59 protein-coding genes and 1 pseudogene (1 of these 60 only partly in view) are annotated in these 55,428 nt (G+C 72.2%); 28 read left to right on the forward strand and 32 right to left on the reverse strand.

All coding sequences use genetic code 11. The features are described from left to right. Positions 1-170 precede the first annotated feature (170 nt). From ACTWPW_RS37200 to ACTWPW_RS37225, 6 genes are all read right to left on the reverse strand, one after another. Positions 171-1,190 carry an ABC transporter substrate-binding protein gene (locus ACTWPW_RS37200; protein WP_443171423.1) on the reverse strand — a complete coding sequence of 340 codons (1,020 nt, stop codon included), beginning with the start codon at positions 1,188-1,190 and terminating at the stop codon, positions 171-173. Positions 1,191-1,258: 68 nt separating this feature from the next. Beyond that, complete coding sequence (locus ACTWPW_RS37205; RefSeq protein ID WP_375108723.1) at positions 1,259-2,074, reverse strand: ABC transporter permease; 816 nt, start codon at positions 2,072-2,074, stop codon at positions 1,259-1,261. After that, positions 2,071-2,898 carry an ABC transporter ATP-binding protein gene (locus ACTWPW_RS37210; protein WP_375108724.1) on the reverse strand — a complete coding sequence of 276 codons (828 nt, stop codon included), beginning with the start codon at positions 2,896-2,898 and terminating at the stop codon, positions 2,071-2,073. The genes ACTWPW_RS37205 and ACTWPW_RS37210 overlap by 4 nt, the downstream gene beginning before the upstream one ends. After that, on the reverse strand, positions 2,895-3,815 hold the full coding sequence (locus ACTWPW_RS37215; protein ID WP_443171424.1) for a DUF6282 family protein: 921 nt from the start codon (positions 3,813-3,815) through the stop codon (positions 2,895-2,897). The genes ACTWPW_RS37210 and ACTWPW_RS37215 overlap by 4 nt, the downstream gene beginning before the upstream one ends. A gap of 80 nt (positions 3,816-3,895) precedes the next feature. Continuing rightward, a complete protein-coding gene (locus tag ACTWPW_RS37220) occupies positions 3,896-4,528 on the reverse strand; it encodes a GntR family transcriptional regulator (protein ID WP_443171425.1) in 633 nt (210 codons plus the stop codon). A 93-nt stretch (positions 4,529-4,621) separates the two neighbouring features. Next, a complete protein-coding gene (locus tag ACTWPW_RS37225) occupies positions 4,622-5,635 on the reverse strand; it encodes a zinc-dependent alcohol dehydrogenase family protein (protein WP_443171426.1) in 1,014 nt (337 codons plus the stop codon). 168 nt (positions 5,636-5,803) lie between these two features. Between ACTWPW_RS37225 and ACTWPW_RS37230 the strand changes: the two genes are divergently transcribed. From ACTWPW_RS37230 to ACTWPW_RS37250, 5 genes are all read left to right on the forward strand, one after another. Next, on the forward strand, positions 5,804-6,649 hold the full coding sequence (locus ACTWPW_RS37230) for a helix-turn-helix domain-containing protein (RefSeq protein WP_443171427.1): 846 nt from the start codon (positions 5,804-5,806) through the stop codon (positions 6,647-6,649). A gap of 263 nt (positions 6,650-6,912) precedes the next feature. After that, positions 6,913-7,647, forward strand: coding sequence for a dienelactone hydrolase family protein (locus ACTWPW_RS37235; protein WP_375108729.1), 735 nt, complete (start codon positions 6,913-6,915; stop codon positions 7,645-7,647). Between the two features lie 54 nt (positions 7,648-7,701). After that, positions 7,702-7,839, forward strand: a complete 138-nt coding sequence (locus tag ACTWPW_RS37240; protein WP_375108730.1) for a hypothetical protein — start codon at positions 7,702-7,704, stop codon at positions 7,837-7,839. 13 nt (positions 7,840-7,852) lie between these two features. Next, a complete protein-coding gene (locus tag ACTWPW_RS37245) occupies positions 7,853-11,149 on the forward strand; it encodes a CHAT domain-containing protein (protein WP_443171428.1) in 3,297 nt (1,098 codons plus the stop codon). Positions 11,150-11,263: 114 nt separating this feature from the next. Beyond that, a complete protein-coding gene (locus tag ACTWPW_RS37250; RefSeq protein ID WP_443171429.1) occupies positions 11,264-12,655 on the forward strand; it encodes a sensor histidine kinase in 1,392 nt (463 codons plus the stop codon). Between the two features lie 166 nt (positions 12,656-12,821). Here the strand turns inward: ACTWPW_RS37250 and ACTWPW_RS37255 are convergent, their stop codons facing one another. The 3 genes from ACTWPW_RS37255 to ACTWPW_RS37265 form a co-directional block, all read right to left on the reverse strand. Beyond that, positions 12,822-13,214, reverse strand: a complete 393-nt coding sequence (locus ACTWPW_RS37255) for a heparin lyase I family protein (protein WP_443171430.1) — start codon at positions 13,212-13,214, stop codon at positions 12,822-12,824. A gap of 31 nt (positions 13,215-13,245) precedes the next feature. Further along, a complete protein-coding gene (locus ACTWPW_RS37260) occupies positions 13,246-13,575 on the reverse strand; it encodes a heparin lyase I family protein (RefSeq protein ID WP_443171431.1) in 330 nt (109 codons plus the stop codon). 138 nt (positions 13,576-13,713) lie between these two features. Continuing rightward, on the reverse strand, positions 13,714-14,379 hold the full coding sequence (locus ACTWPW_RS37265) for a response regulator (protein WP_443171432.1): 666 nt from the start codon (positions 14,377-14,379) through the stop codon (positions 13,714-13,716). A 107-nt stretch (positions 14,380-14,486) separates the two neighbouring features. Here ACTWPW_RS37265 and ACTWPW_RS37270 point away from each other — a divergent pair, with 107 nt between their 5' ends. Beyond that, a complete protein-coding gene (locus tag ACTWPW_RS37270; protein ID WP_443171433.1) occupies positions 14,487-15,665 on the forward strand; it encodes a DUF3558 family protein in 1,179 nt (392 codons plus the stop codon). Positions 15,666-15,799: 134 nt separating this feature from the next. Here ACTWPW_RS37270 and ACTWPW_RS37275 read toward each other — a convergent pair whose 3' ends face one another. The 4 genes from ACTWPW_RS37275 to ACTWPW_RS37290 form a co-directional block, all read right to left on the reverse strand. Then, entirely contained in the window at positions 15,800-16,648 is an 849-nt protein-coding gene (locus ACTWPW_RS37275) for an ABC transporter permease (protein ID WP_443171434.1), read from the reverse strand. Then, positions 16,608-17,573, reverse strand: coding sequence for an ABC transporter ATP-binding protein (locus ACTWPW_RS37280; RefSeq protein ID WP_375108737.1), 966 nt, complete (start codon positions 17,571-17,573; stop codon positions 16,608-16,610). The genes ACTWPW_RS37275 and ACTWPW_RS37280 overlap by 41 nt, the downstream gene beginning before the upstream one ends. Next, positions 17,570-18,025 (reverse strand): MarR family winged helix-turn-helix transcriptional regulator, encoded by a 456-nt coding sequence (locus ACTWPW_RS37285; RefSeq protein WP_443171435.1) that lies wholly within the window; start codon positions 18,023-18,025, stop codon positions 17,570-17,572. The genes ACTWPW_RS37280 and ACTWPW_RS37285 overlap by 4 nt, the downstream gene beginning before the upstream one ends. 130 nt (positions 18,026-18,155) lie before the next feature. Beyond that, the gene (locus tag ACTWPW_RS37290) at positions 18,156-18,875 is read right to left on the reverse strand and encodes a universal stress protein (RefSeq protein ID WP_443171436.1); all 720 of its coding nucleotides are present in this window, start codon (positions 18,873-18,875) and stop codon (positions 18,156-18,158) included. Between the two features lie 594 nt (positions 18,876-19,469). Here ACTWPW_RS37290 and ACTWPW_RS37295 point away from each other — a divergent pair. Genes ACTWPW_RS37295 through ACTWPW_RS37305 form a run of 3 tightly spaced genes read left to right on the forward strand, consistent with a single transcriptional unit; the run spans position 19,470 to position 21,373 of the window. Next, positions 19,470-20,015 carry a hypothetical protein gene (locus ACTWPW_RS37295; protein WP_443171437.1) on the forward strand — a complete coding sequence of 182 codons (546 nt, stop codon included), beginning with the start codon at positions 19,470-19,472 and terminating at the stop codon, positions 20,013-20,015. Beyond that, positions 20,008-20,829 (forward strand): AAA family ATPase, encoded by an 822-nt coding sequence (locus ACTWPW_RS37300; RefSeq protein WP_375108741.1) that lies wholly within the window; start codon positions 20,008-20,010, stop codon positions 20,827-20,829. Before ACTWPW_RS37295 ends, ACTWPW_RS37300 begins: the two co-directional genes overlap by 8 nt. A 16-nt stretch (positions 20,830-20,845) precedes the next feature. Continuing rightward, positions 20,846-21,373: a hypothetical protein gene (locus ACTWPW_RS37305; protein ID WP_443171438.1), complete on the forward strand. Its 528-nt coding sequence runs from the start codon at positions 20,846-20,848 to the stop codon at positions 21,371-21,373. A gap of 74 nt (positions 21,374-21,447) precedes the next feature. Here ACTWPW_RS37305 and ACTWPW_RS37310 read toward each other — a convergent pair. From ACTWPW_RS37310 to ACTWPW_RS37325, 4 genes and pseudogenes are all read right to left on the reverse strand, one after another. Then, positions 21,448-21,563: pseudogene (locus tag ACTWPW_RS37310) on the reverse strand (acyl-CoA dehydrogenase family protein); the annotation flags it as partial. Positions 21,564-22,561: 998 nt separating this feature from the next. After that, complete coding sequence (locus ACTWPW_RS37315; protein ID WP_375108744.1) at positions 22,562-22,696, reverse strand: hypothetical protein; 135 nt, start codon at positions 22,694-22,696, stop codon at positions 22,562-22,564. A 57-nt stretch (positions 22,697-22,753) separates the two neighbouring features. Further along, complete coding sequence (locus ACTWPW_RS37320; RefSeq protein ID WP_443171439.1) at positions 22,754-22,957, reverse strand: hypothetical protein; 204 nt, start codon at positions 22,955-22,957, stop codon at positions 22,754-22,756. Between the two features lie 49 nt (positions 22,958-23,006). Further along, positions 23,007-23,129 (reverse strand): hypothetical protein, encoded by a 123-nt coding sequence (locus tag ACTWPW_RS37325; RefSeq protein ID WP_443171440.1) that lies wholly within the window; start codon positions 23,127-23,129, stop codon positions 23,007-23,009. Between the two features lie 670 nt (positions 23,130-23,799). Here ACTWPW_RS37325 and ACTWPW_RS37330 point away from each other — a divergent pair. Together ACTWPW_RS37330 and ACTWPW_RS37335 are read left to right on the forward strand one after the other, a co-directional pair. Beyond that, positions 23,800-24,324 carry a hypothetical protein gene (locus tag ACTWPW_RS37330; RefSeq protein ID WP_443171441.1) on the forward strand — a complete coding sequence of 175 codons (525 nt, stop codon included), beginning with the start codon at positions 23,800-23,802 and terminating at the stop codon, positions 24,322-24,324. Positions 24,325-24,508: 184 nt separating this feature from the next. Then, the gene (locus tag ACTWPW_RS37335; RefSeq protein WP_443171442.1) at positions 24,509-24,847 is read left to right on the forward strand and encodes a VOC family protein; all 339 of its coding nucleotides are present in this window, start codon (positions 24,509-24,511) and stop codon (positions 24,845-24,847) included. 270 nt (positions 24,848-25,117) lie between these two features. Here ACTWPW_RS37335 and ACTWPW_RS37340 read toward each other — a convergent pair whose 3' ends face one another. Beyond that, the gene (locus ACTWPW_RS37340; protein ID WP_443171443.1) at positions 25,118-25,246 is read right to left on the reverse strand and encodes a hypothetical protein; all 129 of its coding nucleotides are present in this window, start codon (positions 25,244-25,246) and stop codon (positions 25,118-25,120) included. A gap of 41 nt (positions 25,247-25,287) precedes the next feature. Further along, on the reverse strand, positions 25,288-25,560 hold the full coding sequence (locus tag ACTWPW_RS37345) for a hypothetical protein (RefSeq protein ID WP_443171444.1): 273 nt from the start codon (positions 25,558-25,560) through the stop codon (positions 25,288-25,290). Positions 25,561-25,581: 21 nt separating this feature from the next. Here ACTWPW_RS37345 and ACTWPW_RS37350 point away from each other — a divergent pair, with 21 nt between their 5' ends. After that, positions 25,582-26,583: a transposase gene (locus ACTWPW_RS37350; protein WP_443171445.1), complete on the forward strand. Its 1,002-nt coding sequence runs from the start codon at positions 25,582-25,584 to the stop codon at positions 26,581-26,583. On the opposite strand, the gene ACTWPW_RS37355 is transcribed toward ACTWPW_RS37350, so the two are convergent. Then, positions 26,505-27,713, reverse strand: coding sequence for an acyl-CoA dehydrogenase family protein (locus ACTWPW_RS37355; RefSeq protein ID WP_443171446.1), 1,209 nt, complete (start codon positions 27,711-27,713; stop codon positions 26,505-26,507). The genes ACTWPW_RS37350 and ACTWPW_RS37355 overlap by 79 nt on opposite strands. Before the next feature lie 191 nt (positions 27,714-27,904). Continuing rightward, on the reverse strand, positions 27,905-29,116 hold the full coding sequence (locus ACTWPW_RS37360) for an MFS transporter (protein ID WP_443171447.1): 1,212 nt from the start codon (positions 29,114-29,116) through the stop codon (positions 27,905-27,907). Between the two features lie 86 nt (positions 29,117-29,202). On the opposite strand from ACTWPW_RS37360, the gene ACTWPW_RS37365 reads away from it, so the two are divergent. Continuing rightward, on the forward strand, positions 29,203-29,775 hold the full coding sequence (locus ACTWPW_RS37365) for a TetR/AcrR family transcriptional regulator (protein WP_375108752.1): 573 nt from the start codon (positions 29,203-29,205) through the stop codon (positions 29,773-29,775). 118 nt (positions 29,776-29,893) lie between these two features. Here ACTWPW_RS37365 and ACTWPW_RS37370 read toward each other — a convergent pair whose 3' ends face one another. Together ACTWPW_RS37370 and ACTWPW_RS37375 are read right to left on the reverse strand one after the other, a co-directional pair. Next, positions 29,894-30,820, reverse strand: coding sequence for a glucosyl-3-phosphoglycerate synthase (locus ACTWPW_RS37370; protein ID WP_443171448.1), 927 nt, complete (start codon positions 30,818-30,820; stop codon positions 29,894-29,896). A gap of 88 nt (positions 30,821-30,908) precedes the next feature. After that, on the reverse strand, positions 30,909-31,676 hold the full coding sequence (locus tag ACTWPW_RS37375) for an SDR family NAD(P)-dependent oxidoreductase (protein ID WP_443171449.1): 768 nt from the start codon (positions 31,674-31,676) through the stop codon (positions 30,909-30,911). Positions 31,677-31,743: 67 nt separating this feature from the next. Here ACTWPW_RS37375 and ACTWPW_RS37380 point away from each other — a divergent pair, with 67 nt between their 5' ends. Beyond that, positions 31,744-32,097: an ArsR/SmtB family transcription factor gene (locus ACTWPW_RS37380; RefSeq protein WP_375108755.1), complete on the forward strand. Its 354-nt coding sequence runs from the start codon at positions 31,744-31,746 to the stop codon at positions 32,095-32,097. 16 nt (positions 32,098-32,113) lie between these two features. On the opposite strand, the gene ACTWPW_RS37385 is transcribed toward ACTWPW_RS37380, so the two are convergent. The 5 genes from ACTWPW_RS37385 to ACTWPW_RS37405 all read right to left on the reverse strand — a co-directional run bounded on the left by ACTWPW_RS37385 (position 32,114) and on the right by ACTWPW_RS37405 (position 36,621). Then, a complete protein-coding gene (locus ACTWPW_RS37385; RefSeq protein ID WP_375108756.1) occupies positions 32,114-32,854 on the reverse strand; it encodes a sensor histidine kinase in 741 nt (246 codons plus the stop codon). After that, positions 32,851-33,678, reverse strand: coding sequence for a sensor histidine kinase (locus ACTWPW_RS37390; protein WP_375108757.1), 828 nt, complete (start codon positions 33,676-33,678; stop codon positions 32,851-32,853). Before ACTWPW_RS37390 ends, ACTWPW_RS37385 begins: the two co-directional genes overlap by 4 nt. Before the next feature lie 320 nt (positions 33,679-33,998). Next, a complete protein-coding gene (locus tag ACTWPW_RS37395) occupies positions 33,999-34,169 on the reverse strand; it encodes a hypothetical protein (protein WP_375108758.1) in 171 nt (56 codons plus the stop codon). Further along, complete coding sequence (locus tag ACTWPW_RS37400) at positions 34,166-35,104, reverse strand: RNA polymerase sigma-70 factor (RefSeq protein ID WP_375108759.1); 939 nt, start codon at positions 35,102-35,104, stop codon at positions 34,166-34,168. Before ACTWPW_RS37400 ends, ACTWPW_RS37395 begins: the two co-directional genes overlap by 4 nt. Before the next feature lie 92 nt (positions 35,105-35,196). Further along, positions 35,197-36,621 (reverse strand): aldehyde dehydrogenase family protein, encoded by a 1,425-nt coding sequence (locus ACTWPW_RS37405; protein ID WP_443171450.1) that lies wholly within the window; start codon positions 36,619-36,621, stop codon positions 35,197-35,199. A gap of 205 nt (positions 36,622-36,826) precedes the next feature. On the opposite strand from ACTWPW_RS37405, the gene ACTWPW_RS37410 reads away from it, so the two are divergent. The 14 genes from ACTWPW_RS37410 to ACTWPW_RS37475 all read left to right on the forward strand — a co-directional run bounded on the left by ACTWPW_RS37410 (position 36,827) and on the right by ACTWPW_RS37475 (position 50,054). Then, a complete protein-coding gene (locus ACTWPW_RS37410; protein WP_364123311.1) occupies positions 36,827-37,660 on the forward strand; it encodes a helix-turn-helix transcriptional regulator in 834 nt (277 codons plus the stop codon). A 99-nt stretch (positions 37,661-37,759) separates the two neighbouring features. After that, a complete protein-coding gene (locus ACTWPW_RS37415; protein WP_375108761.1) occupies positions 37,760-39,526 on the forward strand; it encodes an L-aspartate oxidase in 1,767 nt (588 codons plus the stop codon). Positions 39,527-39,557: 31 nt separating this feature from the next. Further along, positions 39,558-40,376, forward strand: a complete 819-nt coding sequence (locus ACTWPW_RS37420; RefSeq protein WP_443171451.1) for a universal stress protein — start codon at positions 39,558-39,560, stop codon at positions 40,374-40,376. A 140-nt stretch (positions 40,377-40,516) separates the two neighbouring features. Further along, positions 40,517-41,275 carry an SDR family oxidoreductase gene (locus tag ACTWPW_RS37425; protein ID WP_375108763.1) on the forward strand — a complete coding sequence of 253 codons (759 nt, stop codon included), beginning with the start codon at positions 40,517-40,519 and terminating at the stop codon, positions 41,273-41,275. A gap of 34 nt (positions 41,276-41,309) precedes the next feature. Continuing rightward, the gene (locus ACTWPW_RS37430; RefSeq protein ID WP_375108764.1) at positions 41,310-41,729 is read left to right on the forward strand and encodes a cupin domain-containing protein; all 420 of its coding nucleotides are present in this window, start codon (positions 41,310-41,312) and stop codon (positions 41,727-41,729) included. 70 nt (positions 41,730-41,799) lie between these two features. Further along, positions 41,800-42,591 carry a class I SAM-dependent methyltransferase gene (locus tag ACTWPW_RS37435; RefSeq protein ID WP_443171452.1) on the forward strand — a complete coding sequence of 264 codons (792 nt, stop codon included), beginning with the start codon at positions 41,800-41,802 and terminating at the stop codon, positions 42,589-42,591. Beyond that, positions 42,588-42,818 carry a hypothetical protein gene (locus tag ACTWPW_RS37440; protein ID WP_375108766.1) on the forward strand — a complete coding sequence of 77 codons (231 nt, stop codon included), beginning with the start codon at positions 42,588-42,590 and terminating at the stop codon, positions 42,816-42,818. Before ACTWPW_RS37435 ends, ACTWPW_RS37440 begins: the two co-directional genes overlap by 4 nt. Continuing rightward, entirely contained in the window at positions 42,802-44,532 is a 1,731-nt protein-coding gene (locus ACTWPW_RS37445; RefSeq protein WP_443171453.1) for a ferritin-like domain-containing protein, read from the forward strand. The genes ACTWPW_RS37440 and ACTWPW_RS37445 overlap by 17 nt, the downstream gene beginning before the upstream one ends. A gap of 94 nt (positions 44,533-44,626) precedes the next feature. Next, entirely contained in the window at positions 44,627-45,589 is a 963-nt protein-coding gene (locus ACTWPW_RS37450; protein ID WP_443171454.1) for an alpha/beta hydrolase, read from the forward strand. Continuing rightward, positions 45,586-46,311: an alpha/beta fold hydrolase gene (locus ACTWPW_RS37455; RefSeq protein WP_443171455.1), complete on the forward strand. Its 726-nt coding sequence runs from the start codon at positions 45,586-45,588 to the stop codon at positions 46,309-46,311. The genes ACTWPW_RS37450 and ACTWPW_RS37455 overlap by 4 nt, the downstream gene beginning before the upstream one ends. A gap of 72 nt (positions 46,312-46,383) precedes the next feature. Further along, positions 46,384-47,325, forward strand: coding sequence for a sigma-70 family RNA polymerase sigma factor (locus ACTWPW_RS37460; RefSeq protein ID WP_375108770.1), 942 nt, complete (start codon positions 46,384-46,386; stop codon positions 47,323-47,325). Between the two features lie 212 nt (positions 47,326-47,537). Beyond that, a complete protein-coding gene (locus tag ACTWPW_RS37465) occupies positions 47,538-48,281 on the forward strand; it encodes a hypothetical protein (RefSeq protein ID WP_443171456.1) in 744 nt (247 codons plus the stop codon). A 50-nt stretch (positions 48,282-48,331) separates the two neighbouring features. Next, complete coding sequence (locus ACTWPW_RS37470) at positions 48,332-48,814, forward strand: Ohr family peroxiredoxin (protein ID WP_375108772.1); 483 nt, start codon at positions 48,332-48,334, stop codon at positions 48,812-48,814. A 286-nt stretch (positions 48,815-49,100) separates the two neighbouring features. After that, positions 49,101-50,054, forward strand: a complete 954-nt coding sequence (locus ACTWPW_RS37475; RefSeq protein WP_375108773.1) for a DUF3500 domain-containing protein — start codon at positions 49,101-49,103, stop codon at positions 50,052-50,054. Positions 50,055-50,120: 66 nt separating this feature from the next. Here the strand turns inward: ACTWPW_RS37475 and ACTWPW_RS37480 are convergent, their stop codons facing one another. The 4 genes in view from ACTWPW_RS37480 to glnT are tightly spaced (at most 17 nt apart) and all read right to left on the reverse strand, a layout consistent with a single transcriptional unit that may run on beyond the window. Further along, positions 50,121-51,248, reverse strand: a complete 1,128-nt coding sequence (locus ACTWPW_RS37480; protein ID WP_443171457.1) for a nucleotide disphospho-sugar-binding domain-containing protein — start codon at positions 51,246-51,248, stop codon at positions 50,121-50,123. Positions 51,249-51,254: 6 nt separating this feature from the next. Then, entirely contained in the window at positions 51,255-52,922 is a 1,668-nt protein-coding gene (locus ACTWPW_RS37485) for an FAD-dependent monooxygenase (protein ID WP_443171458.1), read from the reverse strand. A 17-nt stretch (positions 52,923-52,939) separates the two neighbouring features. Next, a complete protein-coding gene (locus ACTWPW_RS37490; RefSeq protein ID WP_443171459.1) occupies positions 52,940-54,478 on the reverse strand; it encodes an FAD-dependent monooxygenase in 1,539 nt (512 codons plus the stop codon). Between the two features lies 1 nt (position 54,479). Beyond that, a protein-coding gene (gene glnT / locus ACTWPW_RS37495) for a type III glutamate--ammonia ligase (protein ID WP_443171460.1) crosses the window boundary here: on the reverse strand, positions 54,480-55,428 show its 3' portion. 404 nt of this gene lie beyond the right edge of the window; the window shows 949 of its 1,353 coding nt (coding positions 405-1,353); its start codon lies beyond the right edge, outside the window; the stop codon is at positions 54,480-54,482.

The raw sequence follows: 55,428 nt of genomic DNA on the forward strand, positions 1-55,428 counted from the left end.
TCTACCACTACATCGGCAACAACAACCAGGAATGGAACGCCATCATGGCCACCGCCGTGATCGCCTCCATCCCCGCCACCATCCTGCTCGTCATCGCCCAGCGCTACGTCGCCGCCGGCGTCACCGCCGGAGCCGTGAAGGACTGAGTCGTGCCCTCGCCCGCTCCCCCGTCACGGCGCGCCGATCCGCAGCGCGGGCGGCACGATCTGCTCGTACGCGGGCAGGTGCTTGACCAGCCCGGTCGCGCGGTGGAAGGCGATGGCCGTGTCGAACGAGGCCCGCGAGAACCCGATCTCCGCCGGGATCTCGGCCCGCATGAGGCCCGGCAGCTCGGCCAGCGCCTTAGGGTCGATCCCCTTGAGGTAGACCGTCAGCATCCGGGTGATCTCGGCGGGGTCGGCCTCGTGGATGAAGCGCTGCGCGCGCCCGAGCGCGTTCTGGAAGGCGGCGACCTCCTTGGGCTTCTTGTCGATGATCCGCTGGGTGGTGAACACGACGCCGTGCGCGGTCCGCTCCAGCCCGGGCACGTCGCCGGCGGCGGGCGAGATGAAGCGGGTGCCGATGCCGGCCGCGGCGGCCTGCTGGGCGATCGGCTGGAAGAAGGCCAGCGCGTCCACCCGGCCGGCCTTGAGCGCGCCCAGCGCCGAGGCGGCGGTGCTGCCGAGGTTGACCAGTTCGCAGTCCGTGGCGGAGTTCAGCCCGACCTTCCCGAACAGGTACGTCACCAGCGCCTCGGTCCCGCTGCCCGGCCCCGTGATGCCGATCTTCTTGCCGCGCAGGGCGCGGATGCGCTGGTCGAGCGGATCACCCGCGGCGGCACCGGTGAAGGAGGAGCCGACGACCACGTCCACGTAGTACCGGTCCACCAGGTTGGCCACCAGCCGGCCCTTGTCGTCGATCCTGGCCAGGTTCAGCGCGTCGGTCAGCACGCCGGCGCCCAGGTCGATGCTGCCCGACTTGAGGGCCGCCGCCACCTTCGCGCCGGTGCCGAGCCGGGGCCGCTCGCCGAGCCTGACCCCCTCCTGGGTGAAATAGCCCTTCTGCTCGGCCACGAAGAGCGGGAAGAACGCGACGGAGTTGCTGATCTGGCCGACGTTCAGCACGCCCGGCGGCGTGGTGGAGCTGCGCTGCGCGCAGCCGGTCACGACCAGGACGAGGGCGGCCAGGACCGGCAGGACCGCGCGCCGCACCGGCCACCTCGCCGGCCACCTCACCGGCCGCCGCACCGGCCATCTCACCGGCCATCTCACCGGCCGCCTCACTGCTCCGCCCCGATCGGCTTCCACCGGCCGACCCGGCGGTCGAGCAGCCCGACGACCAGGTTCAGCAGGGCCGCGATCACGCTCAGGACGACGAGCGTGGCGAACACCCCGGCGGTGTCGAACTGCGCGGCGGCGTCGTTGATCAGGTAGCCGAGCCCCCGGTTGGAGGCCACCAGCTCGCCGATCACGGCGCCGATGAGGGCGTACGGGATGGCCACCTTGAGCCCGGTGAGCAGGCCGGTCATGGACGACGGGACGACCACCTTGATCATGATCTCCCGCCGGCCGCCGCCCATCAGGCGCACGGCGTCGATCAGGCCGCGGTCAACCTCGCGCACGCCGGCGGCCGTGTTGAGGAAGACGAGGAAGAACACCGTCGCGGCGGCCAGCAGCACCTTCATGTGCATGCCGATGCCGAACCAGACGATGAACAGCGGCGCCAGCGCCACCTTCGGGATCGCGTACAACGCCATGATGAACGGGTCCAGCACCCGGTAGACGGCCTGCGCCGAGGCCAGCAGGAAGCCGGTCAGCGCGCCGGCGACCGCGCCGACCAGGAAGCCGTACACCACCTCCTGCACCGTGATCCAGGTGTTGGACCACAGCGTCCCGTCCTGCTGCCACTGCACCAGGCGGGTCCAGATGTCGCTCGGCCGGCTGGTGAAGGTGATGTCGAACCAGCGCTCGGCGGTCAGCTCCCACGTGACCAGCAGCGCCACCACCAGCGCCGCCCTGGCGGACCAGACCGTGACGGTGCCGCCGTGCCTGCTCCACCAGCTCCGGTCGAGGTTCACCCGCTCGATGGCGGTCATCGCGCTCCCTCCCGCAGGGCCCCGGTCAGCTCGCGGTGCAGGGCCACGAAGACCGGATCCACCCTTAACTCGTCGGCGTCCCTGGGTCTGGGCAGGTCGACGGTCCGGTCGAGCACGATGCGGCCGAGCCGGCCGAGCACCACGACGCGGTCGCCGAGCAGCAGCGCCTCCTCGATGTCGTGGGTCACGAACACCACCGTCTGCCCGCTCTCCCCCCACAGCCGCAGCAGCTCCGCCTGCAAATCGCCGCGGAGCTGGGCGTCGAGCGCGCCGAACGGCTCGTCCATGAGCAGCGTCTCGGGATCGCCGGCCAGCATCCTGGCCAGGCTGACCCGGCGGCGCATCCCGCCGGACAGCTCGCGCGGGTAGTGCCGCTCGAACCCCTGCAGGCCGACCTTCCCGATCAGCTCCGCCGCGCGTTCCCTGCGGCGCTGGGCGGGCACGCCGCCGATCTCCAGGGGCAGCTCGACGTTCTTGTGGACGCTGCGCCACGGCATGAGCGTGTCGGACTGGGTGAGGTAGCCCATCTCCGTACGGGGGCCGCGGACCGGCTCGCCCCGGTAGGTGACCGTGCCGGCGGTCGGCGTGGTGAGGCCGGCGAGCAGGTTGAGCATGGTCGACTTGCCGCAGCCGCTGCGGCCGAGCACGGTGACGAAGCTGCCCTCGGTGATCCGCAGGTCGAAGCCCTGCAGCGCGACGATGCCGACGTCGTCCTTGGCGAACTGCTTGGCCAGGCCGCTGACCTCGATGACCGTATGGTTCCCTGAGCCGTTCTGTGGGCCGTTCCGTGGGCCTTTCCCTGGGCCGTTCCCTGGGGCGCTCATCGGGCGCCCGCCAGCAGGCGGGAGTTGTCGACGGCCATGGTCCTGACGTCCTTCTCGGTGAAGCCCTCGGCCAGCAGCCGGTCGGCGAGCAGGGCGAGGCCGTCCTCGACGGGCGGGTTGAACGGCTGGCCCAGATCGCTGGAGAGCACGGAGTGCTCGGGGCCCACGGCGGCGATGTGCTCGAACCAGGTCTCCCAGGAGACCTTGCCGGAGTGCGGCGTGGTGAAGCAGCGTTCGAGCAGGGCACCCCGGGCCGCGAGCGCCCGCTGCCGGTCGACGGCGACGCGCTGGGAGGTGAACTCCGGATGGGTGATCACGATGCGCCGCACCCCCTCCGCCACGGCCGCGTCCACCACCGTGTCGATCTCGTCCGCGCTGAGGTGGCCGGTGGCCAGGGTGAGGTCGTGCGCGGCGATCAGCCGCAGCACCTGCCTGGTCGGCTCCGGGACGGCGCCGCCGGGCGCGACCACCTCCACCGGGTCGGCCGCGATCCCCGCCTCCCGCAGCTCGGCCTGGAGCCGGGCCCACATGGGCGGCGTGGCCCCCTCGGGGTCGGTGGCCGTGCAGGCCCGCTGGTTGGCGCTGTCCACGGTGGGCAGCCACACGACCTGGGCACCGCTGCGGGCGGCGATCTCGACGGCGATGGGGTTCATGCCGCCCACGGACGCGTTCAGGGTGATCGCGCCGACCGCCCCGAAGCCGGGCACCGCGGCCCGTACCACCGCAGCCCGCTCCGCTGTGGGGACATAGTGCGACTTGAGGACGAATCCGGCGAGCCCGACCTCGGCGAAGCGCGCCGCGAGGGTGAGGTCGTCGATCCGCCTGCGCATCACGTCGGGCGCCACGTGGATGTGGATGTCGTAGGCGCCCGCGACCAGCTCGCGGGCTCGGGCGGAAGGCTTGGGATGGTCCGGCATGCCTGACCCCTAAAATTGTCGCCATCTTGGTGAAACAAATTGTTAACAATATGGCCGACAACCGTCAAGGGGTCTGGTTCTCATTCCTGGCGGGCCCGCAGCGCCTCGATCACGCCGAGCAGGTGGCGGCGGGCCGCCCGCTCGGCCGCCTCCGGGTCACCGGCGCAGACGGCGTCGATGATGGCCAGGTGCTCGCCCAGCGACACCGCCGGCCGGCCGCGCTGCATGGCCAGCCGGAACTGGTGGCGTACGAGCTGGGCGCGCAGCCGCTCCAGCACGCCGCCCGCGGTGGACTGACCGCTCAGCTCCCTGATGCGGCGGTGCAGCGCCTGGTTGGCGGCGGAGTAGCCGAGCACGTCGCCCGAGGCGACCGCCTCGGACATCCGCTCGCCCAGGTCGCGCAGCTCGCGGGCCTCCGCCGGGCCCACCCGCTCGGCGGCCTTGGCCGCACACAGGCCCTCGACCACCATGCGCACCTCGGAGATCTCGATGGCCTCCGCCAGGGAGACCGCCCGCACCCGCGCGCCCCGGTTCTGGACCCGCTCCACCAGGCCCTCGTTGGCCAGCTGCAGGAGCGCCGAGCGCACCGAGCTCCGGCTCGCCGAGAACCGCTCCGACAGGTCGGCCTCGACGAGGCGCTGGTCAGGCACGAACTCACCCCGCATGATCCCGTCACGGATCGCGTCGAGCACCGTTCCCGGGTCTGTGGACACGTTCCCTCTCTCAGATTGTCAACAATCATGTAGCCCATATCGTAACGACGATTGGCGTCCATGAGGTTGCCGTCAAGAGGGAGGGTGCCACCGCTAACCGTGGCTGATGATCACCTTGCCGAAGCCGCCGCCCGACTCGCAGTACGCGAAGGCGTCGTGGAGGTGCTCGAACGGGAACACCCGGTCGATCACGGGACGCATCCGATGCGCCGCGACGGCGCGGTTCAGCTCCAGGAAGTGCGCCCGGCTCCCGGTGGCGACCCGGTGCAGCGTCGCGCCCGCCATGAACAGCGTCCCGGGGTCGATCGGCCGGGCCCCGGCGGCGCCGGACAGCCAGTAGCCGACGAAGGCCACCTCCCCGGTGGACGCGACCGACCTCAGCGACTGCTCCAGCGGACCCGCCGCGTCCACGACCCGATCGGCGCCCGCCCCGCCGGTCAGCGCGAGCACCCGCTCCGACCAGGCCGGATGTTCCCGGTAGTTGATCACGTCGTCGGCCCCGAGCGCCCGCAGCCGCTCCGCCTTGGCCGCGCCGGAGGTCGTGACGATCACCCGGGCGCCGGCCAGCTTGGCGAACCGCAGGGCGAACAGCGACACGCCTCCCGACCCGAGCGTCAGCACGGTCGCGCCGGGGCGCAGCGGGCCGCCGGTGGTCAGGGCGTTCCACGCGGTCACCGCGGCCAGGGGCAGCGCCGCGGCCTCCTCGTACGACAGGTGGTCCGGGATCGGGACGACGCCGTCCTCGCCGAGGAGCGCGTACTCGGTCAGCACCCCGTCGATCGCGGTGCCGAGCTGGGCGGCGTTGTCGCGCCTGAACGGCCCGTCGAGCCAGCGGGGAAAGACGGTGGCCGCCACCCGGTCGCCCGGCTTCACCCCGCTCACGTCCTCGCCGACGGCCACGACCTCCCCCGCACCCTCGCAGCCGGGCACGACGCCCGGCCGGATGGGCAGCGGATACTCACCGGCCAGCACCCTCAGGTCCCGGGTGCCGATCGAGTTCGCCCGGATCCTGACCAGCACCTGCCCACGGGCCGGCTCGGGCTCGTCGCGGTCGTGCATCGTCAGCCCGGCGAGGCCATGCCCCGGTTCAAGGCGATAAGTCTTCATCAAACGGCCTTTCGTCGTTGCCGACCGGACAGGGCCGGTCACCCGCTCTGCGACCGGCCACCCCGGCGCGGGCCGGTCGGTCGCTCTGGATCCTCCGCGGCGGCCCGACGTCCGGCAATTCCCCCGAGGGAATCGCCGGGTGTCGGGAGCTTCAGGTAGAAAGCTCCCGTGAGCCACGCAACCGTACGAAACGGCGTCGGGCCGGAGCTGAGCCGGTGGCGGCGAGCCCGCCGGCTCAGCCAGCTGGAGCTGGCCGGGCTGGCCGGCACGACGCAACGCCATCTGAGCTTCATCGAGAGCGGCCGTTCCCAGCCGGGACGCGAGATCGTGATCCGGCTGGCCGAGTCGCTCGGCCTGTCGCTACGCGAGCGCAACGACCTGCTCACCGCCGCCGGTTACGCGCCCGTGTTCACGGAGTCGGGCCTGGACGAGACGGCGTTGCGCCCCGTACGCGCGGCGCTCGACCAGATCCTGCACGGCCATCTGCCCTATCCGGCGCTCGTCGTCGCGCCGTACGGCCGGGTGGTGGCGGCCAACGACGCCATCGGGGTCTTCACCGAGGGCGCCGCGCCCGAACTGCTCGAACCGCCGGTCAACATGTTGCGGCTCATGCTCCATCCGGACGGCATGGCGCCCCGGGTCCGGAACCTGGCCGAATGGGGCCGCCACGTCATCGAGAACCTGCGCGCCAGGGCCCGCCGCAGCCCCGACCCGCGCCTCGACGACTTCGTCGCCGAACTGACCGGGTACGTCCCCCAGGCCCCGCCCGGCCCCGAGCACCTCGGCTTCGCCGTACCGATGCGGCTGACCTGCGCGGACGGCGAGCTGCGGCTCATCACCACGCTGACCTCGTTCGCCACCGCGACGGACATCACGCTGGCCGAGCTCCACCTGGAGGCCTTCCTCCCCGCCGACCAACCCACCGCCGACCTCCTCCGAACCCGCGCCACCGACCCGCTGCCCAGAACCCCCGCAACCGGCCCGCTCGGGCACCCCTCGGCCCCCGGCGCCTGAGCCACCGCCGTGGCCCGTCGCCCCGTCGAGCGGACGCCGGCCCAGCCCGGGCCGGGTGCTCCCTTCAGCGGCGCGGTCGGCCACGGCGCGGTAGGCGGCATCCCGATCGCGGTCACCACTCAGGCCCGACCGGCGCACAAACCGCGATCATGATCCTGTCCCCATGCGGGTCTACGAGATCGCGCGGTGGCCGAGATCGCCGTCGGCGCCCCCGAACCTGATACTTTTTGTCGCGTTTTATCGGGACCGGCCAAGGACTGCTGATGAGACGACAGGTACGCGTTCCCCTCCCCGACGGCGCTTCGCTGGCCGCGACCGCGGCGCTGCCCGAGGGGACCCCGCCCGCGACCGGATGGCCGGGGGTGGTGGTCGTGCACGAGATCTACGGCGTCGAGCCCGACATGCTGGAGGTCGTGGACCTGTTCGCCGGGCACGGGTACGCGGCCGTCCTGCCCGACCTGTACAGCCACGGCACCCGGGTCGGGTGTCTGGCCCAGGCCATGCGGCAGCTCGCGACCGGCCGGCCGGGCCGCCCGGCCGCCGACATCGACGCGACCCGGCAGTGGCTGGCCGGTCTCGAGGAGGTCGACGGCGACCGGCTCGGCGTGATCGGCTTCTGCATGGGCGGCGGATTCGCCCTCGCCTACGCGGCGGGCGCCCCGCCCGGCGTACGCGCCGCGTCGGTGAACTACGGCGCGGTGCCCCGCGAGCGGCAGGAGCTGGGGTCGGTGTGCCCGGTCGTGGGCTCCTACGGCGGCCGCGACGCCGGTTTCCGGTCCCAGGGCACGCGGCTGCGGGAGCACATGCGGGCACTCGGCATCGAGCACGACGTCGAGATCTACCCGGAGGCCGGGCATTCCTTCATGACCGACGGCCACCACCCGGTCGCCAGGCTCGCGCTGTTCCCGCTGCGTCACGGCCTCGTCCGGCCGGCGGCCGACGACGCGTGGCAGCGCACGTTCGCCTTCTTCGACAGGCACGTCGCCGGCCACGGGTAGCGCGGGCCGCCTCCGCGCTCGAAACGGGCTCGCGGCCGTTATGATCTCCTCGTCGTGAGGGCCCGGATCGGGACGAACCATGACGGCGGAGCCCGGACGCGCCGGCCCGTGCGGCGGGTGAGGGCGGCCTCCGAGGTGGACGCCGAGGTGGACGCCGAGACGGTCAGCGAAGGGTCCCGTAAGGCCACCTGATTGCGAGGCGACGATGCGCGACCAGTTGCTCACCGCCCTGCGCGCCCGGCTCGCCACGGTGTCGGACACCGGCGACGCCGCCGGCGCGCTCGGCCCCGAGGCGGCGGACGAGGCCGAGCGGCTGCTGGAGTTCCTCGCCATCGGCGACGGCGTGGACCAGGAGATCCTGTACGTGGCCGGCCTGCTGCACTGGCTGCGCGCCGCGGCCGGGCCCGAGGAGGGCAGGCAGGAGGCGTGGGAGCGGACGGTCGTCCTCCTGATGCCCCTCTATCTGGCCCAGCCGGAGTCCCTGCCCGGCCAGGTGCGCTCCTCGTTCGCCGAGGCGCTGGGCCCGGACGAGCCGGTGGGCGAGGAGCGGGCGCACGCCTCCGCCGAGGCGCTGTCGAACCTGGCCATGTTCGTGCTCGAACGCTTCACCCGCCTGCGGCGGCCCGGCGACGGCGAGGCGTCGATCGGGCTGCTGCGCCGGTCCGCGTCCTTCCTGCCCGCCGGCCACCCCTCCCGCCCGACGGTCCTGAGCAACCTCGGGTACGCGCTCATGCTCCGCGCCGCGCAGGCCCCGCCGGACGACGGCACCGAGCCGCCGGACATCGACGAGGCCATCGCGGTGCTCAGGGAGGCGTACCGGGACACGCCCAGGGAGCACCCGAACCACGCCCGCTGCGCCAACGGCCTGGCCCTGGCCGTGCGGGCCCGGGCCATGGCGAGCCGCGACCTGGCGCTGCTGGCCGAGGCCGTGGAGCTGTTCCGCGCCGCCGTGGAGACCGCGACTGACGCGGACGCGAACCTGCCGCAGATGCTCACCGACCTGGCGTCCTCGCTGCTGCTCCCGGTGAACTCGGGCGGCCAGGCCGATCCCGCCGCGCTCGACGAGGCCGTCTCCGCCCTGCGCAGGGCCGTACACCTGACTCCCGAGCGCGGCGCCGAGCGGCGCGCCCGGCTGAAGCTGCTCGCCGCGGCCGAGCTGCTGCGGTCGCCGAAACCCGCCGCTCCCGTCCGGCTCAGCCCGGAGACCCGGCGCCGCGTGGACGAGCTGACCGGCCTGATCGGGCGGTCGATCCCGGCCACCGGCGGGGCCGCCTCGGACGAGCCGGACAACTGGCTCTCCGTCGCCGCCCGGCTGCTGGGCATCGCCCCGTCCGACGGCGAGGGGCATCACGCGCAGCTCATGGACCTCATGGCCGGTTTCCTGCGCGACCCGTCCGACGCCGGGCTGGAGCGCAAGGCGTTCGAGCTGCTGCGGCGGCGATCCGACGGGCTGAGCCCCGACGACCGGCTCGACGCGATGCTCACCCAGCTCTACGCCCCGCCCGAGACTCCCCCGGCGCCGGTGGACGCGGCGGGTCTGGACGAGGTGCTCGGGCTGTTCGAGCAGGCGCTGCGGGAGCTGCCGGACGGCCATCCCGAGCGCACCGCGCTGGAGCTGAACCAGGTCATGACGCGGCTCGCCAGGAACCGGCACGACGGGGCCGGGCGGATCGAGGAGACGGTCACCCTGCTGACGCGCTCGATGGAGCTGCTGCCTGCGCTGATGAGCACCCTGAACCTGTCCGCCACCACGGTGGGCGACATGTCCATGATGAGCAACGCGCTGCTGTCGCCGTTCGAGACCCTCTCGGTGACCGAGGAGGCGCTGAAGGGCCACCGCGCGAGGCTCGCCGCCCTGCCGGAGGACGACCCGGAGCACGCGGCGGCGCTGAAGGCCCTCGCCCACACGCTGTTCCAGCGCTACCAGCTCACCCATGAGGAATCGGACTACCAGGAGGCGACCGCGCGGGCCCGCCGGGTCGTCGCCGGAGGTACGGCGCACGCCACGCGCCTCGTGCTGGCGTGGGGGGTGGCGGCGCGGCTGCGGGCGATGTCGCCGCTCCCGCCGGACGAGCCGGGCCTGCGGTCGAGCGGCCTGGCCCGGCTGGCCTCCGACGAGGCCGTGTCCGCGATCGCCCGCGGCGACGCGCCGGCCGCGCTGGAGGCCATCGAGGAGGGGCGGGCGCTGCTGCTGTCCAGCGCGTTGAACGCGCGACGTGAGCTGGAGAACCTGCGGGCCGCCGACGCCGGGCTGGCCGGGCGGTTCGTGGAGCTGCGCGAGCGGATACGGGCGGCCGCCGCCGATCCCGGCCATGAGCCGACGGCTGCGGAGTTCGGGCGGCTGAGCGAGCTGGCCGGGGAGTGGAGCGAGCTGGCCGGCCGGATCCAGGCGCTGCCCGAGTTCGGGCGGTTCCTGATGCCGCTGCCGCTGGGCATGCCCGACCTGCGGCCGGCCGCCGCCGAGGGGCCGGTGGTGACCGTCAACGTCAACCCCCGCCGCTGTGACGCGCTGGCGCTGCGCGCTGACGGCGTCCGCCTGGTGCCGCTGCCGGACCTGCGGGCCGCCGACCTCGTCGAGCGGACCGAGACGTTCCACGCCGCGCTCGGCACCTTACGGACCGGTACGGGGGCCATGGCCGGCCAGGCCCAGCGGGTGCTGCTGGACACCCTCGGCTGGTTGTGGGACGTGCTGGCCGAGCCGGTGCTGGACGCGCTGGACCTCACCGGGCCGCCGGAGGCCGGGGCGTGGCCGCGGCTGTGGTGGTCGCCGGCCGGGCCGCTCAACTCCCTCCCGCTGCACGCCGCCGGACGGCACGCGGTCGCCGGCGCGTCGGTCCTCGACCGGGTGGTCTCCTCGTACACGCCCACCCTGCGGGCGCTGCTGCACAGCCGCGCCCGTTCCGTGCCCGCCCGCCGTGCCGGTCTGGCCGTGGCCATGCCGGCCACGCCCGGCCAGGCCGCGCTGCCGTCGACCGCGAGCGAGGCGGTGGAGGCCACCGCCCGGCTGCACGGGCTGTCGCTGATCGGCCCGGCGGCGTCGCGCGCCGCCGTGCTGGCCGCGCTGCCCGGCGCGAGCGTCGCGCACTTCGCCTGCCACGCCGGCAGCGACCCGGCCGACCCGTCGGCGAGCCATCTCCTGCTGCACGACGGGCCCCTGAGCGTCACCGAGATCAGCCGGCTCGACCTCGGCGACGCCGAGCTGGCGTACCTGTCCGCCTGCGCGACCGCCCGCGGCGGCGCCAGGCTCGCCGACGAGGCGATCCACCTGGCCTCCGCCTTCCAGCTGGCCGGGTACGCCCAGGCCGTGGCCACGCTGTGGGAGATCGGCGACCGCGTCGCGTCGGCGATGGCCGCCGGCTTCCACCGCGAGCTGGGCGCGACGCTCGACGCCCCCGCCCGGATCCCCGGCGCGCTCGCGCTGCACACGGCCACCCGCCGCATGCGGGCGGCCATGCCGGGGCGGCCCTCGGCCTGGGCGGCGTTCCTGCACTCGGGAGCGTGAGCACCCGGCCTCAGCACACCTCAATGGACTCATTGCGGGCGCTTTGGCCATCCATGAATCCCTTGTTGGAAGCATGGCTAGGAAAGCTGGAGCGAGACCGGCCGGGAGGTGGCGATGCCCCTGCGTCTGCGTCGGCTTTCTGTCCAGACGCGCCTCATCCTGGCCACCGCCGTGCTGTCGCTGCTCGGCTTCACGGGGGTCGCCGCGGTCGTGGACCTGCTGGTCCGCGGCCGGGTCGAGCAGGAGGTGTTCGAGAGCACCCAGCGGGCGGCCACCGAGTGGATCGGGTCGATGGGGACGGCGGACCCGCCGCCCGTGGCGACGTCGGACGTCAACCTGCTCCAGCTCGTCAACGTCAGCGGGCAGGTGGTGGTCTCCAGCCGGGCCGCCGCCGGCCGGCCGGCGCTGAGCGACATGTGGCCCGCCTCCGACGACCGGATCCAGCACGGCACCCGGTGCACCGCCGCCGGGTGCGTGATGTTCACCGCCACCCGGCCGTCGCCGCAGGAGGAGGAGCTGATGTGGGGCGGCGAGTCCCACGTGGTGTACGCCGGGATGGCGCAGCCGCCGATCCTGGGCACGCACCGCCTGGAATGGAGCCTGGCCGCCGGGGTGCTGGCCGCCACCGCACTGGTGACCTGCCTGGCGGCGTTCCTGATCCGCCGGACGCTGCGCCCGGTGGAGGAGATGCGCTCCAGGATCGCCGAGATCACGGTCACCGATCTGGGCCTGCGGGTGCCGCCCCCGCCGGGCCGGGACGCGATCGCCATGCTGGCCCACACCGCGAATCTGACCCTGTCCCGGCTGGAGGCGGCGGTCGAGCACCAGCGTCACTTCTCCTCGATGGTCTCGCACGAGCTCCGTACGCCGCTGACCGGCCTGCGCGCCCAGCTGGAGGAGGCGCTCATGTACCCCGACACGGACCCCCGCACCGCGATCCGGGACGCGCTGACCAGCGTGGAGCGGTTCCAGATGATCATTGACGAGATGCTCATGCTGGCCCGCGTGCGCACGACCTCGCCGCACCGCCGCGAGCGGTTCGGCCTGGGCGCCCTGGTCCGGGAGGAGGCGACGAGCCGGAAGGCGGGCGTGCTGCTGCGGGTGCGCGTCCACGACGACCCGCAGGTCTACGGCAACCGCGTCCAGCTGGCGGAGGTGGTGACGAACCTGCTGGTCAACGCCGAGCGGCACGCCCGTACGTTCGTCGAGGTCAGCGTGGAGCGCTCCGGCGGGCACGCGGTGATCGCCGTGTTCGACGACGGGGGCGGCATCGCGCCCGAGGACCGTGAGCGGGTCTTCGAGCCCTTCGTCCGGCTGGCCGACGGGCGGCAGCGCGACCCCGCGGGCAGCGGGCTGGGCCTGGCCATCTCGCGCGCGATCGCCCAGGCCCACCAGGGCAGCCTGACCGTCGAGGACTCGCCGCGGGGCGCGAGGTTCGTGCTGCGCCTGCCCCTGGCGGAGGACGGCCACCATCCCGCCGAGGTGACCCGCGCCCGCTCCCGGTAGCGGAAATCGGACGGACGCCGCGGGCCGGACGCCGACAGCACGGCCGGTGATGTCCGGCTGTTCCAGGTCGCCGCCCGCCTGGAGCGGGCCATGCGGGGAAGGACCGCGCTCCCCCGGTGTTCGCCGCCTGACAGCGGCCCGCATCCGGCCGCCGCCGCGCCGTCGTCTATCCGGCGGCGGGGTCGACCTCACTGAAGGATCTGCCCACGGCGATGTTGTCGTGCAGGAGCGTACGGCTCGCGACCGCGGTGGGCCCGCTGTTCCACGCGGGCTTGTAGATGCCCCATTTGAGATAGCCGTGCGTGGACGCGTCGTCGTTGAAGGTGTTGGCACCGGTGGCGCTCACGACCTTGCGCCAGCCGGGGCTCTTGTGGGTCAGGTGCCAGCCGTCGATCGTCCCGTCGGTGCCGTGGCTCCAGTTGAACTCGAAGACGAAGTCGTGCCACTGCCCCGGTCTCACCTCGGCGAGGTCGAAGCTGGTCTTGCTGATGGAGCTCGGTGTGGAGCAGGCCCTGCCGTCGGAGTTGACCCGCAACCGCCACTTCCCCGAGGGCTGCACGCTGAGGAAGGCGCTGGGCGGCTTGTCGGACTCACATGAACCCGTAGTAGACGGTGTCGCCGGATCCGTAGTAGCTGTCGTCGACCTTGAGCGTGTGGCTCTCCGCCCTGGTGCCGCCGGCGACCATCTGGTCGCCGTACTTCAGCTGGCTGCGCAGGGCGTACTTCCCGGTCCTCGGCAGGTCGTCCACCTGGATCGAGGTGCGGCAGCATTCGTTGGATCCCAGTTCCGGGTTTCCGGACGACTTCGACCCGTCCTCGTAGCCGAATCGCAGGGCGGCCGCCGCTCCGGCGTACGCCGGGGAGTCCACCACCGCCGGCCCGGCGACGACGAGCAGGGCCAGCGCCGCCGCCGATCTCATGGTCTTCATCGTCTTCGCCGTCGTCTCCCCAAAAAAGAGATACCCGCTGCCCCCGTAGCAGTGGGTATCGGCGTGGCCGCGCCACGACTGATCGCCACTCTACGGAGGCGCCGCGGACACCGGTGTCCGGTGAACGCCCTACAACGGGTGGTTGAGCTCGGCCAGCGTGATGAGGCCGTCGTCGAGGGCACGGCCGACGAGCTCGCTCTTGGTCCGGGCGGCCCGGCCCACGTTGGCGTACTTCACCCGGACCCGCGTGATGTAGGTGTCCACGGTCTTGACGGTGATGTTGAGCTTGGCGGCGACCAGCTCCTTGGAGGAGGACACGAACCACGCCCGCAGCACCTCGGTCTCGCGCTGTGACAGGCGCGGCCGGCCGGGCGCGTCGTCGGCGACGAGCGCCCCCGACAGCGACGGCGCGGTGTAGGGCTCGCCGCATGCGGCCGCCCGGATGGCGGGCACCAGGTGCTCGGGTCCCTCCCGCTTGGTCAGGTAGGCCAGCGCCCCGAGGTCGACGCATTTGATCGCGGTCGCGTCGTCGGTGTGCTGGGAGTACACGATCACGCGCCGGCCGTTGTCGACCAGCCTGCGCAGCTCGCCGAAGTCGGGCCGGCGCGGCACCAGCTCCAGGTCGAAGATCACCACGTCGGCGGCGGCGCCGGGCCCGGTCCAGACGTCGGCGAGCCGGTCGCCGGCGTCGATCAGCTCGATCGGCGGCACCGCCTCGGCGCACCAGGCGCCCACGCCGGCGGCGATGGCCGCGTGATCATCGATGATCACCGCGGTGATCGGTTCCTCCGGCACGTCCACCTCAACTCGCCCCTGATGCTTTCATTCCTATCGAGATGACCTGTTGTCCGGAATGTCAGACCTAAGATACTCACCTGGATGATCGACGTTAGTGGAGACTCATGAACGAGCGCGGGAGTTTTCTCAGCGCGGTGGCGGCCGTCGTGCTGGCGCTGCTCCTCGTCCTCGGTCTCGTGACGTCCATCCAGCGGTACGTGGCCGGCCCGGACAGGAAGGACGACGGAAGCGACGGCGGCGGCGTGATGCTCGCCCTGCCCACCACGGCCGACCTCTACCCGGCCAGGACCAGGCCGTTCACCAGGCCGAAGCACTGCGGCCTGGACCGCGCCACCCTCAGGACGCTCGCGCCGGGCGCCACCGAGATCCAGCGGAAGACGGGCTGCTCCTTCCTGATCCGTCCCACGGCCGTACCAGGCCTGCAGGGCGTGCTGCGCGTGAACTTCCGGGCGGGTACCCTCCCCGAGGCCATGCGCAGGTACGACCTCGCGACCAGCCAGGGCACCACCGGCCTGGCCGGCGACACGTGGCGCCGGGTCACCGGGCTCGGGGACGAGGCGATGGTCCGCTACCGGGACGACATCGGCGTCTCCGGCCAGGCCGAACTGCACTTCAGAGCGGGCACGGTGACCGCGGAGGTCCTGTACCGGATCGCCCGCGACACGGGCCGGAAGGTCCAGTCGGTGCCGGAGCGGCCCACGGTGAACGGCGCCATCCGGATCTCCGCCAAGGCGGCGGCCGCCATCGGGGCCGAGGTGACCCGGCCGACGCGGGCCGCGGCGGCCAGGCGGAGCGAGCCCGCCCGCCAGGCGCCGGACCCGTGCGGCCTGGCCGGCGACGAGGCCCTGCGGGCGGCGGGTCTCGACCCCGCCCCGCGCCGGGACGCCGGCGCCGGCGAGCGGGGCTGTTCCTGGTCGTCCGCCGAGGGCGGGCGCTCCCTCCTGGTGCGCGTCACGTCGTTCCCCGGGACCAGGCATCGCAACGGGGCGGCGGAGGCGGACCGGGCGTTCGTCCGGCTCTACCACGACACGCGGAAGGCCGCGCGCGTCTTCCACGCCCTGCGGGGGCCTGGGGAGCGGGCCATGGCCGGGTACCGGGCCGACGCCGAGATGCCCGGGGCGAAGGGGACGGCCGGCGAGGGCAAGGTCACGTTCCGGAGCGGCGGGCTCCTGGTCGAGGTGACGTACGCCGGCACGTCCGGCGGCAGGCCGCTCACCGAGGCCGCCGCGCTGAACCCGGCCCACGCCATCGCCGAGGCCGCGGCCGCCGCGCTGCCGAGATGACCGCCAGGACGCGTACGACAAGCTCGAACCGGAGTTGCGGCGCGGCGTCGTCGTCCGCGCTGTCCCGGCTGCGCACCCCCGCGCTACGGCTACTTTCCTCCGCCTGCCTCCCCTCCACCTGACCGGCTCGGTCGTCAGCGGGCCAGGCGACCCAGCAGCGCCGAGGCCGCCGTGATGCCGAGCGCGGCGGCCACGAGCAGGACCGCGAAGTCCAGCGGCAGGTGCGCGGGGATGCCGAGCAGCAGCCCGCGCAGCGCGTCCACCTCGTAGCTGAGCGGGTTGATCGCGCTGATGGCCTGCAGCCAGCCGGGCATGGCCGTGGTGGGGTAGAGCGCGTTGGAGGCGAAGAACAGCGGCATGGTGATGGCCTGGCCGATGCCCAGCAGCCGGTCGCGGGTCCGTACGATGCCGGCGATCGTCACCGACAGGCACGCGAAGAACGCCGACCCGAGCAGCACCGCCAGGATCACCCCGGCCAGCCGCAGCGGGTCCAGGGTCATGCTCACGCCCAGCAGCGCGGCGATGAGCACCACGACCACCGCCTGGATGATCGCCTTCACCCCGGCCGCGAACGCCTTGCCGGTGACCAGCGCGGCCCGCGGCGTCGGCGTGACCAGCAGTTTGGTCAGGACGCCGGAGTCGCGTTCCCAGATGATGTGGATGCCGTAGAAGATGGCGATGAACATGGTGGACTGGGCGATGATCCCGGGGGCCAGATAGTCGCGGTAGGGGATGCCGCCGGTCGGGATCACGTTGATGCGGGTGAACGTCTCCCCGAAGATCAGCAGCCACAGGGCGGGCTGGACCGCGCGGGTGTACAGCTCGGTGCGGTCGTGGCGCAGCTTCTGCAGCTCCACCACGCACATCGCGGCGACCCTGGCCGGGACCAGCCGCCACGCCGGCCTGGACCGCGGCGGGACGAGCAGCAGCCCCAGCGCGCCGTCAGCCGACGCGGGAGGCGGTGTTGCGGGTGCGGCGGACATCGCGGAACTCCCCTCCGTCATCGAAACCCGTGCCGGCGACGTCGCGGAAGACGTCCTCCAGGGTCGGGGACGAGCCGTCGCCGCGGCGGGCGCGCAGGTCGTCGGTGAGCCGGCGCGGCGTGCCGAACGCGCGCACCTGCCCCTGGTGCATGAGCGCGACCCGGTCGCAGTACTGCTCGGCCTCGTCCATGTAGTGCGTGGTGACCAGCACGGTCATCCCGCTGGCGGCGCGCACCGCCATGATGTGCTCCCACACGACGGTACGGGCGATGGGGTCGAGCCCGATCGTCGGCTCGTCGAGTATCAGCAGGCGTGGCGCGCTGACCAGCGCCTGGGCCAGTTCGAGCCGGCGTACCATGCCGCCGGAGAAGGTGCCCGCCATCCGGTCGGCGGCCTCGGTCAGCCCGACGGCCTCCAGCGCCTGGCCGACCCGGGCGGCGCGCTCCCGCCGGGGCACGTCGAAGACCCGCGCGAAGAGGGAGACGTTCTCGCGGCCGGTCAGGTTCGCGTCCGCCGACAGCTGCTGCGGCACGTAGCCGAGCAGGCGGCGCACCGCCATCCGGTCGGTGGCCACGTCGTGCCCGAAGACCCGGACCATGCCGGACGGGACCGGCAGCAGCGTGGTCACGCAGCGGATCGCGGTCGTCTTGCCCGCACCGTTGGGGCCGAGCAGGCCGAACACCTCCCCGGAGTCGACCGCCAGGTCGAGCCCGTCGACGGCCGTGGACCGCCCGAAGGAGTAGCGCAGCCCGGTACACGTGAGCGCGTCCCCTCTGGAAAGCAGCTCACCCCCGATGCCCTCGCCACCCGGCGGACCGCCCTCACCAGCGATGCCTTCGCCGCCCTGTGGGCCACCATCACGCGCCATGCCATCACCGCCCGTCATGCCGCCATCGGCCGCCACTCCGCCGTCGCCGTCCGTCATGCCGTTGTCACCTTCTCCTGCAGGCCGTCGGCCAGCCTGCGCAGCGCCGGGAGCGCGGCGGCCAGCGCGGCGCGATCGTCCTCGCCGAGCCGCTCCACGTGCTCGCGTACGAGCGCCACGCGGCGCTCCTGCCAGGCCCGCAACCGCGCCTCGGCCTCGGGGGTGGCCAGCAGCCGGACGGACCGGCGGTCGTCGCGGCTCGTCTCACGGCGCAGCAGCCCGGCCCCGGTGAGCTGGTTGACCAGCGTGGACACCGAGTTGCCGGCCAGATAGAGCTCCTTGGCGGCGGCCGAGACGCTGATGCCGGGGCTGGCGACGACCAGCCGCAACAGCTCGACCTGGGCGCCGCGCAGCCGCGGCCCCGCCATCTCCTGGCGCAGCCTGCGCCGGACCAGCCGGTGGATGCCGGTCATGACGCCGGTGAAGGCATCCGGCAGATCCTCTGCACTCATGCCCGAAATATTAGCTCTGCTTACGATGTAATGGAAAGTGTCCTGCTCAGACCCCATCTACCGGACACTTCCCCGGATGAAGCCGCCGGACGCGTACCCGGAAGTACGGGGACCGGCCACGGCGGCCCGGTCAGCCCTCGGCCACCACCGCGACCGGGCAGGGCGCGTTCTGGAGCAGGAACCGGGCCGCGCCGAAACGGGCGGCGTGCCCGCGCCCGACCACCATGAGCGTGGCCTGCTCGGGTCCCTGCCCCAGCCGGTACCCAGCCGGCTCGATCCGGACCCGCGGGTGCCGTGTCGCCCATTCGGCCAGGTCCCCGTGCGCGGTCAGGGGCGCCCGGCGCAGCGACGCCTCGGCGAAGGCGAACTCGAGCACGGAGGCGTCCGGCGCCCTGTCGGCCACGACGACCGGCCCCGGCTGCGACGGCGGTGGCAGGGGGCCGGGACCGCGGACGACGACGACGGGGCAGGCGGCGTGGGCGGCGACGTAGCCGGCGACCGAGCCGACGACCGCCCTGGGCAGCGCGCTCAGGCCGCGGGATCCCACCACGACGAGGTCGGCCTCGCCGGACAGCTCGGCCAGCCGCCGGGCGGCGGACCCCTCGTACAGGTCGGTCTCGACCTTCACCCCCGAGCTGCTCGCGCGGGCGCATTCGGCGCCGTGCCACAGCACGTGCTCGGCCGCCCGGCGCAGGTGGGCCTTGACCTCCTCCTCAGCCTCGCCGTAGGGCCACTGCCAGGCGTGGACGACGGTCAGGGGCAGCTTCCTGAGCTCGGCCTCGTCGAGCGCCCAGTCCAGGGCCTGCACCGAGAAGTCCGAGCCGTCGTATCCGAGCACGATCCCACCCATGTCAGCACCCCCTTCCCACCCAGCCTCTCCCCCGGCCACCCCCTCGCGTAGGGCCGTGCGACCGCGCCTCATGGGCCGTTGGTCCCTCGCTCACCAGCCGGGCGCTGGACGTCCTGGACGTCCAGCGACCGCCTGGAGGACGCCGGCTGGATCACGGCGCGACCGGCACCCGGCTTCGCCCCTCGCCCGGCTCCATTTGAGTAGGGGGTACTCACGACAGTTCGACGACGTGGCACCCATCCTGAAGAGGCCCTCAGCCTCGGAGCGGAAGGAGGTTCATGAACCCCAAGGCTCTCCTCAGACAGCACCAAGTCCCTGGACGCGGCTTGGCGTAGCCCCGCCTGGGCAGCCCAGATCGACCACAGCGTCTCATCTCGCGCGGCGCGCGGGGGACGACGAGGGCGTGCCCAATCGCGCGGGAAGTCCAGATGCCGGGCGTGCGTGCAGCGACCCCGGTGGCGATGGCCGTCCGTCTCGATCTGGCGCCCCGCGCAGTCGCAACGGCCGATCGAGCCGGCCACCCCATTGATCATCGTCCGCGCTCGCTGACGTCCACTTGGTGATTCACCCCCACGCAGAATGCGAGGCCGGGAGTTGATCGAAATTGTTCTCGGTGTGATCGCGAACGTACTCGGCGATTACATCACCGGATTGCTGACCAATAGGCAGACCGAGCGGAACCGAGCCGAACTGGTCACGCAGATCGAAAGCCAGATCAAGGCGACTCAGGCGTTGGACAGCAAGGTCGAGGCCACGGCACTGGCGGTCAGAGAACTCGACGTGATCGTCAGGCAGGATAAGGGCCTCTCCTGGCAGGACGACCGCTTGGTCGTTCGGCCATCCGGACTGATCCGGAAAACGCTGCCGTCACCGCAGCAGGCGCTGGACGAGCTGGTCGCCAACATAACCGCACGCCGCCGCGAGCTGGGACTTCCGCTGACGGCCGAGGAGGCCATGGCCAAACGCGACGGCGGACCCGCCGAGGGCGAGCTCGTCCCGCCAGAGCCACCCGCTCCGGAGGCCCCGAAGCCGACTCCGAAGCCGACTTCGAAGCCAGATCTTCGAGCCGAGGTGCTGAACCTGCCGACCGAGGTGCTCCGCGAGAAGGAGCGGCGCCGGAGGGAATCGGGGAGTGACTGAATCGATAGCACAACGTTTCGCCGATGCTGTCGGCCTTCATCTGATCGCCAATTTCCGGCCTGACGTGAAGCCGGGGACCCCACTGTTTCTCGGCATCCAGGGCCCACCGGGCGAGGGGAAGACGTACCAGGTCGAGCGGATCCTGGAGAACGAGAGCATTCATTCTGTCCTGCTGTCCGGCGGGGAAATGGAGAGCCCGAACGCCGGAGCTCCGGCGGCCAAAATACGAACCGCCTACCTGGAGGCCGGAACGTACGCCGACACGGGTACTCCGGCGGCGATATTGCTCAATGACGCCGACGCTGCGATCGGCAGCTGGGGCGACCTGACCCAGTACACCGTGAACACGCAGAACCTGATCTCTGAGCTGATGCACCTGGCGGACTATCCGACCCGGGTGGAGGGCAGGCACGTGCGTCGAATCCCGATCATTCTCACCGGAAACGACCTCACCCGCCTGTACGCTCCCCTGCGCCGCAATGGGCGGATGCGCATTTTCAGCTGGCGCATGGATTCCGCGGAGCGGGCCTCGGCGGTGCGCTCGCTGTTCCCCTGGCTGAGGGAGCGGGAGGCCGGCGATCTCGTTCGCAGCTTCCCCGACCAGCCGATCTCCTTCTGGGCGGCGGTGCGACGCCGAATGGACGACACCGCCCTCACCACCGCTCTGCACAGGTACGGGCTCGGCGAGCTTGCCAAGCAGCTCGTCCTGGGCAGCAGGGTGCAGATCAACGACCATCCCCATCCGATCGAGGACATCATCACGGTGGCCAAGTTCGTTTCCGCCGACACGGCACACGATTTCCTCTCGTCCTAAACCGCAGGGAACAGGTATGGCCATTGCCAGGACCGCCACATACACCGCGACCTACGCTCGTGGCGAACTCATCAAGCTCCAAGTGCATCGCATTCTGGCCCGCTGTTCTAATGACCAGGTTCACATCCGCAATCTTCTGCGCGGGGTGGAACGACGCTGGATCAGCGAGATCTCCATCTACGGGCTGGACCAGAACGGCACCTGTCATGTCGAACTCTTCGTCAAGATCGACTGGAGCCGGCACATGCTGCACATGTCCGCTGGGCGGGACACGGTCCAAGTCGACGCGGGCTGGCAGGACGGCATCGCCACCGAGATCGATCTGGCACTGCAGAAATTCGAGCTGGTCACCCGTGAGCTCGGGCTCCGCAAGGTCGTTCACAGCCGCTACGCCTACGGCGTCGACCGGGACATGGCCAACCGAGAACTCGGCATGAGCCCCGCGAACCCGGTGCAGTGGCGAAGTGGCTTCTACGGCACCACCATGAGCATCCCCGAACTGGACGAGGTCACCGCCGGCATCAACCTCGCCGGTAGCGGCTAGGGAGCGGCCAGTCAGGGCGGCGGGCCGCGATGCTGGTGCCGCGGTCACGCCACCCGCCGCCGGCGTGCCGAGTCTCAGCGCACCCGCAGCCCCGTAACGGCGCGGCCGATGATCAGCCGTTGGATCTCCGACGTCCCCTCGTAGATCGCGCAGATCTGCGTAACATCCGACGCGCCCACCTCATCGTGGGAGGTGGGCATGTGAACCAAGAGGCGCGGCTGAGAGCGAGATGGCTGACCAACCCCGCCATTGAGCAGTCATCGATCTCGGAGCAAGAGCGGGACTCGCAGTAACGATTGCTCTCTTCAGCGCCGAGTCTCCTTGCTCCGCCAGGCCGAGAATGTCGTGCCCGCGCTGCCCGCCTCGCGAGAGGCTCCGGCCGAGGGTGTCCACCCGATGGACTGGGCGTATGGCCGACGCCGCGCATGAGTGGGCGAACTACCGCAACGGGCCGTGACATGTCCGGACAATGTCCGGCTGCTGGCCTCGTCCGGCCCATTGCCGGAGACGAGACTTTGGTCAGCCCGCCTTTCGGGTCAGCAGAAGCGGACACGAGTCTGCACTGTTAGATCGAAAGAAGGAGACGACCATGCGTACGAAGATCATGCGGATTGGGCAAGTGGCCATCGCTACGGCAGCGACGACTCTAGCCATGGCCGCACCCGCACAAGCCCACACCGTCAGGGTGGGAAACAGTTGGGGCTTCGCGGAGATCAACTCCGGTCACACGGAGCTGACCGTCTGCAGGATCCTCGGCAGCTACCCCGATTCCGACGTCTGGGGCACGGTGAGGTACAGCGGCGGCACTCTCATCCGGTATGACGCGCCGACGCGCAGCGGCTTGTGCTGGGTCCACCCCCTACGGTCCAACCCCACCGATATCAGATTCTGCTGGCGTCCTTCAGGAACGAACAACCAGTGCACGACGTGGAGAGCCGTCTGACCGTTCCTGCGGTTCTCGCTTCCTTTGTCCGTGAGCCTCAGGACTAACTGCGCAAACACGAAAAAGCGCCCCGCTCCTCCCAACAGGGAGGAGGCGGGGCGCACTCGTATATCAGTAGACCTATCGCTGGCCGTCCGGGAGGTCCGGCCGTGGGGTGTGCTGGCTTTGACACCGGCCACGGCCGCCAGCACGGTCGGCACCAGCGGCAGCGTGATCGCCTCGACCCAGTCGGGGCAGGAATGCGATCATCGACGGGTCGTCCGCGACCGCCTGCAGCACCGCCATGCCGCGACGCCCGCGAGGTACGACACCAGACCCATCGCCTTGACCTTGGTCTCGACGGGCGGCTTGGAGTAGGTGACCTGAGGATCTGCGTGCATAGCCCGTCCTTCGGGACAGCCCGCTCACAGCGGGTATTCTGGGGAAGAGGGTGAAGATCAGGCGCGGGCCGGCCACGACCACTGGCCGTGATCGGTGCCCTGCGAGCGCGACGTGGCCCAGTAGGAGTGGTTGCCGTCCGGGAACACCTGGAGGTTCACGGCGGTCCCGGCACCCTCGAAGGTGCGCGTGATGATCGCCGGGAGGACGACGCCGAGCTTGGCGGGCGATCGGACGACACCCTGGCCGCCGAACGACTGCATGCTCTCCAGGTTGACGGGAGTACCTCCTTCGTCGAAAGCGGAATCGCAATCAGCGGTCGAACATCGAGATCTTGGCCATCGACACCGTCTCGACGACCGCCGCAGCGTCGGTCGGATTGATGGTCCGGAGCCGGAGCTGGTTCTTGGTGTTGAGCGCGAACTGGCCGCCCACACTGGACTCGACACGACCGTTGATGTCGGCGCGAAGGACAGCCGCCAGGTGTCCTCCTCGAACTCCTTGCCGTCGCGGGAGTACCGCGACCGGGCCACGTCGATCTCCGTGCCCGGCTTCATCCCACGGATCTTGACCAGGCCGTCCACGAGGCACCAGCGGCTCGCCTTGGCCATGACGGCGATTCCGTTCACGTTGTGGCCGGGCGGGTCGTCGGCGTACTCGGTGTGCCAGCGCACCGCCAACTCGCCGCCGGCTGGGACCGCCTGATCCTCTCCGGCACCCAGAGAGATCACCTCGGGCACGTCTTCCTTCAGCGCGGCGACGCGCGACCGGAACATGGTCATGTTGACGGAGTGGGGGTCGGGCTCGGCCATGTTGATATCCGGCGGTGTGGTGGCACACCACGCCTTCCACGGACGGCTGAGGCCCGTGCCCCCGAGACCGTCACCCGCCCACCTCCGTCACCGGGAAGCCCGTTTTTCGAGCCACGTTGGCAAGCTGCGTAAGCCATGGCGTATCGACTGTTCCCCCTACGCAATGTCGTCGGAACCCTTGGGTCCACCGAGCCCGATGAGCAGGTTCGCGGAGATGACGCGCGCTCTGTGGCTCGGCGTGTTGGCTGAGATCACGCCTGGCCGGGTAGCGATTATGCGCGTAGCCTGCCGTCGTGGCCGACTGGGCAAAGCTGATCGAGGCAATCGCCGGTCTCCTGGGCGCGGTGGCGTGGCCGGTGGCGATCGTACTTGCGACGCGCATCGTGATCAGGCGGCACCGGCTCGCGTTCGAGCGACTGATTGATCGGGTGCAGAGCATCAGTTATCCCGGAGGCCAAGTAGATCTTGGTCAGATCGCCATCGAGCAGGAACACCACGTGGGAGCGCTCGTCCAGGAGGCCAGCGCCGAGGATCTGGAGCCTGAGCAGCGGGAGGCGCTGGTACGGCGTCTCGCACGAGAAGCGGAGCGTCTGGGCGGGCTGCGCCTGATGTCGGAGGCCGACCTGACAGCACACGAACGTGTGGTCTTGGATTTGCGCACTCAAGGGCTCAGCCGTGATGCGATCGCACAGCGGTTGAATGTGACCAAGGGTGAGGTGAGCCGACTCCTGGACCGCAGTCGCATCAAGCTGGGTTTCACAGACGAACTGGCCTACCTCCATTACCTGCGCCGGAGGACTGAGGCGCCGGAGGACTAGGTCGTGTGTCGAAAGCGCCGGTCACAGCCACCCGTTGCTCGGAGGCAGGGGTGAACCGCTACTTCAGCGGTGGATGTGGCGAGTACGGTGTGGCTGTGGCCGGTGATCGCGTGCAGCGGCGGCTCACGGAGACAGACGCGCGGACGCGAAGGAGCGAATGGTGCCAGGCGCTGTACTGCGAGGGGTGACTCTGGACTGTGCCGACCCGCGGACGCTGGCGGGCTTCTACGGTGCACTGACCGGGATGCGCGAACTCTTCAGTACGGACGAGTTCGTCGCTCTGACGGACGACTCCGGCTGTGATCTGGGGTTCCAGAGGGTTGACGGATACCGGGCTCCGCAGTGGCCGGGTCAGGACGTGCCACAACAGTCCCACCTGGATTTCCGCGCTGACGACCTCGACGCGATGGAAGAGCTGGCCCTGGAACTCGGCGCGGCCAAACCGGACCATCAGCCCGGCGACGGACGCTGGCGGGTACTCCTGGATCCGGCTGGCCACCCCTTCTGCCTGACGTCTGCCTGACATCACCGGCGTTGACAGGTATCCCCCGTCAGACGCCGTAGCGCTCAAGCTTGGGCGAGCGGTTCAACGGAACGGTGCCTTTTGAGGCGATTGATGCCGCGCTCTCCCGCGTACCGAGCCTTGTAGTCGTCCGGGTCGAACTTCGGCGGACGGCCGCCGCGGGAGCCGCGTTTCCTTCGGTTGCGGGCCTGGTCGGCCTTGTCCGGGATGGTGCAGCGAATGCCACGTCTGCGCAGGTAGGCGCGGTTCTTCCGGGAGGCGTACGCCTTATCAGCGCGTACCCGCCTCGGCCGGGTGCCGCGGTCTGCCGGACCCCAGCCGGGGCACCCTGACGCGGCCCAGGACAACCTCGAACTGCGGGGAGTCCCCGCCCTGCCCGGCGGTGATCACGATGGACATGGGCTTTTGCCCCTGCTCGACGGCGAGGTGCGGCTTGGTGGTCAGGCCGCCGCGCGAGCGCCCGAGGCCGTGGTCGTCGGGCTCGACTGCGACACCGCCGGGCGGCTCCTTCTGCAGGTCCCCCTTTTCCTCGCTCCGGCGGCGTGCTGGTGAGCCCGGCAGAGGGTGGAGCCGACGCTGAGGTCCCAGGTGATCAGGTCCTTGGCATCGGCCCGGGCCTGGAGTTCGGTGAAGACGCGCTGCCAGGTGCCGTTGCGCTGCCGGCGGAGGAACAGGTCGTACGCCCGGCCCCACGACCCGTACTCGGCGGGCATGTCCCGGCCAGGAGCCTGTGGTTGTCCGTCTACACGCCTGCGGCCGTGAACGCCAGCGGTTGCGCCTCACCGGGATGGGCATGTCGCGGCCGGAAACCGGCATATCCCTCCGATCTGGCCGATGCCGAGTGGTTGGTGCTGGAGGGCGAGGCACGGGCGGTGATGGCCGAACTGGTCGCGGTCGCGGGCCGGCCGATGGTGCATGACCTGCGCGCGGTGCTGGACGCGATCGGCTACGTGTCCCGGTACGGGATCGAGTGGCGGGCCCTGCCGGTCGACTTCCCGCCGCATGAGGCGGTGTATGCGTTCTTCGTGCGCCGGTCGCGGCGTGGTCTGCCCGAACGACTGGCCGGGACGCTGCGCGGTCGGTTGCGCCTGCTGGCCGGGCGCCGCGAGCTGCCGACGGCCGGGGTGCGTCGACTCCCAGACGGTCCGGGCGGCCGAGATGGTCGGCGCGACGGCCTGCGGGTACGACGCGGGCAAGAAGCTCAACGGGCAGAAGCGGCACGTTGTGGTGGACACCCTCGGGCCCACGAGCCGCCGCCGTACACGCTGCCCCGGGAGAGACCCACGGGGAAGCCGCGTACTCACAGCCTGCTGCTCCGGTGGGCCACCGACGACTTGCACATTCGGCACCGGAACTACGACTTGACCGCCTGGAAGCCTGCGCTCGTCGCGGCCGGGGTCCTACCCGAGCCGACCAGGGACTCACGAGGGCGGCGTCAGTACCTCGACAACCGGCAGCAGGGCACGCACCAGCTTCGCCACTACTTCGCCGGCGTCACTCTGGCAGGTGGCGTGACAATCAAGGACTTGTCCGAGTACCTGGGACGCACGGATCCGGCGCTTACGCTCCGCGTCTATGCGCACAGGCTGCCCTCGTCACATGACCGAGTCCGCGACGCCATCGATCGGCAGTTCCGGCGACCCACGTGCGAAGTTGTTCAGCGGACCGGCAGGCCGGTGACCGCGCGGCCGATGATCAGCCGCTGGATCTCCGACGTGCCCTCGAAGATCGTGTAGATCTTGCTGTCCCGGTGGAAGCGCTCCACCGGGTGCTCCCTGGTGTATCCCGCGCCGCCCAGGATCTGGATCGCCTGCTCCGTCACCCACACCGCCGTCTCCCCCGCCACCAGCTTCGACATCGACCCCTCGGCCTGCTCGAACTGCCTGCCGTTGCGGGCCATCCACGCGGCCCGCCACGTCAGCAGCCGGGCCACGTCCACGCGGGTGGCCATCTCGGCGAGCAGGAAGGCGATGGCCTGGTTCTCGCCGATCCGGCGGCCGAACTGCTCGCGTTCGCGGGCGTAGTCCCTGGCGTACTCGAAGCCGGCCCGCGCGATGCCGACCGCCATCGCGGCCACCGACGGGCGGGTGGTCTCGAACGTGCGCATCGCCGCCTGCTCCCCCGCCCGCTCCCCCTTGCGTACGCGCGCCAGCCGGGCCTCCAGCTTCTCCTTGCCCCCGAGCAGGCACGAGCCCGGTACGCGGACGTCCTGCAGGATCACCTCGGCCGTGTGGGAGGCGCGGATGCCGTGCTTGCGGAACTTCTGCCCCATCGACAGCCCGGGCGTGCCGGGCGGGATGACGAAGGACGCCTGGCCCCTGGTGCCGAGCGACGGGTCGACCGAGGCCACGACCACGTGCACGTTCGCGATGCCGCCGTTCGTCACCCACGTCTTGACGCCGTTGAGCACCCAGTCGTCCCCGTCCTGGACGGCCCGGGTGCGGATGGCGCCGATGTCGGAGCCGGCGTCCGGTTCGGAGGCGCAGAACGCGCCCAGCTTGACGTCGTTCTCCGTGCCGAACATCTGCGGCAGCCACTCCCCCATCTGCTCGGGGGTGCCGTTCGCGGCCAGGGCGGCGGCGGCCAGGCCGGTGCCGGTGATGGACAGGCCGATGCCCGCGTCGCCCCAGAAGATCTCCTCGAACGCCACCGGCAGCGCCAGCCCGCTCTCCTCGAACCACTGGGTGGCGAAGAAGTCGAGCGAGTACAGCCCGATCTTGGCCGCCTCCTGGATGACCGGCCAGGGGGTCTCCTCGCGCTCGTCCCATTCGGCGCCCGCCGGGCGGATCACGTCGCGGGCGAACGCGCGCACCCAGTCGCGTACCTCGGCCACGTCGCCGCTGAGCTCCGGACAGAACCCCGTCATGTGCTGCACTCCTCGAACCGTCCCATGCGTTACCGGTGGTAACACCCTACCGGCCGGTAGCGTCGCCAGGAATGCCCGGCAGCCTTCAATCGGGTGCGGGTGAAGCTCGATCGCCGGTCGACCTGTGGGCAATGGATCTGTCGTTGCTCCGTGGCCCGCGCGCGGCGGCCCCCGTCTTCACGGTCGGTGGCCTAGTTCGCCGCGGCCGACCTCGCGTGCAGCCGGGCCGAGGCGAGGACGGCCAGGGCGGCCGCGGTCATGCCGATCGCCAGGCCGTACATGAGCGGGGTGAAGCCCCCGAACGCGGCGGCCACCTGCGGGCCGACGCTGCCACCGACGGCGAGCGCGAAGGAGAACAGCGCCAGCGCCGTCCCGCGCGCCCGGCCGGCGCCGGCGGAGATGGACTCGTTCATGCTGGGCAGCCCGCCGGTGATGGCGGCGACGTAGAGGGCGAGCAGGAGCACCAGCACGGTGGTGCCGGTGACGCCGACGGCCGCGAGCGCGAGGGCGCCGGCCGCCAGGAACACCACCGTCCTGGTCGTCGTGGGGATCCGGGCCAGCCAGGGCATCAGGAGGGGCACCAGCACGATCGACGGCAGCCCGGCCGCGCGCAGGGCGAGCAGCTCGGAGGGGGAGCTGACGCCGTAGATCTGCAGCCCGGTGTACACGGCCACGAAGCCGGTCATCAGCATGATCGTGGCCAGGTAGCGGAGGCCGAGGACGCGGTGGAGCAGGAGGCCGGGCAGCGGGCGGTAGGCCGACAGGGCGGATCCGGCGCCCTCGCGCGGCAGGTCGGGCAGCATGACGGCGCGCACGCCCAGCCCCGTCACCACGAACCCGGCCGCCGACAGCACGAACATCCCGCGCCAGCCGGTCACGTCCACCAGGAGCTGGGCGGCGACCTGCAGCAGCACGGCCGAGGCGAGGAACGCGCCGGTCACCGCCGCGATCGCGACCACGCGGCGGCGCGGCTCCAGCCGCTCGCCCAGGTACGCCATGCCCGCGGGCGGGAACATCGCCACCGCCACACCCTGCACGCCCCGCAACATGAGCGCCACCTCAGGAGAGGGGCTCAACGCGACCGATGCCGTCGTGAGTGCGGCCAGCGGCAATCCGATCATCAGCAGTCTGCGGCGGCCGTAGCGGTCCGAAAGGGGGCCGAACACCAGGAAGCCGACTCCGTACCCGATGCCGAAAGCGGTCACCAGCCAGGTCAGGCTGTCGGCCGGCGTGCCCCAGGCGGCGGCCATGTCGTGCAGGAGCGGGATCACCACGTAGAGCTGGCCGCTGACCAGGACGGCGGTGAGGGTGAAGGCGGTCAGCGTGCGCCCGAACGGTGCGACAGGGGCGGCCGGCTGGGCCGGAGGCTGTAGGGGCGGGGTGCGCGGAATGGTTAGTGCCATGTGCGGGGACGGTAGCCAACCAACTAGTTGGATGTCAACTGGATGGTTGGTTTGCAACCAACCGGTTGGTGGCTAGGATGGGCCGTATGGCACCCAAGGTCTCGACCGCCGCCACCCGGGCCGCCCTGCTGGCAGCCGCGCGGGACGAGTTCGCCGCGTACGGAGTGGCGGGCGCCCGCGTGGACCGCATCGCCGAGCGCGCCGGCGTCAATAAGGAGCGCATCTACGGCCACTTCGGCAGCAAGGAGAAGCTGTTCGACGCGGTCATCGAGGAGGCGCTCGACGACGTGACCCGGCAGATCGCGCTGCCGGGGGCCGACCCCGTGGACTACGTGGCCAAGCTGACCGACTACTACCGCTCGCACCCCGACCTGGTGCGGCTGCTGATGTGGGAGGCGCTCAACTACCGGGGGCAGGACCTGCTGCCCGGCCAGGAGATCCGGGTGGCGCGCTGCGGGCGGAAGACGGCCTCGCTGGCGGCGGGGCGCGGGGAGGAGCCGTCGGCCGCGACGGCGCGCATGTTGTTCACGCTGACGGGGCTGGCGCTGTTCCCGTCGATGATGCCGCAGCTCGGGCGGATTATCCTGGGCGAGGCGGCCGACGACCACGAGGGCCTGCGCGACCAGATCGCCGCCTTCGTGGCGGCCGCCCTCAAGTAACACCCCGCGCGTGACGGCCGCCCTCAAGTAACACCCCGTGCATGACGGCCGCCCTCAGGTAACACCCCCGTAGTGGCTCCTTAGGAACGTCCCCAGGCCGCTTCTCGGATGGCGCCTCTCAGGTGTCGACGGTGAGCATCGGCGGGCGCTCGCCGATGCCGACGTCCCTCGTCAGCGCCTCGTGGCCGCCCTCCACCCGCCGGAACTGAGCCAGCCGCGCGGACGGCGTGTGGTGGGCCTCGATCTTGCCCTGGCGTTCCAGCCGCGACCACGCGGCGAGCATGATCTGCGAGGCCATCGCCCCGAGCGCCTCGACGGACTGCGGCGCGTGCTCGCGCGAACCCAGGTCCACCTGCGCGAACCCGTCCAGCCCGGCCAGCTCCAGCAGGTCGATCAGCAGGCCCAGCTCCACGGCGTAACCGGTCAGGAACGGTACGCGTTCGAGGGCGGAGCGGCGCCCGGCGTACTCCCCCGCCAGCGGCTGCACGAAACCGGCCAGCTCGGGCCAGTGCAGGTTGATCAGGGGGCGGGCGACCAGCTCGGTGACGCGGCCCCCGCCGTTGGGGGTGTCGTGGAGCGGACGGTCATAGCACCCTTTGGCGTACACCACGGTTGGGTCAGCCAAAAGCGGCCCAAGCACCCCAAGTATCAGAGAAGCACGAAAATTCCGGATATCGGCGTCGGCGAACACCAGCACGTCCCCCGACGTGACGGCCAGCGACTTCCACAGCGCCTCGCCCTTCCCGTCGAGCGGCTTGAGCTGCGGCAGGATCTCGTCCTGCGCGTGCACCCTGGCCCCGGCACGCGCGGCCACCAGCGCGGTGTCGTCGGTGGAGCGCGAGTCGATGACCACGAGCTCGTCGACGAGCCCGGCCAGCTCCCGCCGGATGATACCGACGATCTCCCCCACGGTCTCCCGCTCGTCGCGGGCCGGGAGGACCACGCTGACCGTGGTGTCTCCCTTGGCGGCCACCAGATCCCGGAGCGGCCAGTCACTTGCGGACGAAGTACGGCGTCGCAACCATCCGTGCACTTCAGGCAGCATGCGACCCCTCCCCCCGAATCCCCACGTGTCAGCTTATGTGACGGCCCAGCACCCCTTCCGGCGCCCCGCTCCGGCGTTCAAACCTCGCTCACGGGGCGAGTTCCAGGCCCCCGTCGATGGTGAGGACCTGCCCGGTGATCCAGGTGGCGGCGGGGTCGGCGAGGTGCACGATCCAGGTGGCCACCTCCTCGGGGGTGCCCCGGCGGCCGAGCGGGATGCGGGCGGCCTCGTCCTGCTTGATCTGCTCGACGACCGTGTCGGACAGGCCGGCGGCGGTGAGCGCCTCGCTCTCGGTGGGGCCGGGCGCCACGGCGTTGACCCGGATGCCGTCGCCGGCCAGCTCCAGCGCCCAGCTGCGGGTCAGCTGCTCCACGGCGGCCTTCGTGGCGGCGTAGTGGGCGGCGCCGGGCAGCGGGCGGTGGCCGTAGGTGCTGGAGATGTTGATGATCGTGCCGCGGCCGGCCCGCAGGTGCGGCAGCGCCGCGTGCGCGAGCAGGCTGGGCGCGGTGACGTTGAGCGCCAGCAGGCCGGCGATGCGGTCGGCGTCGGTGTCGGCCAGCGACATGACGGCGGTGGCGCCGGCGTTGTTGACCAGGACGTCCAGGCGGCCCCAGCGGTCGGTGGCCGCCTCGACGACGGCCTGCGGGACGCCCCCGGCGGTGATGTCGGCGGGCATGGGCTCGATGCCGGGCTGCCGGGCGGCGGTCTCGTTCAGGGCTTCGGCCCGGCGTCCCACGCCGAGCACGCGCGCTCCGGCGCGGGCGAGGGCGATGGCGGTGGCCCGGCCGATGCCGGAGCCGGCTCCGGTCACGATCGCGACCTGGCCTTTCAGATGGCCGTTGGGCTGGACGGTCACGTCACACTCCTCTGTTCGCGGCGCTTGTTCGATATTCGTGAAACATCGAACAAGCTACCATGATGGGATGAGACAGGCGCATCACCCTGAAGTTGGCGATATCGGGCTGACCGAGGTGATGGGCGCGCTCAGCGATCCGATCCGGGTCGGCCTGGTGCGGGTGCTGGCCGACGGTCGCGAACGCGGGTGGGGCGAGCTGCGGGCGCCGGTCGCCAAGTCGACGCTCAGCCACCACCTGCGGGTCCTGCGCGATGCCGGGCTGACCCGTACGCGCCAGGAGGGCACCCGCTGCTTCGTGACCCTGCGCGCGCAGGATCTGCAGGTCCGCTTCCCCGGGCTGCTGCAGGCGGTGCTGGCCGCGGCCGAGGACGAGGACGTCGGCCACCAGGTGAGCCTGAAGGACGGCCCGCAGCCCGCCTGATGGCGGGAGCACCCGATCAACGGGTGAGCGGGATGCGGAGCACGAAGCGCGCGCCGCCACCGGGCGTCTCCTCGACGTGCAGGGTGCCGCGGTGGGCCGAGGCGATGCCGCGGGCGATGGACAGGCCCAGGCCGGTGCCGCCGCGGTCGCGGCTGCGGGCGGTGTCCAGGCGGGCGAAGCACTGGAAGACACGTTCGCGGTCGGCCTGCGGGACCCCCTGCCCGTCGTCGGACACTGCCAGCTCGGCATGATCACCCGCGCGGCGCAGGCTAACCTCCAGCCTGTGCGTGGCGTGGCGCCGGGCGTTGTCCAGCAGGTTGTCGAGCAGCCGGGTGATCTGCCAGGAGGCGGCCTCCACCATCACCGCGGGTTCGAGATCGAGCCGTACGTCGTGGGCCCCGGCCCACCGGGCCGCCGCCGTCTCGGCCAGCGTGGTCAGGTTCACCTCCGCCAGGCTTCTGCCGAGGTCGTCCTCCAGGGTGACCAGCAGGTGCAGGTCGTTGACGATGTTCTCCAGGCGGTCGAGGTCGTCGGCCACGTGGTGCAGCAGTACGGGCAGATCGATCTCGTCCGGGTGCAGCCGCGCCTCCTCCACCTGCACGCGTAGCGCGGCGAGTGGGGTTCGCAGCTCGTGCGAGGCGTCGGCGGTGAACTGGCGCCGCCGATCCATCAGCTGCTCGGCGAACGTCCGCGCCGCTTTCAGCTCTTGGGCGCACGTGTGGAGCTCCGGCTCCATCGCCCGCTCACCCGCGCTCACGGGTCCATCGCCTCGTGCAGGCGCCGGTCCGTACGCGGGCCGGCCGGAGCGGCTGAACGGGCGAGGGGCAGGCGCAGCACGAAGCTCGCGCCACCCGCCTCGGACTCTCCGACGTGCAGAGTGCCGAAGTGCGCCCGGGCGATGTCGCGGGCGATCGCCAGTCCCAGGCCGGTGCCGTTCCCGTCGAGGTGGCGGGCGGCCTTCAGCCGGGTGAAGCGATGAAAGATCCGCTCCCGTTCGCATTCGGCGATGCCCTCCCCGTCGTCGGCCACCGTCAGCACGGCGTGGCCGTCGTCCCGGCACAGCCGGACCTCGACCAGATGACGGCAGTGCCGCTGGGCGTTGTCCAGCAGGTTGGTGAGCACCCGGCCGATCCGGATCGGGACGACCTGGACGGTCATGCCGGGCTCCAGCCGGAGCTGGACCTCGATGCGGTCGGATCTGCGGGCGATCTCGCCGCGCACCAGCTCGGCCAGGTCGACGTGCTGCGGCCGGACGGGCGGGCCCGACTCCATCTCGGCGAGGATCCGCAGATCGGTGATGATCATGCTCAGCCGGTCGACGTCTCGCAGCGCGCGGGTGAGGAGGTCGCCGAGGTCGGTCTCGTCGGGATACAGGCTCGCCTCCTCCAGCTCCGCGCGCAGCCCCGCGATCGCCGTGCGCAGCTCGTGCGCGGCGTCGGAGGCGAACCGCTGTTTCTTGCGCAACTCGCGTTTCAGATCGCGCACCTTGTCGCAGGCCGCTCTGATCGCCGGCGCTGCCCCTCCGTCACCGGTCGGGCGTGGGGCCTCGCCGTCGTACAGGGGCATGACGTTTGCCGTCACAACACGACTTCCTTCCGCTCGCGTTCGCACCGGAGATATCGCCGCAGGTCATCGGTCGGTGCATCCCGTTGTCGTCTCGGCTACCAGCTGAGACAGGTCACTCTCGGTGTCTGTGACAGCTCCTGGATTCAGTGGCCGGTGTCACAGATCGACGACAACGCGCAGTGACAGGAGCGAGACCCTGCCACCACGGGGGCCGGATGGTCGCGCGGGCCATCGATGGGCTGCCCCGCGGTTCGAGCCAACCTCGCGAGCTGCTGTTCGGCCGCGCCTTCGTGGTCGCGGCCGGGTGTCTGGCGATCTGGCGGCGTGGAAGAACGTCACGTGGTTCGCGCCGTCGCGGCCTTCGTCAGGGAGCCCGTCATCCGTTCCGCGGCGGCCGCGGGCCGCGTCATCGCCATCCGCCTGCTGCCGCTCGCGGCGCCCCGGATCGGCGTGGCCGCCGTGGTCGCCGCGAGCACAGCCTTCTGCGTCCTGCTGGTCGCCGTCACGAGCGCGACTGCGGCGGTAACGGCCCGTTCGGCAGGGACACCGCGGCGAGCTTGGCCGGGTTCAGCATCCACAACACCTGGTCGATGCCCTGGTCCGAGGCGTTGACCGTGATGACGGCGAACAGCTGCCCGTCCCGGCTCAGCAGCGCGGAGGGCCGGCCGTTCGTGCTCCCCCAGCCCACGTCGACGCCGTCCCAGAACCGGCCGGAGAACGCCTTGATGACCTTCGCCAGCCGCGTCGCCCCCACCACGGGGAAGCGTGCCGCGCCGCGTACGGCGCCGCCGCCGTCGGAGTAGCTGACCACGTCCGCGGTGAAGAGCTCCTCCAGCGCGGTCAGGTCGCCGGAGCGGGCGGCGGCGACGAAGGCCGCCAGCAGCCTGCGCTGCTCGTCCGTGGTCACGGGCCGGCGGCGCCCGGCGAGCACCCGCTTGCGGGCCCTGCTGACCAGCTGGCGGACCGCCGTCTCGTTGAGCCGGACGATCTCGGCGATCCGCTGGTAGGGGTAGTCGAACGCCTCCCGCAGCACGTACGCCGCCCGTTCGGTGGGCGAGAGCCGCTCCAGGAGCATCAGCACCGCGACCTCCAGGGCCTCGCCGCGCTCGGCGCCGAGGTAGGGGTCCGCGCCCGTGTCGACGGGCTCGGGCAGCCAGGGCCCGATGTAGGTCTCGCGGCGCACGCGGGCGGACTGGGCGGCGTTGATGGCCAGCCGCGTGGTCACCGTCGCCAGGAACCCGGCCGGGCTGTCCACCGTGGAGCGGTCGTACGACTGCCAGCGCAGCCAGACGTCCTGCACCAGGTCCTCGGCCTCGGCCGCGCTGCCCAGCATCCGGTAGGCGATGCCGAACAGGCGCGGCCGCACGCCGTTGAACACCGCCGCGGCCTGTTCGAGATCTTCAGGCCCGCCGGGCTCGCCGGTCGGTACGGTATCCGTCACAGTTCATCGCCCCCGCCCTGCGCCTACCCCTTGAGCAGCGGGGACAGGCCAGCGGCGGGTAACAGTCCGGGAAGGTTTCCCCCGTCAGGAGCTCAGCCCTGGATCGACTTGGTCTCAAGATACTCTTCGAGGCCCTGCCGGCCGAACTCGCGGCCGTTGCCCGACTGCTTGTATCCGCCGAACGGCGCCAGGACGTTCCATTCGCCGCCGTTGACGTCCACCTGACCCGTGCGGAGCCGGCGGGCGATCGCCATCGCGCGGTCGGGGCTGCCGAAGACGGCGCCGGTGAGCCCGTACATCGTGCTGTTGGCGATCTCCACGGCCTGGTCGTCGCCGTGGTAGGGGATGATCGTCAGGACGGGCCCGAAGATCTCCTCCTGGGCGATGACCGCGTCCGGGGCGACGTCGGCGAAGATCGTCGGCCGTACGTACGCGCCCCCGTCCAGCCCGGCGGGCCTGCCCGGGCCGCCGAGGACGAGCCTCGCGCCGTCGGCGACGCCGCGCTCGATGTAGCCCTCGACCCGCCGCCGGTGCTGCTCGGAGGCCATCGGCCCGATGAGGGTGGCCTCGTCCATCGGATCGCCGACGACGTAGCCCTTCGCGGCGGCCACGGCCAACTCGATCGCCTCCTCCTGCCGCGACGCGGGCACCAGCATCCGCGGCCACGCGCCGCAGACCTGCCCGCCGTTGGTGTAGGTCATGGCCACGCCGCGGGTGACCGCCTCGGGGAAGTCCGCGTCGTCGAGGATGACGTTGGCCGACTTGCCGCCGAGCTCCAGCGTGACCCGCTTGACGGTCTCGGCGGCCGCGGCGGCGATCAGCCGGCCCGCGCGGGTGGAGCCGGTGAACGACACCATGTCGATGCCCGGATGTGCCGAGATGGCCGCGCCGACGGTCGGGCCGGTGCCATGGACGACGTTGAACACCCCGGCGGGCAGCCCCGCCTCGGCCGCGACCTCGGCCAGGATCGCCGCCGTGAGCGGCGCGATCTCCGACGGCTTGAACACCATGGTGTTGCCCGCCAGCAGGGCGGGTGCCAGCTTCGAGACGATCTGCTGGAGCGGGAAGTTCCACGGCGTGATGGCGCCGACGACCCCGATCGGCTCGCGCACCACCAGCGAGCTGCCGATGCGCTCGGACCAGGCGAAATCGGGGGCGAGCGCGGCGAAGGACGCCGCCACCGCGACCGGGAAGCCCGCCTGCGCGGCACGGGACAGCGTGATGGGGGCGCCCATCTCGCCGGTGATCGTGGTGGCGATCTCCTCGTTCCGGCCGCGCAGCCCGTCGGCGATGCGGCCGACAACCTGCGCGCGTACGGCCGGGTCGGTGGCGGCCCAGCCGGGGAAGGCCGCCCGCGCCGCGGCGACGGCGCGGTCCACGTCGGCGGTGGTGCCCTCCGGCACCTGGGCGACGACGGCGCCGGTCGCCGGGTTCACCACGTCGATCATCTGGGTGGATCCGGGGACGCTCCGGCCGCCGATCCAGTGGGTAGCTGTCTTGACTGTGGTTGTGCTCATGAGACGACCGTGGCAGCGGGGCGGGGCCGGAGGAATGTCCTGCCGATCCGGGGATCCGGCCGGGCGCGGTCCCCGTTCTGCCTGTCCAGGGATCGGCAGAGCATGGATACGGGAGGGCGGCGGCCCGATACTCGGCACGCCAAGGAAACATTTCCGGCCGGGAAGTGTTCATGGAGGCGGACGTATCAAGAGGAGGTCGACCATCGTGGACCGGGCCCGACTCGCCGAGTTCCTGCGCAGCCGCCGGGAGGCGTTGCAACCGGAGGACGTGGGGTTGCCCCGTGGCGGGCGGCGGCGTACGGGCGGGCTGCGGCGCGAGGAGGTCGCCGTGCTGTCCGACATGTCGGTCGACTACTACAGCCGGCTGGAGCAGCGGCGCGGGCCGCACCCGTCGGAGCAGATGCTCGCCTCCATCGCCGGTGGGCTGCGCCTGTCGCTGGAGGAACGCGATCACCTGTTCCGCCTGGCGGGATACGCCACCCCGCAGCGGACCCTGCGGGCCGACCACATCAACCCCGGCATGATGCGCATCTTCGACGGCCTCGAGGACGCCGCCGCCCAGGTCGTGAACTACCTCGGCGAGACGCTGAAGCAGACCCGGCTGTCGAAGGCGCTGATCGGCGACGAGACCGTACGCACCGGGATGGCCCGCAACCCGCACTACCGGTGGTTCACCGATCCCGGCGCGCGGGCGATGCATCCTGAGGACGACCACCCGGCGCACAGCAGGCTGATGGCGGCGAACCTGCACGACCTCCACACCCGCGACCGCACGGACCCGCGCACGGCGGCGATCGTGAACGCGCTGCTGGCCGAGAGCGCCGAGTTCGCCGAGCTGTGGGGCGAGCACCCGGTCAGCCGCCTCTACTGCCCGCAGAAGCGCATCCGGCACCCGGAGCTCGGCCTGCTCGAACTGCACTGCCAGACGCTGGTCGACCCCGATCAGTCCCAGAGCCTCGTCGTCTACACCGCGCCGTCGGGCAGCGAGAGCTACGACAAGCTGCGCCTGCTGTCGGTCATCGGGGACCAGCGCCGCTAGCGGAAAAATTACCCGCGCACCGGTCCGGCCTGTCACAAATCCGGCTTCTGTCCTGTCGTCCTTCCGGGACACGTTCTTGTGACAGACCGGAGGGGCACCATGCAGTCGCGAGAAATACGGCCAGAGGGCCGGCCAGGACGGCGACCCGAGAGACAGGTCGCCACATCCGTCCTGGTCATCGGCACGGGAGGGGCCGGGCTGCGGGCCGCCATCGAGCTCGCCGAGCGCGGGGTCGGCGTCCTCGCGGTGGGCAAGCGGCCGAAGGCGGACGCGCACACCTCGCTCGCGGCGGGCGGCATCAACGCGGCGCTCGCCACGATGGACCCGGAGGACAGCTGGCAGCAGCACGCGGCCGACACCCTCAAGGAGAGCTATCTGCTCGCCAACCCGGAGACGGTGCGCATCGTCGCCGAGGGCGCGGCGCGGGGCATCGAGGATCTGGAGCGCTGGGGCATGCCGTTCGCCCGGGAGGAGGACGGGCGCATCTCGCAGCGGTTCTTCGGCGCCCACACCTACCGGCGCACCGCGTACGCCGGGGACTACACGGGGCTGGAGATCCAGCGCACGCTGATCAACCGGGCGGCGCAGCTCGACGTCCCCATTCTCGACACCGTGTACATCACGCGCCTCCTCGTCCGGGACAACGCGGTCTTCGGCGCGTACGGATTCGACCTGACCGACGGCACCCGCTACGTCATCCATGCCGACGCGGTGATCCTGGCCGCCGGCGGGCACACCCGGATCTGGCGGCGTACCTCCTCCCGCAGGGACGAGAACACCGGCGACTCCTTCCGCCTCGCCGTCCTCGCCGGCTGCCGCATCCGCGACCCCGAGCTGGTGCAGTTCCATCCCTCCGGGCTCATCTCGCCCGAGAACGCGGCCGGCACCCTCGTCTCCGAAGCGGCCCGGGGCGAGGGCGGGATCCTGCGCAACCAGCTCGGCGAGCGGTTCATGTCCCGGTACGACCCGGAGCGGATGGAGCTGTCGACGCGGGACCGCGTGGCGCTGGCCGCGTACACCGAGATCAAGGAGGGCCGGGGGACCCCGGACGGCGGCGTGTGGCTGGATGTGTCGCACCTGCCGCGGCAGACGATCATGACACGGCTGCCCCGCGTCTACCAGACACTCCTTGAGCTGCAGATGCTCGACATCACCAAGCAGCCGATCGAGATCGCGCCGACCGCGCACTACTCGATGGGCGGCGTCTGGGTGCGGCCCGAGGACCACGGCACGGGCGTCGACGGCCTGTACGCGATCGGCGAGGCGGCCAGCGGCCTGCACGGCGCCAACCGCCTCGGCGGCAACTCGCTCATCGAGCTGCTCGTCTTCGGCCGCATCGTCGGCCAGGCGGCGGCCGAGCACTCCGCGGGCCTGGAAGCCCAGCGCCGCTCGGCCGAGGCGCTCGACGCGGCGCGGGCGGAGGTGGACGAGCTCCTCGCCGCCGACGGCCCCGAGAACGTACGGGCGCTGCAGCGGGCCCTGCGCGACATCATGACGGAGCACGCCGGCGTGGTGCGCGACGAGAGCGGCCTGCTGAAGGGCCTCGCCGAGCTCGCCGCGGTGGAGGCGCGCATCGAGAACGTCGGCGTGCACCCGGACATCGCCGGCTTCCAGGACCTGGCGCACGCCTTCGACCTGAAGTCCGCGGCGCTCGCCGCCCGCGCGACGATCGAGACCGCTCGTGAGCGGCGCGAGACCCGCGGTTGCCACAACCGCTCCGACCACCCCGAGCTCGACCCCGCGCTGCAGGTCAACTTCGTGTGGTCCGGCCCCGGATCGGTGGAGAAGGAAAGCATCCCGCCGATTCCGGCCGAGATCGCGGCGCTCATGCGCGAGGTCTCATCCGCCGGAAAGCTCGTCGAGTAACTCCCCCATAACCCGTGAAAGGACCACAAGGATGAGCTCTGTTGTCGTGGGCGTGGATGACTCCGAGGCGAGCCTGCGTGCCGTGGAGTGGGCCGCCGCCGAGGCGGAACGCCGCGGGCGGCCGCTGGAGATCGTGCACGCCTTCATCTGGCCCCTCCTGAAGGCGCCCCTGGGCCCGGCGCCGGGCGCGCCGCCCGAGGGCGGCCTCCGGCACGCAGCCGAACGCGTCGTGGCCACGGCGCTGGACCGGGCGCGCGCGGTCGCGCCCGGCATCGAGGTGACCACGGACATGCCGGAAGGCGATCCACTCAGCGCGCTGCTGCGCCGTTCCCACCAGGCAGGACTCCTGGTCGTGGGCAGCCGCGGGCTCGGCGAGGTCGGCGGGCTGCTGCTCAGCTCGGTCGGCGCCCGGCTCGGCGTCGTGGCCCACTGCCCCGTCGTCGTCGTACGCGAGCCCGCCACGCCCCGCGGCCCCGTCGTGGCCGGGATCGCCGGGCACGGCGAGAGCGAGGCGCTGCTCCCCTTCGCGTTCGCGCACGCCGCCCGGACGGGGAACGACCTGGTGCTGGCGCACGTCGGCCCGGACGGGTCGGCCGACCCGAGCCCCACGGTCCTGCCCGAGGAGACCCTGACCAAGTGGCAGGAGCTCTTCCCCTCGGTCACGACCGTCCAGAAGTCCCTCACCGGCCACCCGGGCAAGGCGCTGATGCACGCCGCGTCGGCGGCGTCCCTGCTCGTGGTCGGCTCGCACCACCGGCGCGAGCTCAGCGCGCTGGTGCACGGCTCGGTCAGCCAGGCCGTCCTGCACCACGCCACCTGCCCGGTCGCGATCGTCCAGGTCCATCGATAGGCCCGCGCCCGAGCATCGTCGATGGCTTGATCAGGCACCAAGAAAGATTTTCGCGGCAGCTGTCACAAGCCCGGCGGCTGCCCTGTCTTAGCTGACGACCGGAGGGCAAAGCTGTCCCCGGCGGACAGAAAGGATGTCCCATGAAGATCGTGGTTATCGGCGGCACCGGCCTGATCGGGTCGAAGCTGGTGACGAAGCTGGGCGAGCACGGTCACGAAGCGGTGGCCGCGTCGCCGAACACCGGTGTGAACACCCTCACCGGTGAAGGGCTGGCCGAGGTGCTGGAGGGCGCGCAAGTGGTGATCGACGTGTCGAACTCGCCGTCGTTCGAGCCCGCGGCGGTGATGGAGTTCTTCCAGACCTCCACGGGCAACCTGCTCGCCGCGGAGAAGGCGGCCGGTGTCGGGCACCACGTGGCGCTGTCGATCGTGGGCACGGAGCGGATGCCCGAGAACGGCTACTTCAGGGCGAAGATCGCCCAGGAGGGGCTCATCGAGAAGTCGTCGATCCCGTTCTCGCTGGTGCACGCCACCCAGTTCTACGAGTTCGTCCGGGCCATCGCCGATTCGGGGACGAAGGACGGCAAGGTGCACATGGCGCCGGTGCTCTTCCAGCCCATCGCGGGCGACGACGTCGCGCAGGCGGTCGGCCGGACCGCGGTGGGCGAGCCGCTGAACGGCAGGATCGAGATCGCCGGGCCCGACCAGTTCCGGATGGACGAGTTCTTCCGCCAGGCGCTGGCCGACCTGGGCGACCAGCGCGAGGTGGTCACCGATCCGCACGCGACCTACTTCGGCAGCGAGCTCACCGAGCGGTCGCTGGTGCCGCTGGGTGACGACGCGACCCTCGGCACGATCCACTACCGCGACTGGGCCGCCCGGAACACGACCGGCAAGTAGCCCTGATGCCCATAGTTCACGAGAGGTAGTTCCCATGTCTGACGCCCCGAAGCAGCGATCGACCGCGTGGCAGACGGCGCTGACCATGGTGCAGGAGGCCGAGCCGCCGTTCATCCCGGCGGGCGCGCACGCCATGACCGTGGTGATCGAGTACCCGCCCGGCGACCCCGGCACGCCGCCGCACCGGCACACCGGGCCCGCGTTCGGCTTCGTGCTGGAAGGCGAGATGCTGCTGGAGATCGAGGGCGAGCCGGAGCGGGTCGTCCGCGCCGGGGAGGCCTTCTGGGAGCCCGGCGGCGACGTCATCCACTACCAGGACGGCAACCACCGCGACGACGTCCCGCTGCGGTTCACCGTCACCATGCTGTGCGATCCCGACAAGCCGATGCTCACCCTGGTGGACGAGGAAGAGCTCGCCCAGCGCAAGGACCGCCGCGCCCCGCGCCCGTCCTGAGCACATTCGCACCATGAGGACACAGGCCGGCAGGCGGCACATGCGCCTCCGTCGAGACAGGAGTCGTGCAGTGACCGCTCTGGCGATGGTCGCCGAGTTCGACGATGTCGCCGGCTGGACCGCCGACGCCGTCGAGCAGCTCGGGCGGCGGCACGCCATACCGGCCACCTGCCGCGGCAGCGCGAGCCCGGCCGCGCTGGCCTGGCTGGCCGAGGCGTGCGAGCTGGCCTTGGGGATGCGGCTGCTGGACGTGGGCGCGGGCGCCGGCGGCCCGGCCGCCTGGGCCGCCGAGCGGTTCGGGGTCCAGCCGATCCTGGTGGAGCCGATGCCGGCCGCGGGCCGGGCCGCCTCCCGGCTGTTCGGGCTGCCGGTCCTCGCGGCGGACGGCCGGCGGATCCCGCTCCGTACGGGGTCGGTCGACGCCGCCTGGTGCCTGGGGGTGCTGTGCACCGTGCGGGACAAGGCCGCCGTACTCGGCGAGATCCACCGGGTGCTCAGGCCCGGCGCCTCGCTGGGGCTCCTGGTGGTCGTCGCACGGGGGCCGCAGCTCCTTCCGGTTCCGGAGGGCAACCACTTCCCCACCCGGCGGGAGCTGCTCTCGCTGCTCGCCGGCGCCGGGTTCGAGGTCGTCGAGCAGATCGACCCGCCCACCGGGGCGCCGCTGTCCTGGTCACGACGTGCCGAGCAGGTGGCCGCGGTGGTGGCGACCCGCCATCGGGCCGACCCCGCCTACGCGCTGGCCGCTCACCAGGGCGAGCGCTTCACCCGCCTGTTCGCCTCCGGCCAGATCGCCGTGCGGCTGATCCACGCGGTCAGCCGGCCTGCCGGACACCCATTCAAGCCACGCATGGAGGAAAGATGAGCATCCCTGACGGCGAGGACGAGGTTCTGTACGAGCTCAAGGCCGAGGTCGAGATCGAGCTGACCCTCGCCGAGGCGAGCCGTCCGGAGGAGGAGATGGAGCTGCCGGTCACCGAGTGGCTGTTCGACCCGACGGACGTCGAGCGCGAGGAGATCGGCCTGCGGGGTCTGCTCGACGCGGTCGAGGAGCTGGAGGAGCATTCCCGGCCCGGTGATCAGGGTGCGTGAAGCGCGCATCGACACGCTCGACAGCCTGCGCGAGCACCTGCAGTGGGCGATCGAGCTGGAGCACGCGACCCTGCCGCCGTACCTGTGCGCTCTGTACTCGCTGGACCCGGAGCGGAACCGGGCGGCCGTCGAGGTGGTGGGCAGCGTCTTCGCCGAGGAGATGCTGCACCTCACGCTGGCCGCGAACCTGCTCAACGCCGTCGGCGGCAGCCCCCGGCTGGACACGCCGCGCATGCTCCCGCCCCATCCCCGCCCCCTGCCCCACGGTGACCGCTCGCTGGAGCTGTCGCTGGTCCCCTTCGGCGCGGAGGCGCTGGAGCTGTTCCTGCGGATCGAGCAGCCGGCACCGCCCGGCGCCCCGGCGGAGGGCGACGAGTACGAGACGATCGGGCAGTTCTACGCCGCGATCGAGCAGGGACTGCTCCTGCTGTGCGACCGGCTCGGCGAGCAGGCGGTCTTCACCGGCGATCCGGCCCGCCAGGTCAGCGCGGCGCACTTCCGGCACACCGCCGGGCGGCTGGTCACCGTCGGCGACCTCAAGTCGGCTCTGGCGGCGCTGGAGGAGATCGTCGAGCAGGGCGAGGGCACCGCGCGGGGCGGGGTCTGGGACGGCGACCAGGACATCTTCCACCCCGAACGGGACGAGGTGGCCCACTACTACCGCTTCCAGGAGCTCAAGGCCGGCCGGCGCTACCGGCGCGGCGACACCCCGCAGACCGGGCCCACCGGCGAGGCGATCTCCGTGGACCCGGCCGGCGTGCATCCGATGCGGCGCAACCCGCGCCTGACCGATCATGCCCCGGGCAGCGCGATCCGCACCGCCCAGGAGGAGTTCAACCACACCTACTGCGCCGTCCTGCACCTGCTGGAGCGGGCGTTCAACGGCAGCCCGAGGCTGCTCAAGGTCGCCACCGGCACCATGTACGCGCTCAAGGCCCAGGCGCAGGCCCTGATGCGGATGCCCGACGGGGAGAGCACGACGGCCGGCCCCACCTTCGACTACGTCGAGCCCGAGCTGCGCCGGTGGAGCGTCGGCGACGGGCAGCGGATCGTCGTCCTGCGCGACGGCCCGTACGTCGTGTACGGCGGCGTCCCGCTCCGGCGCAAGCGCAAGATCGTCTCGGAGCCGGAGAAGAACGCGCTGACCTGGCAGACCGGCGAGCCGCTGGAGACCGAGGACACGTACGCGCTGTGCCGCTGCGGCCACTCGGGCGCCAAGCCGTTCTGCGACGGGACCCACGCCGTGATCGGGTTCGACGGCACGGAGAGCGAGGTCATGCGGCCGTACAAGGAGCTGCAGCACGTGCACGACGGGGTGGGCATCTCGGCCCAGCGGGTGGGCGAGCTGTGCGTCCACGCCGCCTTCTGCATCGGCCGCACCCGGCCGATCGCGGCGATGCTCGCCGACACCGGCGACAGTGACGTGCGCTCCGAGGTCATGGGCCGCATCGACCACTGCCCCTCCGGCTCCTACAGCTACGCCCTCGAACGCGGCGGCGACACGATCGAGGCCGACCTCCCGCGGGCCGTCTCGGTCCTGGAGGAGGAGGACGGGCTGGCCGGCGCGCTGTGGGTGACCGGCGGCGTCCCGGTCGTGCGCTCGGACGGCCGGCCGCTGGAGACCCGCAACCGGGTGACGCTGTGCCGCTGCGGCCACTCCGGCAACAAGCCGCTGTGCGACGGCACCCACCGCGAGATCGGCTTCCACGAGTAGGCCCCGGCCGCCAAGGCTCCATCGCCTCCCGCCGCCCGTACGGCGGCAGGCGAGACCTTGGCCTGCCCGATTCACCATGAGAAAGAGAGAGACCATGAGCAGTCCCGTTCTTGAGCCGGCGGCGCAGGCGTTCGCCGACGCGACCGCCAAGCCTCCGTTCGTGTACGAGCTGGGCACCGAAGGCGCCCGCAAGCTGCTGGACGACGTCCAGGCCGCACCGGTGGACATGCCGGAGGTGGACGAGAAGTGGATCACCGTGCCGGCCGAGGCCGGTGACGTGCGGGTGCGCATCGTCAAGCCGGCCGGCACGACCGCCACCCTTCCCGTGGTGCTGTACGTGCACGGCGGCGGCTGGGTGCTCGGCGGCACCAGCACCCACGACCGGCTGGTCCGCGAACTGGCCGTCGGCACGGGCGCCGCGCTGGTGTTCGTCGAGTACGACCGCTCCCCCGAGGCCCGCTACCCGGTGGCCATCGAACAGGCCTACGCCACCGCGCAGTGGATCACCCGGAACGGCGCCGAGGAAGGGCTGGACGCCACCCGGCTGGCCGTGGCCGGCGACTCGGTCGGCGGCAACATGACCGCCGCACTCACCCTCATGGCCAAGCAGCGCGGCGACGTGCACTTCATCCACCAGTCGCTGTACTACCCGGTCACCGACGCCGCCCAGGACACCCCCAGCTACCGCCAGTTCGCCCACGGCCCGCACCTGACCGCCCAGGCGATGGCCTGGTTCTGGGACGCCTACACCCCCGACCCCGCCCAGCGCGCCGAGATCACCGCCTCCCCGCTGCGCGCCACCCTGGAGGACCTGGCCGGCCTGCCGCCCGCGTTCGTCATCGTCGATGAGAACGACGTGCTGCGCGACGAGGGCGAGGCCTACGCCCGCAAGCTCACCCAGGCCGGCGTGCCCACCACCAGCGTCCGCTACAACGGCACCCTGCACGACTTCATGATGCTCAACCCGGTCCGCGAGACCCACGCCGCCCGCGCCGCCACCGCGCAGGCCATCACCGTCCTGACCCACGCCCTGCACCCCGGAAAGGCCCGCTCATGACCACCGCCCAGCAGCCCGTCGTCGTCCTGGTCCACGGCGCGTTCGCCGAATCGGCCAGCTGGAACCGCGTCCTCCAACGCCTGCACGAGCGGGGCCTGGACGCCGTCGCCGTGGCCAACCAGCTGCGCGGCCTCGACGGCGACGCCGCCTACGTCCGCAACGTCATCACCAGCCTCGACCGGCCGGTCGTGCTGGCCGGCCACTCCTACGGCGGCATGGTGATCACCCAGGCCGCCGCCGGCCTCCCGGCCGTGCACGCACTGGTCTACGTCGCCGCCTTCGCCCCCGATTCCGGCGAGAGCGCGCTGCTGCTGTCGGCCAAGTTCGACGGCAGCACCCTGGGCGCCGCGCTGGAGGCCTACCCGGTCAGCACCGGCGGCAACGAGTTCCGCATCGCCCGCGACAAGTTCCACCACCAGTTCTGCGCCGACCTCGACCCGCGCGAGGCCGCCCTGATGGCCGCCACCCAGCGACCGGTCACCGAGAAGGCCCTCACCGACGGCCTGACCGCGAGCGAACCCGCCTGGCGTACCACGCCGTCCTGGTTCGTGCACGGCGAGCAGGACCTCAACATCCCCGCCCAGGCCCTGCGCTTCATGGCCGACCGCGCCGGCTCCCGCGGCACCCGCGAGGTCGCCGGCGCCTCCCACGCGCTCGCCGCGTCCCAGCCCGACGCCGTCACCGCCGCCATCCTGGACGCGGTCGCCCATGTGAACGGCTGAGCGGAGTCACCCGCCGGCCGGCGGCCAGGGTCACCGGCCGGCCACGCATTCGAGTCGAAGGCGCGGTCGTACATGCAGGCAGAATCACCGGAACAGGCGGGCGCGCTCGACGAGGCGGCCACCGCCTTCGTCGAGCTGCGTCAGCGCCTGTTCGGCATCGCCTATCGGATACTCGGCAGCGCGTCCGAGGCCGAGGACATCCTGCAGGAAGTCTGGTTACGCTGGCAGGGCACCGACCGGGCGGTCGTCGACACCCCCTCGGCGTTCCTGGCCGCGATCACCACCCGGCTGTCCATCAACGCCGCCACCTCCGCCCGCGCGCGCCGCGAGACCTACATCGGTTCCTGGCTGCCGGAACCCGTGGACACCAGTGCCGACCCCGCGCTCGGCGCCGAACGTGGCGCAGCGCTCCAACTCGCCGTCCTGCTGCTGATGGAGCGGCTCAGCCCCGCCGAGCGGGCCGCGTACGTCCTGCGTGAGGCCTTCGCCTACCCCTACCGCCAGATCGCGGACGTCCTCCGGCTCACCCCGGCCAACGCCCGCCAGCTCGTCAGCCGCGCCCGCAAGCGGCTGGCCGCCGTCCGGCGCGAGCCGATCGGCAAGGGCGAGCACCGGCACCTCCTCCAGGCCTTCGTCGACGCCGCCCGGACGGGGAACATCGGCGCCCTGGAAGACCTCTTCGCCGCGGACATCGTCAGCTCCGCCGACGGCAACGGTCTCAGGGGGGCCGCCCGGTTCCCGCTGATGGGCGGCGAGCGGGTGGCGCACTTCGTAGCCGCGTTCGCGCCGAGGTTCTGGCCGGGCGCCGAGATGGAGTGGGTCGAGGTGAACGGGCTCGCCGGCGTGCTCGTCCCCGGCGGCCGCACCGGGGTCGCGCTGCTCACCATCGAGGCCTCGCCGCAGGGCATCCACCACCTCATGTGGATCGTCAGTCCCGACAAACTGCACGCCTTCGAGCAGTCACGCGCCCGGTCGGGCGGAGGCGTCACGACCGGGGGCGCCACCCGGTCCTAGCGGGGGTGTCACAACCAGCCGGGCTGTCCGGTCATAGCCGGATGTCACAACCCGACCGGCTGCCCGGTCTTTACTGTCACACCCGACAGAACAGAGGACATCGTGCGGACCACCCCGTTGGCCGGCCACCGCGCCGGCCCTGCCACGACCTGCGAACAGGAGAAGCCCCGCCGCGCGAAGGCGGACCCTCCCGGCTGCCAGGACGGTGGGACATGACCGGGGCGGGCGCCGAGTCGCTGGCGGAGATGCTCGACGAACGCCAGCACCTGCTCGAGATCGCCCTGTGGATGTTCGGCTCGGAGGTCACGGCCGACCGCATCGTCCAGGAGACCTATCGCCGCTGGTACGCCCTCGGCGACGAGGACCGCGCCGGCATCGCGGTGCCGCGCGCCTGGCTGACGCGGGTCGCCGGCAGCATCTGCCTGGAGCTGCTCGCCACCCCCGGCGGCGTGTGGCACCCCGTCCCGTCCGCCGCGCCCCCCGCCGCATCCCCTGCCGCATCCCCTGCCGCGTCCCCCGCCGGTGACCCGGTACGCCGGTTCGAGCCCGCCCCCGGTCTGGCCCAGCTCCAGGCCAGGTCCCGCCAGGCCATGCGGGCCGGACACGACCGTGTCGTACGCCGGTTCGCCGCGGCCTGCGACGCGGGTGACCAGGCCGGGCTGCGGGCGGTCCTGGCCAGGGACGTGCTCGTCGTGAGCGACGGTGGCGGCAAGCTGCGCGCCGCCGTGCATCCGACGTACGGCGCGGACGCGGTGGCCCGGTTCGTCACCGCCCTGCTGACCGGCCGGCCGGCCACCGAGGTGGCCGTCGGATCCGTGAACGGCCGGGCGGGCCTGGTGCTGCGCCGGGCGGGCCGGGCCGTGGCGGTGGTCAGCGTGAGCGTCGCCGGGGCCGAGGTCACCGCTGTCTGGATCGTCCTGAACCCCGACAAGTTGGAGCGCTGGCATCGCCCATGACTGACGTGCCCCCGTTACAGACCTCTCATTCGCCGCTGAAAGGCGTACCGGTGATCGACCTGAACCTGTCCACGGACCACGACCACGGCGGCTCCGCGTTCAAACCGCTCTACACCACGCGCGTCGCCGTGACCGGCGGCAGCGCCGCCCACGGCCGCGTCAGCGGCCGGGCCCGCTCCGCCGACGGCGCCCTCGACCTGGACTTGCGGATGCCCGCGGAGCTGGGCGGCGACGCCCCGGGGCCGAACCCCGAACAGCTCTTCGCCGCCGCGCACGCCGCCTGCTTCCACGGCGTGCTCAGCCTGCTGGCCCGCCGGAGCCTCCTCGACCCCGCGACGATCGCGGTGGAGGTGACCGTCGCCGTCGGCCGCGACCCCGACGGCGGCTACCAGCTCAGGGCCGACCTGGTGGTGAACTGGCCGGGAGTCGAACGCGACAAGGCCGCCCCGCTCCTCACCCAGGCGGCCACGCTGTGCCCCTACACCAAGATGACCCGCCAGGGCATCCCGATCACGATCATCTTCACCTCCTGAGAGGTGTTTCACGAGGCCCTGAAGGACCTGACCGGAGACCTCCCCCGCCACCCGGCCCGGCCCCGGCCACCTCTCCACCCCCTGGTCGGACCGGCCAGCACGGCACGGCGGGTGCAGCGGGGCGGGGCAGCGGGGCGGGGCGGGCCAGGCCGCGGGGGGTCGCGGGCGGGTCGGGGGTGGGGGCGTCGTGGAGGGCTGGGCGGGTGGATCGTGGTGGAACCGGTTGGTGGCAAAGGGCACCATGGAGGTTGTCATCCGATTTGCCCCCATTTTTGAGGAATCCTCCATGAGTGCACATGACGTCCAGGTGATGCGGCAGGCGGTGCTGAGGTTCCTCGGCTCGCTCGACACCGAGCGGCGGGCCGCGGCGACGGCGCCGTTCGGCTCGCCGGAGCGTACCGAGTGGTCCTACCTCCCCGGCCCCCGTCCGGGGCTGCCGCTGGTCGAGATGACCTCCGCCCAGCAGGACCTGGCGCTCGCCCTGCTCGACGCCGGCTGCGGCGTGGCCGGCGCGCGCACGGCGAGAGGCGTCATCGAGCTCGAGCGCGTCCGCCGCCGGCTGGTCACCGGGGTGGACGAGATCGACGGCGACCGCTACTGGTTCCGGGTGTTCGGCGAGCCGGGAGGGGCGGCCCCGTGGGCGTGGCGGGTCAACGGCCACCACCTCGCGGTGCACATCACGGTCGTGGGCGACTCGATCACGGTCACGCCGAGCTTCCTGGGCGCCGAGCCGGCCATGGTCCTGTCGGGACCGCATCGGGGTCTGCGGCTGCTCGCCGAGGAGGAGGAGATGGGCCGGGCCCTGCTCGCCGAGCTCTCGCCGTACCAGCGCTCGATCGCGATCACCGGCGAGGTGGCCCCTGACGACGTGCTCACCCGCAACGACCCCGTGGCCGAGCTCGACGGGATCCCCCGCGGGCTGTCCTACGCCGACATGTCGGCGCCGTCGAGGGACCTGCTCGAACGGCTGGTCCGCCGCTACTTCGACCGCGCCCCCGGCTGGTACGGCGAGACGTGCTGGCGCGAGGCGGTGGACGCCGGTCTCGACAAGGTGACGTTCGCGTGGGCGGGATCGGACCAGCGGGGGCAGGGCCACTACTACTGCGTCGTCGGCCCCACGTTCCTGCTGGAGTACGACAACACCCAGGACGACGCCAACCACATCCACTCCGTGTGGCGCGACCTGCGCCACGACTGGGGCGGGGACCTGCTCGCGCGCCACTACGCCGACCACCACTGACGGCCGGGCCGCGGCGGGCCGGATCCGGCGCCCGCCCGCCGCGCTCGAAGGTTCCCCAGGCAGGCGTCAGGCCAGCTTCTCCAGGACCGGTACGACGTCCGCCGGCGAGGGCAGCGCGGCCATCTCGGCCCGTACCTCCTCCGCCGCCCGGCCCATCCGCCGGTCGCCGGTCAGCCGGCGCAGCGCGTCGCGGGCCGTCTCCACCGAGACCTCGGACGGGTCCAGCACCGCGGCCAGGCCCCGCCGTTCCAGCAGCGGCGCGTGCAGGTACTGGTCGCCCCCGTGCGGCAGGACGAGCTGCGGGACGCCCGCCGCGCACGAGGTCAGCATGGTGGCCGCGCCGCCGTGGTGGACGATCCCGGAGCAGGTCGCGATCACGTCGGCGATCGGCAGCCAGGTGGCGGCGCGCACGTTGGCGGGCAGCTCGGGCAGGTCGGCGGGGTCCGCGCCGCCGAGGGCCAGGACCAGCTCGATGTCCAGGTCCTGTGCCGCGGCGACGAAGTCCTCCAGCACGCCGATCCCGGCCCACCGCGGCACCTCCGTGCCGAGGGTCACGCACACGCGCGGCCGTTCCGGCTTGTGGAACATCCACGGCGGGCGGGCGGCGTCGCCCCCGCTGTACGGGACGAACCGGATCGGCCGGTCGAGCTCGACGCCGGGGTCGAGCAGGCTGGCGGGCATGGGGTCGAGCACGACGGCGGGCTCGACGGGCCAGGAGCGGACCCCGTGGCGTTCGGCGGCGGGCCGGACCTCGGCGCGCACCGCGTCCCGGATCTCCACCGGGACGGGCAGGCCCAGATGGTAGCAGACGGCGGGCACGCCGCGGGCCGCCGCCACGATCGGGCCCGCGTACTCCAGCGACGAGTGCACCACGAGATCCGGCTCCCAGCCGTCCGCCAGGGCCACGAAGCGGTCGACCACCCGGTCGGTGAAGTCGCCGAACAGGCCGCCGAGGAAGCCGGTCAGCTCGAAGCCCGCCGCGGCGGCCCGCTGCTCGTGCTCGCCGAAGACGGCCATGATGTCGCCGTCGGGGTAGCCGTCCACGGCGGGCAGCCCGGCCTTGCCCATGGCGTGCAGCGAGTGGCCGCTGGTGCCGGCCACGACGTCGTGACCGGCGGAGCGCGCCGCCCAGATCAGCGGGACGAGGCTCAGCGAGTGGCCGAGCCCGGGTGACATGGTGAACAGGATCCTCATCTCAGCTCATCTCCTCGTGGAAGTGGCGCCGGTCGCGACGCGCCCGAGGACGCGCCCGAGGACACTGTCGAGGACGTCGGCGAGGATGCCCTCGCGGTCGCTCCCCGGCGGGGCGTCCCGCTCGGCGCGCCAGGCGATGAAGCCGTCGGGCCGGACGAGCACCGCGCCGCGGCTGCTCACGCCGTACGCCTTGGCCCAGGGTTCGTCGGTGATCAGGTGGGTGTCGAGGGGCAGGCCGCGGCGGCCGGCGGCACGGGCGGCGGCGTCGGCCCAGGGGGTGCCGTCCCCGCCCGCGAGCAGGGTGAGGTCCTTGCCGAGCAGGTCGAGCGTGGAGACGCCGGAGTCGAGCACGACGTGCGGCGCCCGCGTGCCCGGCCGCCCGGAGGGGGCGTTCACGTCGTCGTAGTCGCCGATGTCGTAGTCGCCGACGTCCTGGTCACCGTCGCGGGGCCACTGCTCGCCCGGCTCGGGCAGCACCGCGGCGGACCGGTAGCGGTAGCCCATCATCACCGTCAGGTCGTCGGCGATCGGCACCGCCGCCACGTCCCCGACGGCCGGGTTCTTGAACCGGTCGAGCGACCGCGCGACGGCCTGGTCCACGGTGAACCGGCCGACCGGCAGCCGCTCGGCCTCGTACGTGCGCAGCAGCCCCGGGCCCGCCCGGCCGGCCAGCACGTACGCGAGCTTCCAGGCCAGGTTGTGGGCGTCCTGCACCCCGGTGTTGGCCCCGAAACCGCCGGTGGGCGGGTGCACGCGGGCCGAATCCCCGGCGAGGAACACGCGCCCGGAGCCGAGGGACGCCGCGACCCTGGCCGCGAGCTCCCACGGCAGCCGGCCGAGAATCTCGACCTCAAGGTCGGGAACGCCGACCGCGGCCCGTACCAGGGCCACGCAGCGCTCCTCGGTGAACTCCTCCTGCTCCCCGCCGGGGAAGTACATGGCGTCGAGCTGCCAGCGCTCGCCGTCGGTGCCCAGCACGCCCATGACGTCCTCGTTCATCACCTGGCAGTGCATGAACGCCCGGCCGCGCAGCGCCTCGGTCAGGTCGGCCCGGAACAGGATGGCCATGTTGTGCACCATCGTCCCGATGCCTCCGGTGGGGATGCCGAGCGCCTGGCGTACCTGGCTGGCGTTGCCGTCGCAGCCGACGAGGTAGCCGGCGCGCACGGTCCGCCGGGCGCCCGTGCGGCGCTCCTCCAGCACGGCCGTGACCCCGTCGCCGTCCTGCTCGAAGGAGACCAGCCGGACGCCGAACCGCACGTCGGCGCCGAGTTCGACGGCGCGGGCGCGCAGCAGCGGCTCCAGCTTGTCCTGGGGGCACGGCGCCCAGCCCGTGGGGCTCACCGGGCTGGAGTCCTCGAAGACACCGTGCAGGTACGGCATCTCGAACCACTCGTGCTCCTCCCCCGCCAGGCTCTCGGCGCGCAGGATCCCGCTGGTGCGCTGCCTGCCCTCCAGCCGGCGCTGCGCCGCGCGGATCGCGGGCTCCAGGCCGACCGACCTGTAGAGCTCCATGGTGCGGGGGTTGACGCCCCAGGCCCGGGCGTAGATGGAGGTGTCCTCGTGCCGCTCCACCAGCAGCGGGGTGACGCCGTGCCAGGCGAGGAACACCGCCGTCGACAGGCCCACCAGGCTGCCGCCCGAGATCAGGACGGGAACGTGCTCGTCGTACATGATCGTCTCCCCGTAGGTCAGCTGAGAACGGTGCGGAGGTGCGCGTCGAGGGCGGCGGCGGCGTCGAGCGGGGCGTGGCCCGCGAGGTAGCCGTCGGGGCGCACCAGGCAGGCGATCGGCCGGCCGGCCGCGCCGTAGGCCTCGTGGATCAGGCCGGTCACGTCACGGAGGATCCCGCCGCCCCCGGTGGTCGCGTCGCGGAGGGCGTCGGCGTTGCGGGTGGTGACGACCTTGACGGCGAGGCCGGCGCGGGCGTAGCCGCTCAGCCGCCGCTCCGCGGCCGGGTCGAGGCCCCTGCCCGCGAGGACGAGGAGCGTCCACTCCGACCCGCTCAGCAGCCTGAACAGCCGCGTGACGTCCCCGTCGCGGGTCGCGACGGGCGCGTCGAACGCCCGCTGCCCGGCCGCCGGGCTCACGCCCGGGCAGGAGGGGCCGCTCAGCGCCCCCTCGGCGTAGTCCACGGGCGGCTCGGTGCGGACCAGCGGCCGGCCGCCCCTGCGCCGGTGCCCCTCCCGAAACATCGCCTCGGCGTCGGGTTCGAGGCTCCCCGTCAGCAGCCATCCCGTACGGGCCAGCTGCTCCCGGGCCACGGCCCGCCGCTCGGCCTCGTAGGTGTCGAGCAGCCGCGGCGAGGCCGTCCCGCCGATCACCGACGCCAGCTTCCACGCCAGGTTGGCGGCGTCCTGGATGCCGGTGTTCATCGACTGCACGGGCAGCGGGAACGTCCTGGCCGCCTCGCCCAGCAGCAGGCAGCGCCCGGCGCGGTAGGCCGCGGCCAGGACGCCGGCGGGCCGCACCCGCCAGGGCCGCCCGGGCTCGGACAGCGTCAGTCCGGTCCCGGCGATCTCGCGCAAGACGCCCTCGACGTCGCGGACGTCGCCCAGGTCGCCCGGCCGGCTCATGAACAGCCGGTGCCGGCCGCCGGGCAGCGGCACCAGGCCCGCGTGGGTGCGGGGGCCGTGGAAGATGTACTCGGTGTGCGGGTCCAGCGGGTACGGCGAGCCCACGGTGACGTCGAGCTGCAGCCAGGTCACGTCCGGGTAGGCGGTGACCTCGCACCCGATGCCGAGCGAGGCCCGGGCGGTGCTGCCCGCCCCGTCCGCGGCGATCACCCATCCGGCCCGGGTGCCGCCCGAGGACAGCCACGCGGTGACCCCCCGGTCGTCCTGGTCGAGGCTGAGCAGGTCCGTCCCCCACTCGACCTCGACCCCGAGCGCGCTCAGCCGCTCCAGGAGCAGCGTCACCGTGGTCTCCTGCGGCACCAGCAGCGGCGTCGGCCACGGGCCGTGCTCCTCGCGGATGTCGATGGCGATCGGCTCGGCGCCGAACGGCTGCCACACCTTCGTGGTGAACGCCACGCCGGCGGACAGGTAACGCGCCATCGGCAGGCCGAGGGCGTCCAGCACCTCCAGGGTGCGCGGCCAGACGTTGGGGCAGCCGGTGCCGCGCGCGGGACCCCGCGCGCGGTCCACGATTCGGCAGGCCACCCCCCGGCGGGCGAGCTCGACCGCGGCGGTCAGCCCCGCCGGTCCGGCACCGACGACCAGGACGTCCATGTCAGCAGGCCAGCAGGTAGCGGTGGAGCTCCCAGTCGGTGATCTGGGAGTGGTAGGCGGCGAACTCCTCCTGCTTGACCGCCGCGTAGTAGTCGCAGTATTCGCCGCCGGGGACCTTGCCGAGCGCGGCCCGCAGCACGGCGTCCTCGCCCAGCTCCGCCACGGCGTGCACGAGCGTCCGGGGAAGGGGTTTGCCCCTGCCCTGCCCGTCGTGCTCCAGGTTGTGCTGGTTCGGGGGGCCGGGGTCGAGCTGCCGGTCGATCCCGTCCAGCCCCGCGGCCAGCAGTCCCGCCAGCGCCAGGTAGGGGTTGGCGGCCCCGTCCACGCACCGGGCCTCGACCCGGCCGGGGGCGGGCACGCGCAGCATCTGCGTGCGGTTGTTGCCGCCGTACGTGGCGTACCCGGGGGCCCAGCTGGACCCGGACGCGGTGGCGGCCCCCGCGCCCAGCCGCTTGTAGGAGTTGACGGTCGGGCAGGTCAGCGCCATCAGGCCGGGCGCGTGCTCCAGCACGCCGGCCACGAACGACCGGCCGAGGCCGGACAGGCCGAGCCCGTGGGCGTCCTGCCCGGCGAACAGCTCCGCCCCGTCGTCGCCCCACAGGCTGAGGTGGAGGTGCAGGCCGTTGCCCGTCAGGTGGCCGAACGGCTTGGGCATGAACGTGGCGATCTTCCCCTCCCGCCGGGCCAGCATGTGCACCATGTACCGCAGGAAGATCACCCGGTCGGCGGTGGTGAGCGCGTCGGCGTAGCCGAAGTTGTGCTCGAACTGCCCGTTGGCGTCCTCGTGGTCGTTGGAGTAGTTCTCCCATCCCAGCCGGTTCATGGCCCGGCTGACGGCGGCCAGGTGCGCGAAGTTGCGCGAGGCGGCCCGCGCGTCGTAGCACGGGGAACCGGCGTCGTCGAGGGGGTCGGCGACCTTGAGCCGGCCCGCCTCGTCCCGCTCCAGCAGG

The sequence above is a fragment of the Nonomuraea sp. KM90 genome, from assembly GCF_052246675.1.
Taxonomy (GTDB): Bacteria; Actinomycetota; Actinomycetes; order Streptosporangiales; family Streptosporangiaceae; genus Nonomuraea.

Coding starts and splice junctions, on each gene's coding strand:
- ACTWPW_RS37205 (WP_375108723.1), bottom strand. CDS start 2,074: ATGACCGCCATCGAGCGGGTGAACCTCGACCGGAGCTGGTGGAGCAGG.
- ACTWPW_RS37210 (WP_375108724.1), bottom strand. CDS start 2,898: ATGAGCGCCCCAGGGAACGGCCCAGGGAAAGGCCCACGGAACGGCCCA.
- ACTWPW_RS37215 (WP_443171424.1), bottom strand. CDS start 3,815: ATGCCGGACCATCCCAAGCCTTCCGCCCGAGCCCGCGAGCTGGTCGCG.
- ACTWPW_RS37225 (WP_443171426.1), bottom strand. CDS start 5,635: ATGAAGACTTATCGCCTTGAACCGGGGCATGGCCTCGCCGGGCTGACG.
- ACTWPW_RS37235 (WP_375108729.1), top strand. CDS start 6,913: ATGAGACGACAGGTACGCGTTCCCCTCCCCGACGGCGCTTCGCTGGCC.
- ACTWPW_RS37245 (WP_443171428.1), top strand. CDS start 7,853: ATGCGCGACCAGTTGCTCACCGCCCTGCGCGCCCGGCTCGCCACGGTG.
- ACTWPW_RS37250 (WP_443171429.1), top strand. CDS start 11,264: ATGCCCCTGCGTCTGCGTCGGCTTTCTGTCCAGACGCGCCTCATCCTG.
- ACTWPW_RS37260 (WP_443171431.1), bottom strand. CDS start 13,575: ATGAGATCGGCGGCGGCGCTGGCCCTGCTCGTCGTCGCCGGGCCGGCG.
- ACTWPW_RS37270 (WP_443171433.1), top strand. CDS start 14,487: ATGAACGAGCGCGGGAGTTTTCTCAGCGCGGTGGCGGCCGTCGTGCTG.
- ACTWPW_RS37275 (WP_443171434.1), bottom strand. CDS start 16,648: ATGTCCGCCGCACCCGCAACACCGCCTCCCGCGTCGGCTGACGGCGCG.
- ACTWPW_RS37280 (WP_375108737.1), bottom strand. CDS start 17,573: ATGACGGACGGCGACGGCGGAGTGGCGGCCGATGGCGGCATGACGGGC.
- ACTWPW_RS37285 (WP_443171435.1), bottom strand. CDS start 18,025: ATGAGTGCAGAGGATCTGCCGGATGCCTTCACCGGCGTCATGACCGGC.
- ACTWPW_RS37290 (WP_443171436.1), bottom strand. CDS start 18,875: ATGGGTGGGATCGTGCTCGGATACGACGGCTCGGACTTCTCGGTGCAG.
- ACTWPW_RS37305 (WP_443171438.1), top strand. CDS start 20,846: ATGGCCATTGCCAGGACCGCCACATACACCGCGACCTACGCTCGTGGC.
- ACTWPW_RS37315 (WP_375108744.1), bottom strand. CDS start 22,696: ATGCACGCAGATCCTCAGGTCACCTACTCCAAGCCGCCCGTCGAGACC.
- ACTWPW_RS37320 (WP_443171439.1), bottom strand. CDS start 22,957: ATGCAGTCGTTCGGCGGCCAGGGTGTCGTCCGATCGCCCGCCAAGCTC.
- ACTWPW_RS37340 (WP_443171443.1), bottom strand. CDS start 25,246: ATGTCCATCGTGATCACCGCCGGGCAGGGCGGGGACTCCCCGCAGTTC.
- ACTWPW_RS37345 (WP_443171444.1), bottom strand. CDS start 25,560: ATGCCCGCCGAGTACGGGTCGTGGGGCCGGGCGTACGACCTGTTCCTC.
- ACTWPW_RS37355 (WP_443171446.1), bottom strand. CDS start 27,713: ATGACGGGGTTCTGTCCGGAGCTCAGCGGCGACGTGGCCGAGGTACGC.
- ACTWPW_RS37360 (WP_443171447.1), bottom strand. CDS start 29,116: ATGGCACTAACCATTCCGCGCACCCCGCCCCTACAGCCTCCGGCCCAG.
- ACTWPW_RS37365 (WP_375108752.1), top strand. CDS start 29,203: ATGGCACCCAAGGTCTCGACCGCCGCCACCCGGGCCGCCCTGCTGGCA.
- ACTWPW_RS37370 (WP_443171448.1), bottom strand. CDS start 30,820: ATGCTGCCTGAAGTGCACGGATGGTTGCGACGCCGTACTTCGTCCGCA.
- ACTWPW_RS37380 (WP_375108755.1), top strand. CDS start 31,744: ATGAGACAGGCGCATCACCCTGAAGTTGGCGATATCGGGCTGACCGAG.
- ACTWPW_RS37405 (WP_443171450.1), bottom strand. CDS start 36,621: ATGAGCACAACCACAGTCAAGACAGCTACCCACTGGATCGGCGGCCGG.
- ACTWPW_RS37415 (WP_375108761.1), top strand. CDS start 37,760: ATGCAGTCGCGAGAAATACGGCCAGAGGGCCGGCCAGGACGGCGACCC.
- ACTWPW_RS37420 (WP_443171451.1), top strand. CDS start 39,558: ATGAGCTCTGTTGTCGTGGGCGTGGATGACTCCGAGGCGAGCCTGCGT.
- ACTWPW_RS37425 (WP_375108763.1), top strand. CDS start 40,517: ATGAAGATCGTGGTTATCGGCGGCACCGGCCTGATCGGGTCGAAGCTG.
- ACTWPW_RS37430 (WP_375108764.1), top strand. CDS start 41,310: ATGTCTGACGCCCCGAAGCAGCGATCGACCGCGTGGCAGACGGCGCTG.
- ACTWPW_RS37440 (WP_375108766.1), top strand. CDS start 42,588: ATGAGCATCCCTGACGGCGAGGACGAGGTTCTGTACGAGCTCAAGGCC.
- ACTWPW_RS37450 (WP_443171454.1), top strand. CDS start 44,627: ATGAGCAGTCCCGTTCTTGAGCCGGCGGCGCAGGCGTTCGCCGACGCG.
- ACTWPW_RS37455 (WP_443171455.1), top strand. CDS start 45,586: ATGACCACCGCCCAGCAGCCCGTCGTCGTCCTGGTCCACGGCGCGTTC.
- ACTWPW_RS37460 (WP_375108770.1), top strand. CDS start 46,384: ATGCAGGCAGAATCACCGGAACAGGCGGGCGCGCTCGACGAGGCGGCC.
- ACTWPW_RS37465 (WP_443171456.1), top strand. CDS start 47,538: ATGACCGGGGCGGGCGCCGAGTCGCTGGCGGAGATGCTCGACGAACGC.
- ACTWPW_RS37475 (WP_375108773.1), top strand. CDS start 49,101: ATGAGTGCACATGACGTCCAGGTGATGCGGCAGGCGGTGCTGAGGTTC.
- ACTWPW_RS37480 (WP_443171457.1), bottom strand. CDS start 51,248: ATGAGGATCCTGTTCACCATGTCACCCGGGCTCGGCCACTCGCTGAGC.
- ACTWPW_RS37485 (WP_443171458.1), bottom strand. CDS start 52,922: ATGTACGACGAGCACGTTCCCGTCCTGATCTCGGGCGGCAGCCTGGTG.
- ACTWPW_RS37490 (WP_443171459.1), bottom strand. CDS start 54,478: ATGGACGTCCTGGTCGTCGGTGCCGGACCGGCGGGGCTGACCGCCGCG.